The organism is Flavobacterium sp. UGB4466 (assembly GCF_903469665.1).
Classification (GTDB): Bacteria; Bacteroidota; Bacteroidia; order Flavobacteriales; family Flavobacteriaceae; genus Flavobacterium; species Flavobacterium lipolyticum.
In genome coordinates this window covers 42,743-85,090 of record NZ_CAGKLC010000008.1, presented here as the reverse complement: position 1 = coordinate 85,090, position 42,348 = coordinate 42,743, and the positions used below count along the sequence as shown (strand labels likewise).

Sequence of the window (42,348 nt, the reverse complement as noted above, 5' to 3'; positions counted from 1 at the left end):
ATATAATATTAGGTAATTAAAATCTAATTGATTTTATTTGGGAAAAATTAACCCTATAATCTATTACATTCATTAAATGAAATCCTATTCCATTCAAGAAATTAACGCAGTAATCAATGGCGTAATTTACGGCACTACTTCACAAAGCATTACAGCCACAGAGCAACTAGAAAAAGCGACAACTTCAGAAATTTCATTTATAGGAAACAAAAAATATGAAAAATACTGGTCAACTTCAAATGCATCTATTGCAGTAGTTAACGAAGATATTTCAATAGAGCCAGGGGAAAATCGTGCCTTTATCAAAGTAAAAAATGCCGATCTGGCCATGTCACAAATTCTAGCCCTTTTTGCCCCTCCTGCCCCAATATTCCATACTAATATTCACAAAACTGCTACTGTAGATGAAACCGCCATTATTGGAGAAGGTGCCAAAATTGGTGCCGGTTGCTACATTGGACCAAAAGTAGAGATTGGCTCCAACAGCACTATTTATCCAAACGTAACTATTCTTGACGAATCAACCGTTGGTAATAATACTGTTATTTGGTCCGGAACAGTTGTAAGGGAACGTTGTCATATTGGAAACGATTGTATCATTCATCCTAATGCAACAATTGGCGCTGATGGTTTTGGATTTCGTCCATGCAGCGAGAAAGGATTAGTGAAAATTCCGCAAATTGGAAACGTAATTATTGGAAACGGCGTTGAGATTGGTGCGAATACTTGTGTAGACCGCGGAAAATTCAGCTCTACTATTCTTGGTGATGGCTGCAAAATTGACAATTTAGTACAAATAGGACACAACAGTAAACTAGGTAAGTTTTGCATCATGGCAGGAAACAGCGGCTTAGCCGGTTCTGTAACTTTAGGAAATGGTGTTATCATTGGCGGAAGCGCTTCCATCAAAGACCATACAACAATTGGTGATGGTGCTGTAGTTGGAGCAGGCTCAGGAGTGATCTGTGATGTTGCTGCTGGAAAAACCATGTTAGGTTATCCTGCTGTAGAAGCCAGAGATGCCTTAAAACAATGGGCTCTTCTGAAACGAATGGTTTGCGATACTAAAAAATAATCTGGTAATTATAACCTTTGGAATAATTAAATTTAACACATAGAAACATCTTTTTAGTAGTCCAAAAAAGATGTTTCACTTAGTTAAAAAGCAAAAAGTTTTTCTATGTGAAAGAAATATATTTCTTTTTTGTACTCTTTCTTTATACCCAAAAAACTATGTTTCTATGTGTTTAAAATCATTTTTCACAATTACAACCAACGAGTTAAAATCAATATCAAAAAGACCGGAAGTTCGCTTCCGGTTTTTTTATGTCCGAAACAGGCACCTTACTTCTTCTAAAAGATACTGAAAATTTAACTAGCAGAACCTTCATTTAATTTCATAACAGCACAATATTTATTATGTGGGTTTCAATTGATTTTGTAAATTAGCCAACACTATTTTGTTAAAACATTAAAATATTATGGATTTAAACTTCAATAAAAACGAAGATCACAATAAATTACTAATTTCTGAACTAAAACAAAAATTTACTAAAGTAAAATTAGGAGGAGGCGAAAAACGTATTGAAAAACTACATGCTGAAGGCAAAATGACCGCACGCGAACGTATTGACTACTTGTTAGACGAAAATTCTAAAAGTATTGAAATCGGAGCTTTTGTTGGCGAAGGAATGTATGCCGAACACGGCGGCTGTCCGTCTGGAGGTGTTGTCATTAAAGTAGGATACATCAGAGGAAAACAATGCATAGTGGTAGCCAATGATGCTACCGTAAAAGCCGGTGCCTGGTTTCCGATTACCGGAAAGAAAAACCTGCGTGCACAAGAAATTGCCATGGAAAATCGATTACCCATCATCTATTTAGTAGACAGTGCTGGTGTTTATCTTCCCTTACAAGATGAAATTTTCCCTGATAAAGAACACTTCGGAAGAATCTTTAGAAACAATGCACAAATGAGCAGTATGGGAATCACCCAAATTGCCGCCGTAATGGGCAGCTGCGTTGCCGGAGGTGCTTACCTACCTATTATGAGCGACGAGGCTTTAATCGTAGACAAAACCGGAAGTATTTTCCTTGCAGGAAGCTATTTGGTTAAAGCAGCCATTGGAGAAACCATCGACAATGAAACTTTAGGAGGAGCTACAACACATTGTGAAATCTCAGGTGTTACCGATTACAAAGCCAAAGATGACAAAGATGCTTTAGAAAAAATAAAAAACATCGTAGACAAAATCGGTGATTTTGATAAGGCTGGCTATAGCCGTATCAAAGCTGAAAAACCAGCTCTGGAGCCAAAAGATATTTATGGAATCCTGCCAAAGGCGAGAAATGAGCAATATGATATGATGGAAATCATCAATCGACTGGTTGATAATTCAGAATTTGAAGCTTACAAAGAAGGTTACGGTCAATCTCTAATCACAGGATATGCCAGAATTGACGGCTGGGCAGTTGGAATTGTAGCCAATCAAAGAAAAGTGGTGAAAACTAAAAAAGGAGAAATGCAATTTGGAGGAGTTATTTACTCCGATAGTGCTGATAAAGCGACCCGTTTTATTGCCAATTGCAATCAGAAGAAAATACCTTTAGTCTTTTTACAGGACGTTACCGGTTTTATGGTCGGATCAAAGTCAGAACATGGCGGAATTATAAAAGACGGTGCTAAAATGGTAAATGCGGTAAGCAACTCGGTTGTGCCAAAATTTACGGTTATCGTTGGAAACTCTTACGGTGCCGGAAACTACGCAATGTGTGGAAAAGCTTATGATCCAAGATTAATTTTTGCCTGGCCAAGTGCTGAACTTGCTGTTATGGGTGGAACTCAGGCTGCGAAAGTACTTGCTCAAATCGAAGCTTCTTCTCTAAAAGCAAAAGGAGAAATCGTAGACGAAGAAAAAGAAACGGAACTGTTTAACAAAATAAAAGCGCGTTATGATGCACAAACCTCTCCCTACTACGCTGCTTCAAGATTGTGGACAGATGCTATTATTGATCCTCTTGACACCCGTACCTGGATTTCTATGGGAATTGAAGCTGCCAACCATGCTCCTATTCAAAAACCTTTTAATTTGGGAGTGATTCAGGTTTAAGTTTAAAGACATTCCCGTAAATGCGTTAAATAAAAAGTAAAAAACTTATTTTCAGTTACTTAAAAATAAATATATCATTAAAAATCAGTAACTTTAGTAAGTAATTTTTAATCACGTAATATCATGGAAAATGTAAAAAGCTTAAATAAATGGGCCAATTCGCACACTTATTTACCTGTAGATTTAGTACGTATTGTATTGGGTGTTTTTTTATTTATGAAAGGAGTTTCATTTGTAACGAATGTTCAGTATCTGCATGATTTAATTTCTCCTATTGATAAATTTGGTGGCGGAATGTTTCTGTTACATTACATCGCACCAGCCCACATGATTGGAGGTATCATGATTGTTTTTGGGCTCCTTACCCGTTGGGCAATAGCTGCTCAATTACCCATCCTTTTTGGGGCCGTGCTGATTAATTTTATGGGACACATGCATTCTGAAAGCTTGATTCTTGCCATTGTGGTTTTATTGGTTTGTGTGTTCTTTTTATTCTATGGAAGCGGAAAACACTCAGCTGACTATTATTTCAAAATGCAACAATAACTTTGTTTTATCCTCAACTGTACCAATTAAAAGTTGAGGATAAAATAATTAGCCCCTTTTCAAACGTTAATTAATGCTGTAAAATTTCCTTAATTGTCTTTTAAGCGTTAAATTCGCGACCATGAATTGGATTCGTAAGACTGTTGCTTTTATATCACTTTTGATCATCACTTTTTTTGCCACTCAGGCAAACGAGTCTGTTGTTGACAAAAGTGAAAGTAAAAAAACAGACACTACTTTTTCAATCGACTATACCGACTCTTTGGCTTTTATTCAGCCACAAACAGGTTATCATTTGATAGGGAATATCAAAACCAATCCTTCCGGTTTAATCAAATGGTTTGACTCTTTATTGGTCGCTGTTCCTCAGCATCAGACCGTAAATACTGCCTCAAACTTTGCCAATCAGTTTAACACTCAGAGCAAAAAGGTTCTTTTAATGCTCTACCCCTTCCATTTTTTCTGGTAGATTACTTTATGAATTTTTAGTCGAAAAGATCTTTCTTTTCCCCATTATTAAGCCGTTTTCAATCTGAAAACTGTTTACTATTTCATATCAATTTATCAAATTTTAAAACAAATGGAAACAAGTGTAACCATAATTGGTATTGTGATCGCCATCATAGTAGCCATTCCTATTTATTTTTCAGCACGTTCAAACGCTGCCAACAAATCTAAAATCCTAAACATAAAAAAGAGATTCAATCCAACACATCCGGAAGACTTTGATCTGACCGAATCTCAAAGCAATAAAACACTGACAATTGATCAAAAGAATAAAAAATTCATTCTGATGAATTTCAATCCCAATCAGGAAGAATCTACTTATGTTGATTTGAAAAATGTCTCTTCCTGCAAATTGGCACTAACGACTGACGGGAACTCGGATATCATACTAAAAATCGATTTTGAATTTCTGGACAAAGAAACTTCTAAAAAAAATATAATTGCTTTCTATGATTTCAACGATGACCGTATTAAACAAATAAGCGCTTATCAGGATCATGTATTTGCAAAAAAATGGCTTAAAATCATTCAGGATTCTATTTAAATGTTAGTTATTTAATTCAGTAAAAGAGGCTCAAAATGGGCTACCGTGTGAACACAAATTCCACTAATTTGCACAAATTTGAATAGGTTAACCTTTTTTGTGAAATTAATTTCACAAACAAATTGGAGACAATTCGTGCAATTCCTGTTACTTTCTATACTTATGTCCACATCGTAGCTCAAAATGAGTCTCTTTTTTTTATATGATATTTGTCATTTTATTTTCGGCAGCAGTGCTCTAATTTTGAGGATCCAAAATCCTCTTTTATGAAAATTTCATTAACACAAAAATACAACGTTCCCGGCCCAAGATATACCAGTTATCCTACGGTTCCTTATTGGAATGAAAATAATTTTAACGAGCAAAATTGGATTGCATCATTCCAGAGGGCTTTTGCAGAGAGCAATTCTCAAAACGGAATCAGTTTGTACATTCACCTGCCTTTCTGTGAAAGTTTATGTACCTTTTGTGGATGTAACAAACGAATTACTAAAAATCATAATGTTGAAGAAACTTATATAAAAGCTCTTTTGAAAGAATGGAGTTTATATTGTAATTTACTTCCGGAAAAGCCAATTATAAAAGAGATCCATTTAGGTGGCGGAACTCCAACTTTCTTCTCTGTAAACAATCTGGAACAGCTTATCAATGGTATTTTTAAAAATGCCCGGAAAGCTGAAAACTACGAGTTTAGTTTTGAAGGCCATCCGAACAATACCACTTACGAACAGCTTAAAAAGTTGTATCATTTAGGTTTTCGAAGAGTAAGTTTTGGTGTTCAGGATTATGCGGAAAAGGTTCAAAAAGCAATTCATAGGATTCAGCCTTTTCATAATGTGGCAAAAGTTACCTTTTGGGCCAAAGAAATAGGATATACTTCAATCGGTCATGATATTATATTTGGCCTGCCTTTTCAAACGGTAGAAAATGTTATTGATACTGTTGAAAAAACGAACTCCTTAAAACCGGATCGTCTGGCATTTTACAGTTATGCCCATGTGCCCTGGATCAAAGGCAATGGCCAACGTGGATTTAATGACGAAAACATTCCGAAAGATGCCGAGAAAAGAAAACTATATGAAGTTGGTAAACAATTACTGACACAAAACGGTTATCATGAAATTGGAATGGATCATTTTGCCTTCGCCTCCGACAGTCTATACAAAGCGGCGCAAAATAAAAAACTACACCGAAATTTTATGGGTTACAGCGCCTCAAAAACACAGCTTATGATAGGCTTAGGGGTTTCCTCTATTAGCGATAGCTGGTATAGTTTTGCTCAAAATACCAAAACTCTGGAAGAATACTACCAATTGTTGGAATCAGACCAACTACCAGTGGTGAAAGGCCACATTCTTGATGATGAAGATCTAATCATCCGAAAACATATTTTAAACTTAACCTGTGAATTTGAAACTTCCTGGAGTGATGAATCTTTATATTTCAAAGAAATTCCAGCGGTTTTATCCGATTTAAAAGAAATGGAAAACGATCAGTTAGTTGTAATTGAAGAAAATAAAATTAAGATTACCGAAGCAGGAAAACCTTTTGTACGTAACATTTGTATGGCCTTCGATCTGCATTTAAAAAGAAAATCTCCGGAAACAAACCTGTTTTCTATGACGGTTTAAATTGCTCTGGAAGAGCATTAACAAAAGCAACAAGCAGATCATTCGTAATGCTCCGGATAATTGTTTATGTCATCGAAAGGATAAAAATTAAAGCGTAACAAAAAACTTTTATACCGTTTTCATGAAATCCTCTAAGAAATTGTATTGCTTTTATCCGAATCAACATGATCCCTGGAGGCTCTTGCCCTTTCAGGGCAATTCTACCTCTATAATCTAACTCATAGTACTTCGCACTATGCTGTTGCTTTTTTTGGGCTTTCAGCCCTTTTCTTCCTAACTTTTCGGATCAGCTGAAAATCTGCGAACGGATAAAATTTATTGTGATTATAAAGGTTTGGTCATTAATTTCAAATGAAATATCATTTTAGAAGATCATATCTTATTCAGAGCCTTCTTTTCCTTACATAAATGTTCGAAACGCTGACAAAGGGCTGAAAGCCCAAAAAGTACAACCATAGTGCAAAGCACTATGAACTAAATTAAGCATGAGTATTGCCCTGAAAGGGCGAAAGCAATTTTCGTCCCTTACAGATCCCAATAAAAAAAGTTTATATTCTTGAAGAATCTCACACAAAATATACCGGATGCTTTTCTTAGCGATCAAGCCTTTGTCCTTTCAGAGCATAACCTATAATTACCATCATCATTGATAACGCTACAAACAAGACTATTACCAGAGCTCTTTCATCGCAAATCCAACCAGATCTCTTCTATTCAGATTATGTAATCTTTTTGCTTAATTCTTAACTTTTGCAACTGATCCCTGATTTACTTCAATGCTACACCATTTTTCGCATGATCTCGATCCCCTTTTAATGACAATTAGGAGTTGACTGAACAAACAAACTCATATTGGATGGAGAAATGTAAGGAATTCCGAGACCTAATCCCCTCAGGATAAATAATACTCCGATAATAACAGCAACATAGGGAATTGCTTTCTGAATCTTATTTCGGAATGGAAGTTTAATTAATGAATTAACATACACCACAACTGTCATTAACGGTATTGTTCCCACACCAAACAAAAGCATGTACAGCACTCCTAAACCGGCGCTTTGCATGGCTATAGCTCCAAATAAGGCTACATAAACCATTCCGCAAGGCAAAAAGCCATTCAACAGTCCGATTGTAAAGAGAGATTTGTAGCTTCTGTCTTTAAATTGATTCCCTAAGCTTGATTTTACCCGGGAGATAATTTTATAGACCGGTTTGGAAAAGTTGTATTTAGAAAAGACCTTTTCAGGAATTAGAACAATGGCTATCATCGCCAAGCCAATAAAAATGGACATATTTTGCTGAAGCCCGGCCAAAAAGAACCCTCTTCCTAATAAACCAAAAATAAGTCCAATGGTTGCGTATGCTGTCAATCGACCTAAATGATAGGTAATAATCTGAGTCACCTTTTTAGCTTCATTTTGTCGATCGACAGGCAACATCATAGCAATTGGACCGCACATTCCGATACAGTGTAAACTGCTGATTAATCCAAATATAAAAGCGGAATACAACATCTTTTTAGTTTTTTGATACAGCTTGCTTTACTATTGCTAAGCAAAAATGCTGTGCGAATAAAGACAAAATCAACTGAAAAGCAATCTTTTCAGTTGATCGGTCTTAAAATATTAATTTACATAGATTACCTCTTTAGACAGGTATTTTTTTCCTCCGTACTGCCATTCCATATTGACGTCCCAACGTCCTTTCACGAGTTTGTTTTTCGGAATTAACAATGCTGAGTTTGTTAAAGCAATTTGGGTATTAAAATCAAATTTCTTATTTGACGGACGGTATAACAATATGTTACCTTTTACTTTATCGTTTTCAAAAACGGCAGGAAAAACAATTTCAACTCCATCTTTGTGATAGGCAATTGAAGGTTTTTGCTGTAAATCCTGAGCGTTTTGAATACGTGCCATTTCTTCCTGAAAATGCGAATCATGCTTATAGTATTCTTCGACAACCAAATCATTGTCGTATTTACTATTCGATTGTACTTCAAAAACAAAATATAAAATAAAACTCATAAACAATGCAAATGCAATGACAATTCCGGTACCCCAATTTATTTTCATAATTGTATTTTTTAATTAAAACTTCGCGGACCTAAAAAGTTAGTCGTAGTGGTTTCCAGCAGCTCTTTGCCATTATAAACCCCTATTTTAACTTTCGTTTTATCGCTCTCCAGAAGTACTTCGTCTATTTCTATGAACAATGTTCCTTGCGAAATGCCTTCTTTACCTACTTTAAAATGCGTTTTTCCCACATTTTTAATTTCACCTTTTTGATCAATTAGCTCAAAATGGATATCCTTATAATCTTTCATCGTCTTATTGACAATTTTATAGGTATACACATTACTAATTTTATCTCCTTTGTGCTGAAAAAGCTGTCCTGGTAAACGTAGAATAATAGCCTGAACATCGGTTCTTAAAAACAACATTCCAACAAACACACTTAACAGAATAAACAAAACGGCTGTATATCCTTTCATTCTTGTGGTGAACTTAAAAGGCGCTTTTTTCTCGATCTCGTCTTCAGACGCGTAACGAATAAGTCCTTTAGGTAAACCAACATTTTCCATGATGGAGTCACATTCATCAATACAGGCTGTACAGTTGGTACATTCCAGCTGTGTTCCGTTTCTAATGTCGATACCCATCGGGCAAACGTGTACGCATTGATGACAATCGATACAATCTCCTTTTCCGGTTAAGGCTCTGTCTTCTTTTTTACTGAATTTAGCTCGGCCTTCCTCCTTCTCTCCACGTACAAAATCATACGCCACATTGATTGACTTATTGTCCAGCAGTACTCCCTGCAAACGCCCATAAGGACAGGCAATGATACAGACCTGCTCGCGGAACCAGACAAATACAAAATAGAAGACTCCTGTAAAGATAAGCAATGCGATAAAATTACTGGCTTGCTGAATTGGTCCTTGCTCTACCATCAGGAAAAGTTCGTCACTTCCCACCAGATAGGCTAAAAACACATTGGCAATTCCGAAAGAAATCAGGAAAAAGAGAGTCCATTTAGTGGTTCTTTTTCGGATTTTCTCCGCATTCCATTCCTGTTTTGCGAGTCGCATTTGTGCACCGCGGTCTCCGTCGATCCAATATTCGATTCGCCTGAAGACCATCTCAAGAAAAATAGTCTGTGGACAAATCCATCCGCAAAAAATCCTTCCAAAAACGACCGTAAACAAGATGATGAATACAACACCCACCAACATTGAGATCACGAAGAGATAAAAATCCTGTGGCCAGAATGGAAATCCGAATATATTGAAACGTCGTTCGATAATGTTGAACATCATAAACTGGTTTCCATTTACTTTTATAAACGGATTCGCGATTAAAATGGCCAACAAAACATAACTGACAATCTTTCGGTATTCGTAGAATTTACCAGACGGTTTTTTAGGAAAAATAAACTTTCTCTTACCGCCTTCATCAATGGTTCCAATGGTATCTCTAAAAGCTTCGTCTGGTAAATTTGACATGGTATTATTTTTTAACTTCTGTACTATCTTTTGTTTTATCTGCTGTGTCGCCTTTTTTAGGGGCGCTTTGGTCTACCCAAACTTCTCCTTCCGGTTCTTTTGGATCTTTTGGATTACTGCCTTGTAAAGACAAAATGTAACTTGCTACTTTTTGAATTTCCTTTGGCTTCATCCCATTGGTTTTCCAGGAAACCATTCCTTTTCCGTCACGTCCTCCATTGGTAATCGTATGGAAAATTTCTTTAATCCCGCCTCCTAGAATCCAGTGATCATCCGTTAGATTTGGTCCAATTTGACCACCACCGTCTGCTCTGTGACAGGCTGCACAATTGGTCATGAAGATCTCCTTACCGGCTGCTAAACTTGCATCATCTGTTAGTAAGACAACCGTTTTTTCATCCATCAAATCAGGAGCCGTTTTAAGATATTCCTCGACATCTATTTTGGCCTGAGCCATTTCTTTTCTCAGCTCAGTTTCCTGATCGTCTCCTCCAAAAACATCGTAACGAGCTACATAGATTACACCAAATATGATACAGATGTAGAATAGGTATACCCACCAAGGCGGTAAATTATTATCTAACTCTTTGATACCGTCATAATCATGATCCATCAACAAATCGCCTTCTTTTTCAATGGGTTCTGTTTGAGTTAGTTTATGCATCAACTCTTTGTACCAGGTACTTTCGGTCAGACTTAAACTCTTTTCATGATCAGCTTTTGCTTTTTCTTCCGGCGACATTAATTGGTACATTACCCTATTAACAGCACTCAACGTTATTTCGATTGCAATCAGAATAAACAGAAAAACAAAGAGAAAAATGGAAACCATTGGATACTTAATAAAAGCCGGCCTGTCACCTGAATCTATAAAATATTCCATGAGCGCAAAGACAATGAAAAAAATCAATGGCACTCTTACATATACTGGGAAAAATCTTTTCATTTTTATTTATCTTTTGAAATTATAATAAGCCCTTCATCCAAAGGTATCGCACTCATCTCCTCTATTTTTTCTTTCTTATAGGAGAACACCCAAAAACCCAGGCCTACAAAGAAGAAAAAGAAAATCAACAGAGAAAGTATCGGGTAAATTTCAATACCCGCGATGTTCTCCATATTGTGTTTTATTTGTTCAAACATGATGCTGTTATTTAGAAGGTTGTTTTACTTTGATGTCCGTTCCAAGTCTTTGTATGTAAGCAATTAGAGCGACAATTTCTCTCTCGTTCATCGGAACGAATTTTTCGCCTTTTGCAATTGCTTTTTTCTTACTGTCCTCGTAACTTTTTACATAATCAGGATCGTTTTCCAGACTTTTCTCAATCGCCATCGCCTGTGTTCTTAAAGTTTGAGGAGCATTTTTAATTTCTTCCTCGGTATAAGGAACCCCCAGTGACACCATTGCCTTCATTTTCTTCTGAGTCAGAGAAACATCCATTGCTTCATTATCAAACAACCATTTGTAACCCGGCATGATTGATCCTGCTGAAGTACTTTGTGGATTCCACATATGGTTAAAATGCCAGTTGTCATTATATTTTCCACCTACTCTCAACAAATCGGGACCTGTACGTTTTGAACCCCATAAAAAGGGATGATCGTATACAAACTCTCCAGCTTTTGATTGTGGTCCGTAACGCTCTACTTCGCTTCTGAACGGACGAACAGATTGTGAATGACATCCCACGCAACCTTCTCTTATGTACAAGTCACGTCCTTCAAGTTCTAAAGGGGAGTAAGGTTTCACGCTAGAGATCGTCGGAATATTAGATTTCACCATAATAGTTGGTACAATCTGAATGACACCTCCAATTAAAATAGCAATCGTAGCTAAAATGGTTAACTGAATTGGTTTTCTCTCCAACCAGGTATGAAATTTCTCCCCATTAAGTCTTCCACTGCTGATTCTTTGTAATGCCGGAGCCTGAGCTAATTCGTCTTCGATTGTATTACCCGCTTTTACGGTCATAATAATATTGTAAACCAATGTCAGCATTCCAATCAGATACAAACTACCTCCAATGGCCCTCATCCAATACATTGGCATAATAGCCGTAACGGTTTCAAGGAAGTTACCATAAACTAAAGTTCCATCAGGGTTAAATTGTTTCCACATCGAAGCTTGTTGAAAACCTGCTACATACAATGGAATTGTGTAAATAATGATTCCTAAAGTTCCAATCCAGAAATGGAAATTGGCTAATTTTTTAGAAAACAAATCCGATTTGGTCATTCTCGGAATCAACCAATAAATAATACCAAACGACATGAAACCGTTCCAGGCTAAAGCTCCTACGTGTACGTGTGCAACGATCCAGTCTGTATAGTGCGCAATAGCATTTACATTTTTTAAAGAAAGCATTGGTCCTTCAAAAGTGGCCATTCCGTATCCGGTAATGGCTACTACAAAGAATTTCAAAACTGGTTCTTCGCGCACTTTGTCCCACGCTCCTCTCAAGGTTAAAAGTCCGTTGATCATACCTCCCCAAGATGGAGCAATAAGCATTACTGAAAAAGCAACTCCTAAATTTTGCGCCCAGTTTGGCAAAGCTGAATACAATAAGTGGTGCGGACCTGCCCAGATATAAATAAAAATCAGCGACCAGAAATGGATAATTGATAATCTATAAGAATATACCGGACGATTGGCTACTTTTGGAACAAAGTAATACATGAGTCCTAAAAACGGCGTTGTAAGGAAAAATGCAACTGCATTGTGGCCATACCACCACTGAACTAGAGCATCCTGAACCCCTGCGTAAACAGAGTAGCTTTTTAAAGCTGAAACCGGAATCTCAATGTTATTGAAAATATGCAACACTGCTACTGTAACAAATGTCGCCAGATAAAACCAAATGGCTACATATAAATGACGTTCTCTACGACGCAGCATGGTACCAATCATATTTATCCCCATTACCACCCAAATAAGGGCAATCGCAATATCTATTGGCCATTCTAATTCAGCATATTCTTTTGAAGAAGTATACCCTAAAGGCAAGGTGATTGCTGCGGCGACAATGATAAGCTGCCAGCCCCAAAAATGCAGATTACTTAAAAAGTCGCTGAACATTCTGGCTTTTAGCAAACGCTGCAGCGAATAATACATCCCTGCAAAAAAGGCATTCCCAACGAAGGCAAAAATTACCGCATTGGTGTGCAAAGGCCGTAGTCGCCCATAACTAAGCCAGGAGATCCCATCAGTTATGTTGGGAAAAAGGTACATCACCGCAAGGGTAAGCCCTACTAACATCCCCACTACTCCAAACAGGATAGTGGCGTAAATGAATTTTTTAACAATTTTGTTGTCGTAATAAAACTGTTCCATTTCCATAATTATACTTGTTTTTCTTTTATTGGTAAATTGTTCTTTGGGCTGGTAATTTTGGTCTCATCATCAAAAAGCATTCTGACTGAGGGTGTATAATCGTCATCGTATTGTCCTGATTTAACAGCTACAATAAAAGCAACAAAGAATCCAATTGCTACGAAAATACTTACTGAAATTAATAGATAAATAACACTCATACCTTACGTTTTATACTAACAAAATTACTCGCTTATTGCCTGGCAAAATATGATAATTATCATAAGTGATGTTCTTATGTTAAAAATATAAAAAAAAGTTTTAGAATTATTTATAATGATTTTAAACTACTACCACTGAAGTAGTTAGACATAATCGTAACAAAACTTACAATCGTAATTGTGCTTAAAGGCATAATAATAGCCGCAACCAATGGCAACAAATTTCCTGTAATTGCGAAAGAGAGTCCGACAATATTATACAGCAGTGACAAGACAAAACTCATTTTAATAATTGTAATCGATTTGTGTGATAATTTTAAAAAATAATTTAGTCTCGAAAACTCACTTGCATCCAGTATAGCATCGCAGGCAGGAGAGAAAACATTGACATTTTCAGAGATCGAAATTCCAACATTACTTTGTGCCAAAGCACCTGCATCGTTTAAACCGTCTCCAACCATCATCACATTACAACCTTCGTCTTGCAATTTTTTGATAAATTCTAACTTTTGCTCCGGCTTCTGATTAAAAATCAATTCTGTGTTTTTGGGCAAAATGGCTTCCAAAGTAGCGCGTTCTCCATCATTATCACCTGAAAGCACCTTTATTTGATACTCATGACTCAATGTTGAAAAAAGTTTTTCCAAACCATCCCTATATTTATTCTGGAATGTAAATTTTCCATAATAAGTACCATCGATTCTAATATGAAGACCTGTTTTTTCGATTTCAGACAGTTCCGTTACAGGGCTATCAACAAAGGCTGCGGATCCAATTTTGATTGTAGCATTCTCTGTAGAAGCCTGAATTCCTTTTCCGGTAATTTCCTGAAAATCATTAATTTTTATTCTATCTGAATCCGGCAGGAAATCATACAACATTCGGCTCAAAGGGTGATTAGAAGCACGAAGCACATTTTTAATAAGTATATAATTTTCTTCAGAGAGAGAGTTTCCCTCATACACAATATTCGATTTCTTGTTAGTGGTGATCGTTCCGGTTTTGTCAAAAACAATCGTATCCACTTTTGCCAGCTGCTCAATTACTAACGCATTTTTGAGATACATTTTTTGCTTGCCCATGATTCGCAGTATATTACCAAACGTAAAAGGTGCAGTAAGTGCCAATGCACATGGACAGGCAACAATCAGAACCGCAGTAAAGACATTAAAAGCGGTATTGGCATCAATAAAAATCCAATAACCAAAGCCTGCAAAAGCAACTAATAATAACAATGGTGTAAAATACCTACTAATCGCATCGGTTATTGTTTTGTGCTTTTGAAGCACTTTTTTCTGGAAGATTTCATTACTCCATAATTGTGTCAGATAACTTTGTGACACCGAATGCAACACTTCCATTTCGATCACTTTCCCAATATGTTTCCCTCCGGCAAAAACTTTATCTCCCGATTTCTTAGTGATTGGAACCGCTTCTCCTGTCACAAAACTATAATCGATTTCTGCCTTTTCACTAATCAGAATTCCATCAACAGGAATAAGCTCCTGATTTCGAATGAGCAATCTGTTTCCTTTTAAAACATCGTAAACAGGAATACTTTCTTCTGAAGTATCTGAATTAATTCTGGTCACAGCAATTGGAAAATAGGATTTGAAGTCTCTTTCGAAACTTAAAAAACTATAGGTTTTAATCTGAAACATCTTTCCTAACAACATGAAAAAAACCAGTCCTGTCAAGCTATCAAAGAAACCTGATCCATAATTCATGACGATATCAAAAGTACTTCGAACAAACATTACAATAATTCCCAATGCAATTGGAATATCGATATTCAGCATTCCCGATTTGATACTCTTGTAAGCAGAAACATAGTAACCACTTGCCGAGTACAAAAAGCTGGGCAAAGCCAAAATAAAAATCAGGATTCTAAAAAAAGGTTTGTAATTGTCCAGCCAGAATTCTTTTATTTCAAAATATTCCGGAAATGATAGTAACATGATGTTTCCGAAGCAAAAAAAGGCAACACCTAATTTATACGTTAAGCTTCTGTCGACATTATTTTTACCCGTTTCATAATTTTCCAGACTAATATAAGGTTCATAGCCTATAGAACTAAGCATATAAACGATAGTTTTCAAAGAAACGGTATCTGAATTAAAAGTAATCCGAACCCTTTTCTCCGGGAAATTCACCTGAGAAAGACTTATGCCAGGTTGAATTTTGTTTAAATTCTCTAAAATCCAAATGCAGGAACTGCAATGAATATAAGGAATGTTTAAAGAAACAATAGCGGTATTTCCTTCCTGAAATTCTAATACTTTCGAAAGAATAGCCTCATTGTCTAAAAAGTCATATTTACCTGTGATATCCTGTGGAGTAGCGCCGGGTGCATTTTCAAAATCATAATAACCGGTTAAATCATGAAGACTAAAAATTTCGTAAACCGTTTTACAACCGGCGCAGCAAAACTTCTTTTCATCAAAATTGATTACTTCATTTTTAGGAATCGTAAGTCCGCAATGAAAACAACTTTGTTCACTCATAATTTGTTTTTTTTTGATACCACAAATATTCAAAATAAGAGGTGACTTTAAATATGACATTTATCATACTACAAAGAAATCCGTTTCTAATTTAATGAAATAAATCCTTCAAATAGCGTTGTCAGATTTTTTATGTTTTTTTTCAGCCCGAACACTAGCTGCGAAAGCGAATATTGGTTAATTTTGCAATAAATATTTTTGCTATGAATAAATGTGACCAATGTATCGTAAGACAGCTTTCTTCTCTAAAAGCACTCAATAAAGACGAAGTTGTGAAACTGGCGAATAGCAAAACAACTTACACGATAAAAAAAGGGGATGCTCTTTTTGAAGAAGGTGAAGTTACGAATGGAGTTTATTGTGTAAAAGACGGTGTTGGAAAACTCTCTAAATTAAGTGCCAACGGAAAAGATCAAATTGTAAAACTGGTAAAATCAGGAGAACTTTTAGGTCAGCGTTCTATGATCAGCAATGAACCTGCTAACTTAACAGCCAAAGCCGTTGCTGATATGGAAGTATGTTTTATTCCGAAAGCCGAAATTCTTCACTTTTTCAATAACAACAATCAGTTCTCTATGAATTTAATGCAGTCGGTTTGTGAGGATTTAAAAGAATCTGAAAACGATAAAATTGCATTGGTACAAAAAACGGTGAAACAGCGTTTAGCCGAAACTTTACTGCAGTTGCATGACGATTTTGGTGAGAATGCGGACAATACCCTGAAAGTTCAGCTTACAAGAGAAGAACTGGCGGGTATCATAGGTACGGCCACAGAAAGCTGTATCCGATTGTTATCCGATTTTAACAAACTAAATTTAATTGAATTAGTAGGTAAAAAAATCAAACTTCAGGACATCAAAGCCTTAAAAAAGCTGGCAGAATAATTACTGCTTTTTAGCTTCGTTCCAAAAAACATCCATTTCAGCCAACGTCATATCCATCAAAGGTTTTCCCATCTCTGCTGCTTTGCTTTCCAGATACTGAAAACGACTGATAAATTTTTTATTGGTACGCTCCAAAGCATCTTCGGGATTTACATTTAAAAAACGGGCGTAATTGATCATAGAGAATAAAACATCTCCAAATTCGGCCTCTATTTTGTCCTGATCACCTGCTTTTACTTCAACTTGCAATTCTTCCAGTTCTTCCTGTACTTTGTCCCAAACCTGATGCGGTTCTTCCCAGTCAAAACCAACTCCTTTTACTTTATCCTGAATTCGACTGGCTTTTACTAATGCCGGCAAACTTCTCGGAACTCCTTCTAAAACTGATTTTTTACCTTCTTTCAGCTTTAACTTTTCCCAGTTTTGTTTTACTTCTTCTTCGTCTTTGACTTTGGTATCACTGTAGATATGAGGATGACGATGAATGAGTTTATCACAGATTTCGTTACACACATCTGCCATGTCAAAATCGTTGGTTTCAGAGCCTATTTTCGCATAAAAAACAATATGCAACAGCAAATCACCCAGTTCTTTTTTTACTTCATTTAAATCATTGTCTAAAATAGCGTCACCCAGCTCATAGGTTTCTTCAATGGTAAGATGCCTAAGTGTTTGCAAAGTTTGTTTTTTATCCCACGGGCATTGCTCACGAAGTTCATCCATAATAATTAATAATCTTTCGAAGGCCTTAAGTTGAAGTTCTTTGCTCATTTTTGAAATTTTATCCGGGTTGTAACGATTGGTGTAAAAGTAAAAAATCCTGTCAAGAAAACATCTCAACAGGATTAATATATTTTGAAGTATTTAGGTTCTGAAGTTCTAAGATGCTGAGCCTAACCATTTTTTTAATAATCTAAAACGAACTTAGTCACTTAGAAACTTAGTGCCTTAGAACCTTAAAAGAATGCTGTGAACTACTATTCTTCTTTTTTAGCTTTTGCTTTTTTAGCAGCAGGAGCTTTTTTTGGTTTTTCTTCAGCAACCGGAGCTTCTTCTTCAGCTTCAACAGGAGCCGGAGCTAAATCTGTTACCAAACCTTTAGACTGAAGAGTGTTGTACCAGTTTAATACTTTTTTAATATCTGAAGGATAAACTCTTTCTTCGTCATATTCAGGTAAAATTTCTTTAAAATAAGCCAATAATGTAGCATTGTCTTCTTTGTGCGAAATAGCCTGCCCTTTATTTTCTTTAGTTGCAATGCGTTGCATTACTTCTGTTAATGGTTTTTCGCCTTCGTAAGTATAAATTGAAATCTCTGATAATAAACTTACATTACTTTTTAAGTTTACTGTGATTTTTTTTCCATCTGCTAATGATTCTGCCACAAAACCTGTACGAGTTTGCACTTTCAATACATATAAACCTGGTTTCCCAGAAATGGCTAAAATTTTCTCTAAATTCATGTTTATTAAAATTAGTATTAAGAATTTGATTTATTATATTTCTTTGATTCTAAATTCATACTTTAGAATACTATCTTCCTTTTTTTGCAGCAAAAAATTTCATTCTGTATTCCTGAAATGTTTTGCCTTCTGTAATGTTTTTTAATTTTTTCTGGATCAGACGTTTCTTTAGAGAAGAGATTTTATCTGTAAACAAAACTCCTTCAATATGATCGTATTCGTGCTGAATTACTCTGGCTACCAACCCGTCAAAAACTTCGGTTTTCATTACGAAATCTTCCTCACAATATTCAATTGTAACGGTAGGCTTTCTGTAAACATCTTCGCGAACGTCCGGAATACTCAAACAACCTTCATTAAAACTCCACTCCTCACCTTCTTCTTTCAAAATCTTAGCATTGATAAAAGTTTTTTTGAAACCTTTTAAATCTTCCTGCTCACTTGAAGAAAGATCCTCATCATCACTAAAAGGAGTTGTATCAATAACAAACAAACGAATAGGCACTCCTACCTGAGGCGCAGCAAGTCCAACCCCTAAAGCGTTGTACATGGTTTCATACATGTTAGCTATTGTTTCTTTTAGGTTTGGATAATCTGGCGTAATTGCCTCACCCACTTTTCTTAAAACAGGATCACCATATCCTACAATTGGTAAAATCATTTGTAATATTTTAATGTATTATCTACTGAAAAAACACTGAATTTAATTCTCTTAATTCAGCTGGCAAAAATAGTAAAAAATAGTCAATGAATAATTCGAAAGGGCTATTATGTGTCATTTTTTGCAATCTCGCCAAAAACTCATCCATAATTATGCCAAATTAATTCGTACAATTCTTACCTTTGTTTGTAAACCTCCATATATGTTTGATCGTATCTCGAAATTTACCAACAGTACTTCTTTTTTAAATGCCTCAAAAGTAACTATTGCTTCGGTTGTTCCTGTCTTAATTTTGAACTTTCTCGGACACTTCGAAATCGGTTTTACTATCGCTTTGGGGGCTTTTTATACGTATCCCAGTGATATTCCGAGTTCTTTAAGCCATAAGATAAAAGGACTTATAGTGGCTTCCTTTATCGTTTCTGGAGTAAACTTGCTGGTAAATCTTGCTTATCCGTACCCCTTTTTGTTTTATCCTTTTTTAGGCTTTTTACTGTTTTTATGTTCAATGATTTCAGTATATGGTCAGCGTGCTACTCTGGTTTCGTTTTCTGCTTTGTTGTCGATTTCCTTATCGTTTGGTCATTTGCATGAAGGCTGGGAGGCTTTTGAGTATTCGGGTTTTATTTTTATCGGTGGAATTTTATATCTGATTGTATCACTTGTTTTCCACTTTGTACAGCCGTACAAATATGTTGAACTTCAAATTGCTGAAGGCATAAAACTAACAGCCAAATATTTAAAACTCAGAGGGGATTTGTGGAGTCCCGAAGCCAACCGAACAGCCATCATCGAAAAACAATTAAGCGTTCAGGTAGAACTCAACCTGATTCATGAGGATTTGAGAAAAATGCTTATTGGCAATCAAAATACTTCGGGAGCTACCAGTCAAAATCGAAAAATGTTACTGGTTTTTATTACTTTGGTCGAAATTCAGGAACTGGCTTTATACACCTCATTCGACCATAACAAGATTCACGAAAAATTTTCCGCGCATCCGGATGTGCTGCGAACCTATCAGAATGTAGCTTATAAATTAGCTTCTACCTTAAAAAAGTTATCTAAAAACGTACACAATATCAGTGTATATGTAGATAAGAATGATTTAAAGAATGAGCTGGATGCATTGGAGTTTGCCATTTTTGACTATGAAAAAACTTTAGGCAAAGAAGAAGCTGCCGAAGGCGTACTGATGTTGACCAATATGCTGAAGTACGCTAAAAATCAGGTGGGAAAAATCAAAACCATCCAGCGTGCTTTTTCACTTGCGATGCAATCTTATAAATTAAAGGATAAGGATAAAGAACTGGAGAAGTTCCTAACGCCTCAATATTATCCATTACGCACTTTGATTGAGAATTTATCCTACTCTTCTTCTATTTTCAGGCATTCCATACGATTGACTACGACTATTTTAATTGGTTTTGTGATTGGAAAATTTCTTCCGTTTCAAAACGTGTATTGGATTTTACTGACCATTGTGGTGATCATGCGCCCGGGTTACGGCTTAACGAAAGAGCGCTCCTATAATCGAATTTTCGGTACTATTTTAGGAGGATTGTTAGCATTCGGAATCGTTTCTTTGGTCCAAAATCACGTTGTATTGAGTATATTCTCTATTGTTTGCATGCTTCTTGGTATTTCGTTTACGCAAATTAATTACAAAATAAGCGCAACATTTGTTACGATGTACGTGGTTTTTATTTATGGAATTTTAGCTCCAAATGTGGTCGAGGTAATTCAATTTAGAATTCTCGATTCGCTTGCGGGAGCCATTTTAGCATTTTTAGCCAATCAGTTTTTATGGCCGGCCTGGGAATTTATCAATACTCCAATACATATTGAAAATTCGATTCGGGCCAATCGAAATTACCTAAAGGAGATTGCCGATTTCTACAATAAAAAAGGCGAAGTTCCTACTTCATACCGATTATCCAGAAAAAACGCTTTTGTTGAGGTTGGTAACCTCATGACTTCCTTCCAGCGAATGATGCAGGAGCCTAAATCGAAGCAAAAAACACTTCCATTGGTTAATAAACTGGTGGTATTAAATCATTCTATATTATCAGCGTTGGCCTCGTTATCAACTTACATACAGTCGCATCAGACTACTTCTGCTTCGGAATCTTTTAATTACATCATTAAAACAATTCTTTCCAATCTGGATCACGCCATTGCTGTTTTAAGAAATGAAAAGATCATAAATGATACTTATTTTGATAAGGAAGACGTGACCTTACAATTTGAAGAACTCAAACGTGTTAATTTTAAACGTTTGGCCGCAGATGATGATTTGGACAAGGAAACCCGACAAGCCAAAATGCAGGAAGCTCAAATGGTAATCGAGCAATTGATCTGGATGAGCAATCTGGCTGAGAAGATTCTAAAAATAACAAAGGAATTTAAAGCAACAAATCCAGATTAATTCATCTGGATTTGTTATTTATTCTAGGATCTGAGTTTAACTATTTTTTAGTTTTAAAACTTCAGAAGTATGTTTTCTGAGCTCGGCTAAAAGTTCCGGTTTATCATTTAAAGTCTGACCGTAAGAAGGGATCATCGTTTTCATTTTTGACTGCCATTCCGGTGTTTTCACCTGATTGGCAAAACATCTGCTGATCAAATCAACCATAATGCCCACTGCAGTTGACGCTCCAGGAGAAGCTCCCAATAACACCGCCAGGCTTCCGTCGTGTGTACTAATTACTTCGGTACCAAACTCTAAAACCCCACCACCGTTTTCATCTTTTTTAATTACCTGAACACGTTGTCCGGCTCTTTCCAGTTTCCAGTCTTTAGAACGTGCTGTTGGCAAATACTCGCGTAATGCTTTCATTCTGTCTTTAGGAGACTGACGTACCTGCTCAATCAAATATTTAGTCAAAGGAATATTATGATATCCTGCTGACAACATTGGAATTAAGTTGTTCGGTTTTATAGATAATGGTAAATCTAAGTAAGAACCATTCTTCAAAAAGCGTGTTGAAAATCCGGCAAACGGACCGAAAAGCAATGCTTTTTCGCCATCAATTACACGGGTATCAATATGTGGTACAGACATTGGAGGTGCTCCAACGCTTGCTTTTCCGTAAACTTTTGCCTGATGTTTTGCAATTACCTCCGGATTGGTACATTTTAACCATTGACCGCTTACCGGAAAACCTCCGTAACCATCTCCTTCCGGTACATTTGCTTTTTCTAATAAAGGCAATGAACCTCCACCCGCTCCAATAAATACAAACTTAGTATAAGCTTTTCTCACATCACCGGTAGCAAGATCGGTGATTTTGATACGCCATGATTTATCTTCACGTTGTTTTAGTTTTTTAACTTCATGATTAAAGTGTAAAGAAACACCATCAAGTGTCGCTAAATAATTGAACATGCTTCTGGTTAAGGCCCCAAAATTCACATCGGTACCTATTTCCATATGAGTAGCTGCCAGTTTCTCGTTAGCATCTCGGCCTTCCATAACAAGCGGCATCCATTTATTTAACTGCTCAAAATCGGAACTAAATTCCATTTGAGAAAAAATAGGGTTGTTTTGTAATGCTTCAAATCTTTTTTTAAGATACTCTACATTTTTATCTCCCCAAACAAAACTCATGTGAGGAACACTTTTAATAAAATTATCAGGAGATGGTACCTTTTTCTGTTCTACTAAATAGGACCAAAACTGGCGTGAAATCTCAAAAGATTCAGCAATACTTATCGCTTTTTTCGGATCAATACTTCCGTCAGCCTTTTCAGGAGTGTAATTTAATTCACAAAAGGCAGAGTGCCCTGTTCCTGCATTATTCCATGCATCTGAACTTTCTGCGGCGGCAACATCTAATCTTTCGTAAATTTCAATTTTTATATCAGGTTGTAATTCTTTCAAAATTACTCCAAGAGTGGCACTCATAATTCCCGCTCCAATAAGCACTACTTCACTATTAGAACGTATTGTTTTGTCAGACATAACAGTATTATTTTTAAAGTGCAAAGGTACTTTTTATAATTGCAAAAAAAAACTAAAATTGCATGATAAAAGTTATGTTTTTCTAAAAAATAAAAAGCTAAAAGATTGGGTGCTAAAAACGTTTTGACGAAAGATAGTCCTGAAGCATAATTGTAGCCGAAATTTCATCGATCAAACCTTTGTTCTGACGCTGTTTCTTGCTGAGTCCGCTATCGATCATCGTTTGAAAGGCCATTTTCGAAGTAAAACGTTCGTCGACACGAACTACTTTCATATCAGGGAAAATATTGGTAAAATGAGTTACAAATCCTTTAATAACTGAAGCACTCTCTGATGGCTGACCATTCATTTGCTTGGGCTCGCCAATTAAAACGGCTTCGACCTTTTCTTTTGCAAAATAATCTTTCAGAAAATCAATAAGGGTATTGGTTGGTATTGTTGTTAAACCTGAAGCAATGATCTGCATTTCATCAGTAACCGCAATTCCGGTACGTTTTTGTCCGTAGTCTATAGAAAGAATTCTTGGCATTTTATTTTTTTTTTGCAAACTTAATTTAAAATAGTGCTCGATGCTTTAAAATACCAATAACATGAACAATTTCATTCTTAGAGTCAATTTTCACGATTGTAGTGTATCCTTTAAAAATATAATCTCTAAAATTTTCATCATCAAAATATACAGATTTTTTAAAATGAAAAGGATTTACCAAATCCTTCTTCAACTTTTTTACTAATTCATTTTTAAAATTTCTTGCTGCAATTGGTTTATCTTTTGAAATAAAATGCACGATATCATTCAAATCATAATTAAACTCAATCGTTAAATTAACTTTCATATTTTTTAATAGTCTCTTCAAGTAAAACATCTAATTCTTCAAACGTGCTATATTGTGCTGTTCCGTTTGCAATTTTTTCAGCTCTCTCTCTCAATTTCCTCTTATCCTCTTCAAATCCTGAATCTTCCGGAATTATTTTAAGTTCCTCTGAAGAGAATGAACTTAACAATTTTAATATTTTTTCTTTTATTTCCGGTTGAAACTCTAATCTAATTGCTTCCATAATACTTTCATTTACAATACAAAGATAAAGCTTTTTGAATTGATGTTTTTATAATTTAATGTACCTCAAAAGAGTAATTCATTCCCTCTTCAATATTAAATTCAAAAAATCCGTTCTGAGCTTTTGTTAAAAACGGATTTTTTTCCAAATATTCAAAACCTAAAAAAATAACTTCTATCTGTTAAACAGTCTTCTAAAAAAACCTCTTTCCTCCTCTTCATCATTTTCCTGCACTTCATATTGAGCAAACTTTGCCTGAGATTTCTCATGCTCGTAAATTAACTCCTTAATATATTCAACATAAGTCCTCTTCTTTTCCTCCAGAAATCCAATAAGGTACTTCTCACTAAACTCCATACCGCTCGCTGCTTCAATTTGCAACAGTTTTTTATACAATGGCTCAATATGCAAGGCTATTACCTCCTGCGGAACCGCTTGTCGTCTTCCAAAATAATTCACAATAACTCCGTTCTCGTCTTTTGCAATCTCAAAATCGGTAATAACCCAATAGTAACGCCCTGACTTTGCTAAATTCTTAACAATAGCATGAAAGTTTCTTCCGTTTTTAAGATTTTCCCAAAGTACTTTAAAAATAACTCTCGGCATATCCGGATGACGTATGATGTTGTGTGGCTGCCCCATTAACTCATAATCTTCATAACCGCATACATCCACAAATACTTCGTTGGCATACTCAATAATACCAAAAGCATTTGTTTTACTCATAATCACTTGTGTTTTATCCCACGTGACTTCTTTATCGATTACTGTAACAGGCGTTCGGAGTTGATTTTCTTGATTCATTTTTTACTGATTAAATATTTTTGTTTTGGAATGGTATTTCGCAATTCCTCTCTATATCTTTCGGGAATTATACCGCGAAATTAATGAGAAGTAAAAACGCAAAATCTGATTTTTATCATGTTTTACCATCAAAAAAAAGCGTTTATAGATTAACCGCATTCTTGCGTTTTCCATAAGCCTTGTTTTATTTATCAAAATACAAACAAAAAGTTACACTTGTAACATTTTACAATAGCTTTACTTTTCTGCTTTTCCGCAAATACCTTATCTTTGCCAAAAATTAAAACTTATGAATTCTTTACAGACTATAATAGAACAAGCTTGGGAAAACAGAGCTTTATTACAAGAAACAACCACTACTGATGCTATCAGGGAGGTTATTGAATTGATTGATGCAGGAAAATTACGTTGCGCTGAACCTGTTGGTGACAAGTGGCAGGTAAACGAATGGGTTAAGAAAGCTGTTGTAATGTATTTCCCGATTCAAAAAATGGAAACATGGGAATCCGGTATTTTCGAATACCACGACAAAATGTTGCTGAAAAAAGGTTATGCTGAAAAAGGAATTCGTGTAGTACCTAATGCTGTAGCCCGTTATGGAGCTTATATTTCAAGCGGTGTCATTTTGATGCCAAGTTATGTAAACATTGGTGCTTATGTTGATGAAGGTACCATGGTTGATACATGGGCAACTGTTGGAAGCTGTGCCCAAATTGGCAAAAATGTTCACTTAAGCGGAGGTGTTGGTATTGGTGGTGTTTTAGAGCCATTGCAAGCTGCTCCGGTTATTATTGAAGATGGTGCTTTTATTGGTTCTCGTTGTATTGTAGTAGAAGGAGTCCACGTAGGAAAAGAAGCGGTTCTTGGTGCTAATGTTTGTTTGACTGCTTCCACAAAAATTATCGATGTAACAGGTGACGAACCTGTTGAAATGAAAGGTTTCGTTCCTGCCCGTTCTGTTGTGATTCCGGGAAGTTACACTAAAAAATTCGCTGCAGGTGAATTTCAGGTACCATGTGCATTAATCATTGGTACTCGTAAACCATCAACAGATTTGAAAACTTCATTAAACAATGCACTTCGTGAGTACGATGTTGCTGTTTAATTTTAAGTCTCTATAAAAAAATAAAGCGGAATGAGTGATCATTCCGCTTTATTTTTTTTAAAACTATTTTTTTTTATTTATTCTGTTTTTGAAGTTTCAAAAGCTTGGCATATTTCATATAGGAAAAGAAAGCCTGAGTCATTGAAAAGGTGAAACCGTCTAAACCATGTAAAAAGCCTTTTTTAAAAAAATAACATCTAATAAAAGAAACTGTCCCGTTTAATATCGGTTTAAAGCTGTTTACCCTTTTATTCTGATCGTAAAGCTGCTGGGCATGCCAGGTAGAATATAAATTTTTCTTACTGATAAATTGTCCGAAACAGTCCCAGGCGTAATGATGAATATGAACTTTTAAGTGGGTCTTATTAGTACCACAAACTTTTTGATGTACACTATCTTTTGAAGGAGAAGCGGTTTGTTTGTTAAAAAATCGTGAAGTTTTATCAGGGTACCAACCTGCAAAATTAATCAGCTTACAGCCCATATAATTGTACAGCGAAAAGGCATACACATCAAAATTCTGTTTTTCGTATTGGCCCGATAATATAAATTTTTCAGCATCTTCGGCCAGAATCTCATCAGCATCTAAATTTAAAATCCAGTCATTTTTACAATAAGGAAGACCGTGAATTCTCTGAGGTCCGTCGCCTAAAAAGCTCTGCAAAACAACCTTAGCCCCTTTTTCTTCGGCAATTTTCACTGTATTATCTGTACTTAACGAATCTACAACAATTACTTCGTTACAAACTCTGAACAGCGCATCTATACATTTGCCAATGTTTTTTTCTTCATTATACGTTATTACTAATCCACTAATTTCCATAGCATTTTTTAAAATAATTTAAGCTTACCTATTTTCAATTTTAATTTAAATCTAAACAAACTATCTTCCCCTTTTATATCTATTCTCTTTACCAAATAGTTATTTTTAAAGGGAAAATTATTTACTCTGTTGCCTATTCTCAAACCGTATTGTATACCGTTATCACGCATCATATTTTCAAAAACAGCAAACTCAGAATGTTTCTTGGCATAGTTTCCAAAAGGATACGCCAGAACAGGTTTTATATCTAACTGATTATCTAAAATAAATTTATTAGACTTCGCAAAATCAGCTTCTAATTCTTCTTTAGACAACGAACTGTATCTTTTATGTTCAAAAGAGTGATACCCCAGCTCAATAAGATCAGGATTTAACCCTTTTAGCTGTTCGACACTCATGATCTTTTCTTTCCCTTCGATCCAGTAATCAAAATTCCCAACGTAAGAAAATGGTATAAAAAAAGAGGCTTTTAATTGGTATTTTTCAAGCAAAGGCACAGCATACAACAACTGGCACTCGGTAACATCATCAAAAGTGATTATGATGCTTTTTGAAGGAAGTTCTTTGAAATTTTCCAGATCTTTAAAATGAAATGTCGTGTAATTGTTATCGTGTAAAAATTTAAATTGTGATTCTAATTTTGCTACAGAAACACTTAAATCCACAGACTTTGCTTCGTCTTCCACAACATTATGATACATTAAAATTGGCAGCTTTGACATTCTCTATTTTTTTAGCAAATCTATCATTAATAGTATTATTTTTCACAAAAAAAACACTTTTAAGCAAAAAAAAAGAAATGAAACAAAAAACCTTGTTATTGTTAAATAAAACCTGATGTTATTTGTTTTCAAATATAAGAAAAAAACTACGTTCGCTAATTTTTAAAGCAAAATTACCACTAACTATATTGCGAAAAATATATCTGACACATGCAACAATCGAAAAGCTAAGAAATAACACAGCGTGAAAGACTATGTTAGTATTTTAAAAACCGATACTGTAATTGAGATTAGCACCTCCGTTTTTATCAGATTTTATTTTAGCTTCTTTTGAAGTTTTAAAAGCTTAGCATATTTCATATAAGAAAAGAAACTCTGAATCATCGCTATCGACAAGCCGTCTATACCATTAAAAATACCTTTCTTAAAAAAGTAGCATCTGATAAACGCAACAGCCCCATTAACAACCGGCTTAATTGCGGTTATTCTTTTCCCCTGATCAAACAGTTGTTGCGCATGCCAACCGGAATATTGATTCTTTTTTGCAATAATTTGATCTAAAGAATCCCAACCATAGTGTAAGAGGTGTACGGAGACCTTTTTCTCATTTTGAGTAATTATCTTCTGATGCACCTTAGAATCAGACGGATGTGCTGTTTGTTTATTAAAAAAACGGACTTTTTGATCCGGATACCAGCCCGAAAAATCGATAAGTTTATCGCCTAGAAAATTTTTTACTCTGAAGCTAAAAGCATCATAATTTCCTTCAAGATATTTTTTATCTGTTATAAATTTTTCAGCATCTTCGGCCAGAATCTCATCAGCATCTAAATTTAAAATCCAGTCATTTTTACAATAAGGAAGACCATGTGTACGTTGCGGGCCGTCGCCCAAAAAGGTCTGTTCAATCACTATTGCGCCTTTTTCTCTGGCAATTTCAACAGTACAATCTTTGCTAAACGAATCTACTACAATTACTTCGTCACAAACTCTTAGTAAAGCATCTATACATTTACCAATGTTTTTCTCTTCATTGAAAGTAATAATAAGACCACTAATTTGCATTTTATTGGGGGGAATTTATTTTTTTACAAAAATACGGCTTTTTATTTTAGTTACCTTATCTTAATCGTGCGCTTGCACACTTTATAAAATTATTACTAATTTAGCCCACAAATTGAATTTTATATAAATGAGAATATTAGTCATTCAGCAAAAAAGAATTGGAGATGTATTAACGAGCACCATAATCTGTAATAATCTAAAAACCAAATACCCGGATTCGATTATCGATTATATGTGTTACCCAAATTCTGTCGATGTACTAAAAGAGAACAAGAATATTGATAACATTATTCCTTTATCCAACAAGGTTAGAAAATCAACTCCTTCTCTGTTTAAATTTATTTTTCAAATCCGACGTAATAAATACGATGCTGTTATTGACGTCTATTCTAAGCTGGAAACTAATTTAATTACGTTGTTTTCGGGTGCAAAATATAAGGTTTCATATCGTAAATGGTACACCAAAATATTCTACAATTACACTTATGAACGTTTAGATGCCGTAGAATCAGAACACGGATTGGCCATTGAAAATCGTTTGATGCTTCTAAAACCGTTTATTCCTGAAAAGATTACAGATGTAAAACCAAAAATATTTTTGAAAGAATCTGAAATTGATGATGCTAAAAAACTTCTGAAAAGCTATCAGGTTGATACGGAAAAGCCATTAATCATGTTTGGAATTTTGGGAAGCGAAGTTTACAAGACGTATCCTTTAGAAGGAATGGCTAAAATCATTGATTTTACAGTTGCCAAAACCAATGCCACTATTATTTTCAATTATATTCCAGATCAAAAAGAACAGGCCCTTGAAGTATACAACCATTGTAGTGCCGAAACTAAAAAACACATCGTCTTTGATTTGTACTGCACCGAACTAAGACCTTTTCTGGCTTTGCTTTCACAATGCGAAATGCTGATTGGAAATGAAGGTGGAGCCGTGAATATGGCCAAAGCACTTGAAATTCCAACCTTCTCCATATTCACACCATCTGTTAGAAAAGAGACCTGGCAAATATTTGAAAATGAAGCCAAGAACTTCTCTATTCACTTAAAAGATTTAAAACCGGAAATATACAAGCAACACACCGAGCAATACATAAAAGATCATACTTTTCAGTACTACGATGAGTACCCTTTAAGTTTAATGCTTGAAAAACTGGATACTTATTTTCAGGAGTATAAAAATTGAAAATGAGTGAAGAACTTATGAATACTACTGACAGGGAAAAACTATCCGTTTTGATTATTACGCTTAATGAAGAAGGGCATATAAAATCATTACTGGAAGATATCGATTTTGCCGATGAAATTATTGTGGTAGACTCGTACAGTACCGATCGGACGCTGGACATAATTGAATCTTTTAAAAACGTAAAAGTAATCCAGAATCCGTTCGTTAATTACACTTCACAACGTAATTTTGCGATTGATCAGGCAAAAAACTCCTGGATCTTATTCATCGATGCCGATGAAAGATTAACTCCGGAACTAAAACTGGAAATCGCAGCCACCATCAGTCAAAAAGATGCAGCAAGTGCCTATTTCATTTACAGAACTTTTATGTTCCAAAGCCGTAAGCTTCATTTTAGCGGCTGGCAAACGGATAAAATTTTCAGACTTTTCAATAAGACTAACTGTCGATACAATCAGGACAGAATGGTACATGAAAAACTGATCGTGAACGGGTCTATTTCAACTTTAAAGAATAAGATCATTCATTTCTCGTATACTTCTTTTTCTGACTACAAAGCAAAAATGTACAGTTACGGGGTTTTAAAGGCCAATGAAAAACAAAAAAAAGGACAGAAATCATCTCGTCTATTGATGATTTTCCATCCTGTTTATACTTTTTTGTATCAGTTTTTAGTTCGTTTGGGCTTTTTAGACGGAGTCAAAGGAATCACGATATGTTATCTAAATGCATACAGTGTCTTTATCCGCTATAAAGAGCTTTTCCGAATTACTTCTTCCAAAACTTAAACTTCTTTTTTAAGCGCTTTTTCCTGTAAAACTTCTCCTGAAAATCAGCGGTATATTTCCACAAAGTTTCAAATATTCTTTGCTCCGATTCTTCTTTATAAAACTTTGCATACTCATTACTCATAACCGCCACCATCTCTTTTAAAGGAGTCAGACGACATAAGTTTTTCATACGCATTTCAAAACTCATTGATTCATGAAACTCCATTCGGTTTAAATCGACCAAAAAGAATTCGTAATTTCCATCTTGCTTCTTCTTAATAAGCGTATTTCCAGGTGAGTGATCCAAAAATTCAATTCCTTTCTTATGAAGACCAAAACTAAACCTTGTAAATTGTCTTAAGATATTGTCACGATCCGGGTAATCCGGAATTTCTACAAGTTCTCTATAGGTTAAATCAGTTGTCAAATGCTCACTTGCATAATAACTGTCTCTCAGTCCTACAAAATTAAAGTTCTCTAAAAACGCTATGGGCTGTGGAGTTCCAATACCTTTTTCTAATAAAATGGTAGCATATTCGTACGAACGTCTTGCCTTTGATTTTCTAAAATAACGGTAAGCCACTTTATTAATTAGATTTGGAACTTTAAACGATTTAATGTTGATTTTTTTCTCCTCAAGATCAAACAATTTAATAACATTTCGGTCTCCATTCCCAAACAACTCGCCTGAAGTATTAAAATTTTTAATAAAAGTCAGGATATCTCTGGAACTTTTTACTGCTGTTGAAAATCTAAATTTTGAGATCATTAACTATAACTTTGATATTAATTTATTACCCATTTCCAATGCTCAATGATTTATTTTATTCAAACCAAAGCATCAAAAAGCAGTTCAATAGTCTGCAATTCTAAGAGGTAAATGGAAGGAAGCAAAAATAACCTTAATAATTAAGAAAAATCAAATATGAGAGCAAAAACGAACTAAAAATTACCTTATGCCTTTTTTTTCTTCAATGAATATTTCAGCCACTGTCCGAAATTTTTAAAATAGAGATTGAACTTAGGCACATTCAGTCTTTTTTCTTTCTCAATAATCTCTTTTATCTGAGGGATACTTTTAGTCGAGAAGAATCCTAATTTCTTCCATCTTTTAGGCTGTAAATAGTAAAAATCTTTGTACTCTTTATAATTGTTTTCATTCACAACAAGCCATTTATCCAAAAATCCCTTATCTACATCAACATTATGCCCCCAATTGTCAAGCTTAAAACGCAAATCGGCTTCTGTTCTTGACAAGGATTCATGCAAGACAATATTATTGGTATAAATCTGACGCTCTTTGATTCTGCGTCCGCTTTTATAATTAGGATAATTTGTCGCAAAAATTGCTTTCAGCGGTTTATCTACATATAAAATACCCTGATCTGTATATTTATAAAGCATAACCCAGAAAGCACATATCTGTATAGGATGTTTTTCGGGATTAATTAAATAAGAATCGTATCGTCTTAAATCTGAAACAAACTTTTTAAAGTCAACAAAATACTCGTCGCAATCTACCTGAACAATCCAGTTCCCAATTCCCATTTTTTCAGCGAGCATTTTTCGCTCTCTGATTTCACATTCCATTGTAGTTAAGGTTGGAACATAAAAATCATCTTCATAAATCACTACCTTCTTATCAACGTCAAAATCCTTAATCCATTCAAAAAAAGAATCATCGATCGTAAAGCTTCCGCCATTCCAGGTATTTCTATTTTTATCAATGGCGACAAAAACCGCATCTGCATCGTTATACACTGTTGGAAGTGATGTTTTTAACAACTCATAATCATACGAAACCAGATATCCTACTTGTATTTTTCCTGCCATTTTTACTTTTGTAATTTGTTGCAATTTACTAATTAATCTCTACTTTTGCATCATGAAAAAGCAATATGACTATTTAATAATCGGATCAGGACTCTTTGGAAGTGTGTTCGCACATGAAGCAACAAAAGCAGGCAAAAAATGCCTGGTAATTGACAAAAGAGAACATATAGGAGGAAATATATATTGCGAAAATATTGAAGGAATTAACGTTCACAAATATGGCCCGCATATCTTTCATACCAACGATAAAGCGATATGGGATTATGTCAATCAATTTGTTGATTTTAATAACTTTATTTATTCTCCGATGTCCTTTTCTAAAGGGAAATTGTATAATTTACCTTTTAACATGAATACTTTTTATCAACTTTGGGGCACCAAAACTCCTCAGGAGGCCAAAGCCAAAATTGATGAACAAATAACCACTTATGGCACAAAAAACCCTCAAAATCTTGAAGAACAAGCGCTAAGCCTTGTCGGAAAGGACATATACCATAATCTTATTAAAGAATATACTGAAAAACAATGGGGAAGAAAGGCAACTGAATTACCCGCTTTCATCATAAAAAGACTCCCTGTTCGATTCACTTTTGACAACAATTATTTTAACGATACTTATCAGGGAATTCCTATTGGCGGTTATAATAAATTAATTGAAGGATTACTGGAAGGAATTGAAGTAATAACTAACACAGATTATTTTTCAGACAGAAAAAAATTCAACTCAATTGCCAACAAAGTGGTTTATTCCGGGAAAATTGACGAGTACTTCGATTATAAATTAGGGCTTTTGGAATACAGATCATTGCGTTTTGAGAACGAAGTGCTGGACACAGAGAATTTTCAAGGAAATGCAGGCATTAATTATAATGATGCAAGCTATGGCTTTACCAGAATAATTGAGCACAAACATTTTGAATTTGGAAAGCAAAAGAAAACCATTATTACAAAGGAATACCCTTGCGAATGGAATCCTTCTAATGAAGCGTTCTATCCTATAAACGATGACAAAAACCAAACGCTATTTGAAGAATACCATAAACTATCTTTAAAAGAAGAAAATGTGATATTTGGAGGAAGATTATCAGAATATAAATATTATGACATGCATCAGGTAATTGCTATGGCTCTAACAAGATCTAAAAAAGAATTAAACAATGATTAAGATTTTTATCGTAACCCATAAAGAAAATCCGGTATTATCAAACAATCTTCTGGTTCCTATGCAAGTTGGAACAAATGAATCTATCACAACTACTATCCTAAGAGACAACACGCAGGACAATATCGGAAGTAAAAACAGTAATTACTGCGAGCTCACTGCTGCCTACTGGGTATGGAAAAATGAAAAAGAAGCGGATTACGTAGGTATTTGTCATTACAGAAGATATCTTAACTTTTACAACGACTGGTACAACCTAAAACCCTCTGCACAGAAAAAAATTACAACCGAAGATTTTAAGAGAACAAAGCTGTATAATACATCTTCTGAAAAATTAGAAAAAAAAATACTCTCTATTCTTTCAGAATATGACGTAATTCTTTGCCGACCTTATAAATTCAAAAATGGTTCCTTAACCCAGAACTACTGTGAGGATCACCGAAAAGAAGATTGGGATTTAACCAAACAGATCATTTTAGAAAAATATCCGGAATATAACGACAGTATTACCCAATTTTTAGACGAAGGAACCCTTTTCCACATGGGAAATATGATGGTCACCTCAAAAGAAAAATTTGACACTTACTATACCTGGCTTTTTTCAATTCTGTTTGAACTTGAATCCAGAGTTACAATCCCGGAAGACGCTTATCAGGCCCGAATTTTTGGTTTTATTTCAGAAAGACTAATCAATCTTTATATGTATCATCATAAGTTTAAAATTAAAGGAATTCCATCATACAAAATAATTGACTTGTAATATGAACGAAGAAATAATCAAAGCGTACGAAGTCATAAAAGAAGGAGGAATCATACTCTACCCTACTGATACCGTGTGGGGAATTGGCTGTGACGCAACAAATCCTGAGGCTGTTGCCAAAATATACAAACTCAAACAACGTGCTGAAACACAAAGTATGATTGTATTGATGAATGGCGAAAAAATGATGTACAATGTATTTAAAAACATCCCTGAAGTAGCCTGGCAAATTTTAGATTTATCTGAAAAACCAACCACTTTAATTCTGGATGAACCACGTAATGTCGCTCCAAATATCATAGCTGCCGACAATTCGCTTGCTGTTCGTCTGGTAAAAGAACCGTTCTGTTTTAAATTATTGGAACGAATGAAAAAACCACTGGTTTCGACTTCAGCTAATATTTCGGGACAGCCGACTCCTATTGGCTTCAAAGACATCAATCCGGAAATTGTGAAAGGCGTTGACTATGTAGTAAATCTGTATCACGACAGGATTGCCGGAAAACCTTCAACAATCATAAAACTCACTAATGATTCACAGGTAAAAGTGATTCGTAAGTAATTGTAGATTTTAGATTGCAGATTTTAGATTGCTTAAAATCTGCATTTAACAACTTTAAATAGTTTCAGGTTTCAAGTTTCAAGTTTCAGGTTTCAAGTTTCAGGTTTCAGATTACATCACTCACAATGTACATTTTACTTGTCCCTACAGACCTTTGCTCCTGTATACCTCAAAACCTTAGTCCCTCTAAAGACCTTTTAAACTCTCAATCAACCAGTCAATATCTTCCTTGGTATTGAAATGACTAAATGAAATTCGGAGATTTGGTAATTTTAAATCAGTCTCCGAAAGCATTTCTTTCAAAACATGTGACGGTTTCACACTCCCTGACTGACAGGCACTGCCTCTGGAAACAGCAATTCCTTTCATATCTAAACTAAACAAAAGCATCGAAGTTTTATCTGCTGAGAAAGGCAGAATAACATTGATGATATTGTAAAAATCATCCTTCTTTCCATTGATTCTGAAACCCGGAAAATGAGCTTCAAATTGCTCCATAAGATAGGTTTTCAAGCCGAAAATATAATTTCTTTCAGCATCTAAATTCTCATACGAAAGAGACAATGCTTTTGCCATTCCGGCAATCTGATGCACGGCTTCTGTACCGGCACGCAAGCCTTTTTCCTGCTCTCCTCCAAAAATCAAAGGCTGTAATCCTGAATTTTTTCGAACAAATGCAAACCCAACTCCTTTTGGACCGTGAAATTTATGCGCACTTGCTACAATAAAATCAACAGGGATTTTTTGCAGATCGATCTCCGTTTTTCCAACAGACTGAACAGTATCCGAATGAAACAAAGCATTATACTGCTTACAAATTACACCAACTCTTTCCAGATCCAAAATGGCTCCGGTTTCGTTGTTTACATGCATCAAACTGACAATTGTCTTTTTGTCTTCGGCTAATAAATTGGATAAATGAGTTAAATCTATACCTCCATCAGGATTTACATTTACGTAATCCACCTGAACGTTATATTCAGATTCTAAAACCAATGCGGTATGCAATACGGCATGATGCTCGATTCTGGTTGTAATAATGCGTTCTGCTTTAAGATCTTCCACCGCCGAACGAAGAATCCAATTATCAGCCTCAGTTCCTCCTGAGGTGAAAATAATCTCCTGTGCCGTACAATTTAAATATTTCGCAATACTTTTTCTGGAAAGCTCTAAAATGGTCTTTCCGTTTCTTCCGAAACTGTGTGTAGAAGAGGGATTTCCAAAATCTTCAGTCATTACTTTCAACATTTCCTGAATCACTTCAGGGCGCATAGCGGTTGTAGAGGCGTTATCGAGGTATACTTTTTTCATTAATACAAAGTTATGAAATATCAATTGTCAAATCTAGAATATCATTTGCCAAATTTTTCACTATTTTTGACCTCAAATAAAATTACGATGAAAAAATATGCAAGCCTTCTCTTCTTAGCGCTTTTATTAAACGGCTGCGACGATGGGGATTTAGTAGTAGATACAATTGATTTTAGTGACCCTTCCATTACAGCCGCAACCTGTAACACAACAACCAATAATATTATATACAAACTTAAAAAACAAGAGTCACTTTTAATTCAATTACCTCCTAACAGCCTTACTAATGATGCAACGGAACCTGGCAAACCTAAAACTTTTGACATCAACAATACCGATATCCGAGTAGTATACAGAGCCTATAACGGTCTTATAGGAGTTGACAACATTTGTGGCGCAATCCCTCCAACAACACCGGCTGTAACTGAGGAATGGCAGGCCACTGCCGGAAAAATTGTAGATGTTATTACAGCAGCTGTAACCGATAACACTGATGGAAGCTCTACCATTACAGGTTACAATCACAATATCTTTTTCCAGAATATTACTTTTCTAAAACCGGCAGGCCCACAAGTAGAGGCCGAATACTCATTTGGTCTTTTTAAAACCACATACAATGCTCCGAATACTGTTTTCCAAACAGTTGTCAGACAATGTCCAACCTCAAAGCAATTATTTAATTTCACACCTTCAAGCGCTTTAACAATTGACAGCATCGATCCTAAACTGCTTGAAAATGTTGTTACGCCTTCCAACCAGCCTAAAACAGGCTTAATTGGTTCTTCAACCAATAAAGTTCTATTGCGCACTTACAATGGTACTTCTCTAACTCAGGATTATTTTTGCGCTACGCCTTTACCGACTACTCCAACTGTAAACGAAATATGGACTGCAGATAATGGCGTACAAAATGTAAGTGGAATTATCGAAGTCAGTACAACTCTTGTTGGAAGTACTTATTTCCACAAGATCGTTCTTAAAGGAGTAAAACTCACAAGAGCCAACAGTAGTTTTAAATTACCAACTATTTACAATTACGGAATTCTTGAGGTATCGGCTACACCATAAAAGGTAATTTCAAAACAAGTTCACACCTGTTTACATTCCTACAAAAAACGTACGTTTTTCTAAACTGATTTCATTAGAAATTCAGAAAGAAAAACGGACGTTTTTTTTATGTCCTAAACCCAATATTTTACGACAGAAATAAGATCTTATTTCTGATTTTGTTTAAAATAAACTTCGGTTGCACCTAAGCCATATTTTTGATAATTAGCATCCTGAAAATCTATTCCGTCGTAACGACCCAATAAAAAATCAAGTTCCGCTTTTAGAATTCCTTCACCAACGCCATGAATAAAAACAATTTTAGGAATACGATTTCTGATCGCAAATTCAATATGCCTTTTGGCTGTTTCGGTCTGTAAAGTCAAAATATCATAATTAGACATTCCGCGTTTATTGGGAACCAGTTTTTCGATATGCAAATCAAACTCAGGAGCCGAAATTTCACGTTTATCTTTCTTTTCTTTCACAAAACTTCGCGGTTTTGGCTCTGTTTTCTCTTTTGAAATCTCATCTAAATCAATTCTTTTGATAGAATTCATTAAATTACTGGAATATTGCACTTTAAGTAGTTCATTGACAAAAAATGTCATCATAAAACCATCCTCGGTTTCAATTAAAACTTCCTTGTTTTTCACCGAAACTACTGTTCCGTTTATCGCTTCGTCTAAGACCGAAACCTTATCTCCTTTAGTCAACATCCTGCTCTTCTTTATCTTGGTTTTTACTAGGTGTTTTTGCACTCAACTGCATCATTCCATACATGAAAACCGCAATGGCAATTACCATAATATAGATGTTTTTTTCCGCTGAAACCTGCTCGTATAACGCAACCGAAATGGCAAGAATCATTATTAAAATTTTAAACGCTTTCATTTTTTATAAGTATTGAAAGTTCAAAAATAGGAAACTTTAAAATAGCAACACTACCCCTGTCCAACTGTCCTTACTAATTCTGGTTTGATTTTAGAAAAAGAAATTTCCTAATTTAAAAAAAACAGTGTTATTGTCGTATATTAAATCTTGCTTCTTTTGCACTAGAAATCAAAAGCCTCCCTTTCTATTCCATTCTTACTTTTTTAGTATTAGATTTTTAATACAATTCTAAACACAATCTAATCTGAAAGCCTCTCCTTTTCTAAAATCATTACCCACTTTGCTTCAAAAAATTAAAATTCAATTACCCTAAACACTTTCAACTATAAAACCTTTTTTCAGTCCTTTCAAATCCTTTTTAACCTCATTACTTTTGTAAGAGTCATTTTTTGATCTTATCCAAAATATCGTTCATCATTTCGATTTGAACTTTTTGAATTTCGATCAGCTCCTGTTGTTGATGCATGATCAAATGATCGATTTTATCATGAATCATTCTGATCTCCAACTCCGATTTAAGATTGATCATATAATCTTTTTTGGCTCGATTTCGATCCTTCTCTTCCTGACGATTCTGACTCATCATGATTACCGGTGCCTGTAACGCAGCTATACAGGACAAAATCAAATTGAGTAAAATAAACGGATACGGATCAAAACCTTTGTTGACCAAAATAAAAACATTCGCTCCAATCCAAACTACAATAAAAATCAAAAAAGAAATAATAAACGTCCAGCTTCCGCCAAAATCCGCCACCTGATCTGCGACTTTTTGACCTAAATTTCTGGTTTCCGGCTCATCTTCAGCAATACTAACAATCGACTTATCTTCTTTTAACGCAGATAAAACACTTTGTTCAAGATCCGAAAGCACTCCAATTTCAGTTGATAAATAGTTCGAAATATACCTCTGACGGTATTCATTCAATTCTTTCACGGCAATACAATCCTCATCGCTAAAAGAGGGATGATCTTTAATAATCAATCCTAAAATAGGGTCATGTATCGATTTTCCATAAATTTTATCGCTTTCAGGAAAAGAAACATCAGAAATAGCGCTTTTAAAAGTGGAGTTGTTTTTCATTTTCACAATTTTTAACTGCTAATTTACACATTTAACAGCTTAAGAATTACATAAAAAAAACAGCCGTTTATATTTCTTTTATTTATCACAAATACCACTTTCAAAAGAAAATTTCTTTGTAGAATTCATGCCTTTATTTACAAAAAACACCTTACTTTTAGCGTTTCTAAGTATTCATTCAATTTTACCATTTTGACAAAAGATTCCATCATACAAAATATAAAAGCTTTAAAAAGTCATTCAAGCATAAATTACGGCATCAAAACCAAAACAGAAGATTTTACCGAGAAGCTTTTTTACACTCTTTTTGATTCCAATGCAGCTTTAGACGAAAGTATTCAAGAACTAGAGATTCGTTTCAAAGAAATTGCTGTTTTGGCCTGTAAAAAATCTGAAAATTCGTGTGATGCAATGTGGGATCGTTTTTTGGAAAAATTGCCCGGAGTTCTGGAAAAACTAAATCAGGACGCCGAATACATCCTTGAAAATGACCCGGCATCGAACAGCATTGACGAAGTTTATTTGGGATATCCCGGATTTTACGCGATCGCCATTTACCGACTAAGTCACGAATTGTATCGTCTGGATCTATTACTTTTCTCGAGATTGATGAGTGAGTACGCACATCGAATTACAGGAACCGACATTCATGCCGGAGCTGAGATTGCTTCTCCTTTTTTTATCGATCACGCTACGGGAATTGTAATTGGAGAAACTACTGTAATTAAAAAACATGTAAAAATTTATCAGGGTGTTACTTTAGGAGCTCTGAGCGTTAGTAAAGAAATGAAAAACGCCAAAAGACACCCGACTGTAGAAGCAAACGTTTGCATTTATGCCAATGCTACTATTTTGGGAGGCGAAACCATTATTGGAAAAAACAGCATTGTAGGCGGAAATGCATGGATCACCAAATCTATCCCTGAAGATTCAATCGTTTTAAACACCACTACGACTGAAGTTAAAATAAAAGAAACTAAATAAAATGGGTCCACAGAAATTGCTTAACCTAATTGGAAACACTCCATTGATGGAAACCGTCAATTTGGTTAAAAATAAAAACGTAAAGCTTTTACTGAAACTTGAAGGTAATAACCCAGGAGGAAGTGTAAAAGACAGAGCGGCATACAATATGATTGCTTCGGCTATTGAAAGAGGTGAAATTAAAAAAGGCGACAAACTCATTGAAGCTACCAGCGGAAATACGGGAATTGCTCTGGCAATGATTGCACAATTGTTTCAAATTGAAATCGAATTGGTTTTACCTGAAGATTCTACAAAAGAGCGAACTCAAACGATGCGTGCTTATGGCGCCACAGTCATTTTAACGCCCGCTAGTGAAGGAATTATTGGCTCGAGGGACTATGCCGACAAAAAGGTCGCTCAGGGCGGTTATTTGATGCTAAATCAGTTTGCAAACGATGACAACTGGAAAGCACATTACAAAACCACAGGTCCGGAAATCTGGAACGACACGGAAGGAACGGTAACCCATTTTGTTTCAGCAATGGGAACTACGGGAACCATCATTGGGACTTCGACCTATTTAAAAGAGAAAAACACTAACATTCAAATCATTGGAGCCCAACCTAGTGATGGGTCTCAAATTCCGGGAATTAGAAAATGGCCGCAGGAATATTTGCCAAAAATTTTTGATGCCTCGAAAGTAGATACTGTTATCGATGTAAGCGAAGAAGAAGCCAGACAAATGACTAAAAGGCTTGCTCTTGAAGAAGGTGTCTTTGCCGGAATGAGCAGCGGAGGATCTGTAGCTGTTGCCTTAAAAATTGCTGAACAACTGGAATCAGGAGTTATTGTTGCCGTGATTTGTGATCGAGGTGATCGTTATTTGTCTTCTGATTTATTTGACTAAAAACAACTTTATGGTTCTGAATTGATTTTTTTACTCGAAAATAAGATTCGTTCAGAGCCATAAATTATAAATTAGGCATAAGAATATCGCAAATTGAAACGCGGATTAGACGGATTCGCTAAAGCGAAAACGCTGATTGACGCTGATTTATTTTCTTTAAATCTTGTGAAAAAGCTTTTAAAATTGAGCACCGAAGGAGCGAAATAACTACAGACAATTTCTCCTTGTAAGAAAACAGCTCCGGAGGAGCGTTACACTCAAGAGAATATCAACAATAAACAACAAACAACAAACCAAAAACTACAAACAACAAACTACAATTCAAACTCAATTCTAAATTCAGCACCTTTATTTCTGCCCTCACTGGTTGCTGTTAATTTACCTTTATTCTTCTCAATTATTTTTTTACAGAGATACAATCCAATTCCGGTTGAAGATTCATTAGCGGTACCCAATCTACTCATTTTTGTGAATTTTTTAAAGAGCTCGTCAATCTGATTTTTATCAAAACCAATTCCATTGTCCGTAACTGTTACGATGAATTTTGAATCTTCGGTATAAATTCTCACTTTAACCTCACTATCAAAATAAGAGAATTTAACGGCATTGCTAATCAAATTCACTAAAACCTGAACCAGTAAACCTTCGTCAATTCTTAGTTTTGCTTCAACAAGCTCTAAATTCAGACTTAATTTAATATTCTTATCAATAAGGCGCTGTTCAACCTGTTCATTGATGAAAGGTAAAATATTAGGGAAGGTTATCATTCTGATCTCCAAATTTCCTTTCACTACCCGATCTTGTTCTTGTAATAATTTGATGAAGTTTTCAATATATCGAAACTGTAGATTGGTAGATTCACAAATCAATTCTGCCAATTGTCGAACTGATTCTGATGGTTTTTCACTTATAATGAGTCGCGCCAGTCCCTGAGGATTTCCTGCGAAATTTTTCAAATCGTGCGAAAGCATATAAATCAGATCCTGTTTTTCATTGATAAAACTTTCTGATTCATAGATCGATTCCTGAATATTACACAAGAGTAAACCTGCCTCATCACTATATTCTGTAGGCAAAATAGATAATTTCCTATTGTGTCTGTAATCGTCTAAGGCTTTTGAGGCTATTGAAATGGGTTTTATTAAGTGATTTAAAACTAAAAGCGTCACTAATGTCGCCAATAATGTCATAACCAAAGAAAAAATCAAAATTGAAGTCGCCGAAACACTGTGATTATAATACAGCACAAAAAATAAAATTCCTATTAGAGGGATATGAATACCTATAAAAGCAACAAACAAAAATTTGAAAGCATAGCTTTTCTTTAAAAAGCCAATTTGAGACAGATTATGATACAACTTCATAAAGGACAACAATACTAATTAGGTTATAAAAAAGGCAGTATTCGGGGCGCTTGTTATAAACAAAGTTA

General features: G+C 35.2%; 43 protein-coding genes. 17 read left to right on the top strand and 26 right to left on the bottom strand.

The genetic code is table 11. From position 1 onward, the window contains the following. Window positions 1-76: 76 nt before the first annotated feature. From lpxD to hemN, 6 genes are all read left to right on the top strand, one after another. A complete protein-coding gene (gene lpxD, locus JO950_RS04190; RefSeq protein ID WP_202701421.1) occupies window positions 77-1,075 on the top strand; it encodes a UDP-3-O-(3-hydroxymyristoyl)glucosamine N-acyltransferase in 999 nt (332 codons plus the stop codon). A 406-nt stretch (window positions 1,076-1,481) separates the two neighbouring features. Further along, the gene (locus JO950_RS04185; RefSeq protein ID WP_202701419.1) at window positions 1,482-3,110 is read left to right on the top strand and encodes an acyl-CoA carboxylase subunit beta; all 1,629 of its coding nucleotides are present in this window, start codon (window positions 1,482-1,484) and stop codon (window positions 3,108-3,110) included. A gap of 123 nt (window positions 3,111-3,233) precedes the next feature. Then, window positions 3,234-3,656, top strand: a complete 423-nt coding sequence (locus JO950_RS04180; RefSeq protein WP_017498342.1) for a DoxX family protein — start codon at window positions 3,234-3,236, stop codon at window positions 3,654-3,656. 121 nt (window positions 3,657-3,777) lie between these two features. After that, window positions 3,778-4,125, top strand: coding sequence for a hypothetical protein (locus JO950_RS04175; protein ID WP_202701417.1), 348 nt, complete (start codon window positions 3,778-3,780; stop codon window positions 4,123-4,125). A gap of 111 nt (window positions 4,126-4,236) precedes the next feature. Continuing rightward, window positions 4,237-4,707 carry a hypothetical protein gene (locus JO950_RS04170; RefSeq protein WP_202701415.1) on the top strand — a complete coding sequence of 157 codons (471 nt, stop codon included), beginning with the start codon at window positions 4,237-4,239 and terminating at the stop codon, window positions 4,705-4,707. Window positions 4,708-4,973: 266 nt separating this feature from the next. After that, complete coding sequence (gene hemN, locus JO950_RS04165) at window positions 4,974-6,338, top strand: oxygen-independent coproporphyrinogen III oxidase (protein ID WP_202701412.1); 1,365 nt, start codon at window positions 4,974-4,976, stop codon at window positions 6,336-6,338. Window positions 6,339-7,150: 812 nt separating this feature from the next. Here the strand turns inward: hemN and JO950_RS04160 are convergent. The 8 genes from JO950_RS04160 to JO950_RS04125 form a co-directional block, all read right to left on the bottom strand. Next, window positions 7,151-7,852, bottom strand: a complete 702-nt coding sequence (locus tag JO950_RS04160; RefSeq protein WP_202701410.1) for a sulfite exporter TauE/SafE family protein — start codon at window positions 7,850-7,852, stop codon at window positions 7,151-7,153. 111 nt (window positions 7,853-7,963) lie between these two features. Beyond that, window positions 7,964-8,413: a FixH family protein gene (locus tag JO950_RS04155; protein ID WP_070906714.1), complete on the bottom strand. Its 450-nt coding sequence runs from the start codon at window positions 8,411-8,413 to the stop codon at window positions 7,964-7,966. Between the two features lie 11 nt (window positions 8,414-8,424). Further along, the gene (gene ccoG, locus JO950_RS04150) at window positions 8,425-9,843 is read right to left on the bottom strand and encodes a cytochrome c oxidase accessory protein CcoG (RefSeq protein ID WP_202701408.1); all 1,419 of its coding nucleotides are present in this window, start codon (window positions 9,841-9,843) and stop codon (window positions 8,425-8,427) included. A gap of 4 nt (window positions 9,844-9,847) precedes the next feature. Next, entirely contained in the window at window positions 9,848-10,789 is a 942-nt protein-coding gene (locus JO950_RS04145) for a cbb3-type cytochrome c oxidase N-terminal domain-containing protein (protein WP_202701406.1), read from the bottom strand. A 2-nt stretch (window positions 10,790-10,791) separates the two neighbouring features. Beyond that, window positions 10,792-10,986 (bottom strand): CcoQ/FixQ family Cbb3-type cytochrome c oxidase assembly chaperone, encoded by a 195-nt coding sequence (locus tag JO950_RS04140; RefSeq protein ID WP_202701404.1) that lies wholly within the window; start codon window positions 10,984-10,986, stop codon window positions 10,792-10,794. Between the two features lie 7 nt (window positions 10,987-10,993). Then, window positions 10,994-13,180, bottom strand: coding sequence for a cytochrome-c oxidase, cbb3-type subunit I (ccoN, locus tag JO950_RS04135; protein ID WP_202701401.1), 2,187 nt, complete (start codon window positions 13,178-13,180; stop codon window positions 10,994-10,996). 2 nt (window positions 13,181-13,182) lie between these two features. Then, window positions 13,183-13,374, bottom strand: coding sequence for a cbb3-type cytochrome oxidase assembly protein CcoS (gene ccoS / locus JO950_RS04130; RefSeq protein ID WP_202701399.1), 192 nt, complete (start codon window positions 13,372-13,374; stop codon window positions 13,183-13,185). 110 nt (window positions 13,375-13,484) lie between these two features. Then, window positions 13,485-15,878, bottom strand: a complete 2,394-nt coding sequence (locus tag JO950_RS04125) for a heavy metal translocating P-type ATPase metal-binding domain-containing protein (protein ID WP_202701397.1) — start codon at window positions 15,876-15,878, stop codon at window positions 13,485-13,487. Window positions 15,879-16,081: 203 nt separating this feature from the next. Here JO950_RS04125 and JO950_RS04120 point away from each other — a divergent pair, with 203 nt between their 5' ends. Further along, window positions 16,082-16,762, top strand: coding sequence for a Crp/Fnr family transcriptional regulator (locus JO950_RS04120; RefSeq protein WP_017498329.1), 681 nt, complete (start codon window positions 16,082-16,084; stop codon window positions 16,760-16,762). Here JO950_RS04120 and mazG read toward each other — a convergent pair whose 3' ends face one another. The 3 genes from mazG to def form a co-directional block, all read right to left on the bottom strand. Then, window positions 16,763-17,533, bottom strand: a complete 771-nt coding sequence (mazG, locus tag JO950_RS04115; RefSeq protein ID WP_202701395.1) for a nucleoside triphosphate pyrophosphohydrolase — start codon at window positions 17,531-17,533, stop codon at window positions 16,763-16,765. It abuts the gene before it with no gap. A gap of 206 nt (window positions 17,534-17,739) precedes the next feature. Then, window positions 17,740-18,225, bottom strand: coding sequence for a DUF5606 domain-containing protein (locus JO950_RS04110; protein ID WP_202701393.1), 486 nt, complete (start codon window positions 18,223-18,225; stop codon window positions 17,740-17,742). Between the two features lie 70 nt (window positions 18,226-18,295). Continuing rightward, window positions 18,296-18,886, bottom strand: coding sequence for a peptide deformylase (gene def / locus JO950_RS04105; RefSeq protein WP_017498326.1), 591 nt, complete (start codon window positions 18,884-18,886; stop codon window positions 18,296-18,298). A gap of 202 nt (window positions 18,887-19,088) precedes the next feature. On the opposite strand from def, the gene JO950_RS04100 reads away from it, so the two are divergent. Then, complete coding sequence (locus JO950_RS04100) at window positions 19,089-21,311, top strand: FUSC family membrane protein (protein WP_202701391.1); 2,223 nt, start codon at window positions 19,089-19,091, stop codon at window positions 21,309-21,311. 36 nt (window positions 21,312-21,347) lie between these two features. Here the strand turns inward: JO950_RS04100 and JO950_RS04095 are convergent, their stop codons facing one another. From JO950_RS04095 to JO950_RS04075, 5 genes are all read right to left on the bottom strand, one after another. Next, the gene (locus JO950_RS04095) at window positions 21,348-22,847 is read right to left on the bottom strand and encodes a malate:quinone oxidoreductase (RefSeq protein WP_202701389.1); all 1,500 of its coding nucleotides are present in this window, start codon (window positions 22,845-22,847) and stop codon (window positions 21,348-21,350) included. Between the two features lie 112 nt (window positions 22,848-22,959). Beyond that, window positions 22,960-23,376, bottom strand: a complete 417-nt coding sequence (gene ruvX, locus JO950_RS04090; protein ID WP_070906723.1) for a Holliday junction resolvase RuvX — start codon at window positions 23,374-23,376, stop codon at window positions 22,960-22,962. Window positions 23,377-23,401: 25 nt separating this feature from the next. Further along, window positions 23,402-23,683, bottom strand: coding sequence for a type II toxin-antitoxin system RelE/ParE family toxin (locus JO950_RS04085; protein WP_202701387.1), 282 nt, complete (start codon window positions 23,681-23,683; stop codon window positions 23,402-23,404). Beyond that, window positions 23,673-23,906 (bottom strand): hypothetical protein, encoded by a 234-nt coding sequence (locus tag JO950_RS04080; RefSeq protein WP_202701385.1) that lies wholly within the window; start codon window positions 23,904-23,906, stop codon window positions 23,673-23,675. The genes JO950_RS04085 and JO950_RS04080 overlap by 11 nt, the downstream gene beginning before the upstream one ends. Before the next feature lie 174 nt (window positions 23,907-24,080). After that, window positions 24,081-24,710, bottom strand: coding sequence for a PAS domain-containing protein (locus JO950_RS04075; RefSeq protein WP_202701383.1), 630 nt, complete (start codon window positions 24,708-24,710; stop codon window positions 24,081-24,083). Between the two features lie 289 nt (window positions 24,711-24,999). On the opposite strand from JO950_RS04075, the gene JO950_RS04070 reads away from it, so the two are divergent. Next, complete coding sequence (locus JO950_RS04070) at window positions 25,000-25,815, top strand: 2,3,4,5-tetrahydropyridine-2,6-dicarboxylate N-succinyltransferase (protein ID WP_089078334.1); 816 nt, start codon at window positions 25,000-25,002, stop codon at window positions 25,813-25,815. Between the two features lie 73 nt (window positions 25,816-25,888). Here the strand turns inward: JO950_RS04070 and JO950_RS04065 are convergent, their stop codons facing one another. The 3 genes from JO950_RS04065 to JO950_RS04055 form a co-directional block, all read right to left on the bottom strand. Continuing rightward, complete coding sequence (locus JO950_RS04065) at window positions 25,889-26,638, bottom strand: glycosyltransferase family 2 protein (RefSeq protein WP_202701381.1); 750 nt, start codon at window positions 26,636-26,638, stop codon at window positions 25,889-25,891. Window positions 26,639-26,646: 8 nt separating this feature from the next. Then, window positions 26,647-27,360, bottom strand: coding sequence for a polysaccharide deacetylase family protein (locus JO950_RS04060; RefSeq protein WP_202701379.1), 714 nt, complete (start codon window positions 27,358-27,360; stop codon window positions 26,647-26,649). A 315-nt stretch (window positions 27,361-27,675) separates the two neighbouring features. Continuing rightward, on the bottom strand, window positions 27,676-28,425 hold the full coding sequence (locus JO950_RS04055) for a glycosyltransferase family 2 protein (protein WP_202701377.1): 750 nt from the start codon (window positions 28,423-28,425) through the stop codon (window positions 27,676-27,678). A 127-nt stretch (window positions 28,426-28,552) separates the two neighbouring features. Between JO950_RS04055 and JO950_RS04050 the strand changes: the two genes are divergently transcribed. Together JO950_RS04050 and JO950_RS04045 are read left to right on the top strand one after the other, a co-directional pair. Continuing rightward, window positions 28,553-29,617, top strand: coding sequence for a glycosyltransferase family 9 protein (locus JO950_RS04050; RefSeq protein WP_202701375.1), 1,065 nt, complete (start codon window positions 28,553-28,555; stop codon window positions 29,615-29,617). 2 nt (window positions 29,618-29,619) lie between these two features. Beyond that, on the top strand, window positions 29,620-30,408 hold the full coding sequence (locus JO950_RS04045) for a glycosyltransferase family 2 protein (protein WP_237732271.1): 789 nt from the start codon (window positions 29,620-29,622) through the stop codon (window positions 30,406-30,408). Here the strand turns inward: JO950_RS04045 and JO950_RS04040 are convergent. After that, window positions 30,389-31,159 carry a Kdo domain containing protein gene (locus JO950_RS04040; RefSeq protein ID WP_202701373.1) on the bottom strand — a complete coding sequence of 257 codons (771 nt, stop codon included), beginning with the start codon at window positions 31,157-31,159 and terminating at the stop codon, window positions 30,389-30,391. The two genes, JO950_RS04045 and JO950_RS04040, sit on opposite strands and share 20 nt — an antisense overlap. Window positions 31,160-31,344: 185 nt before the next feature. Continuing rightward, window positions 31,345-32,223: a hypothetical protein gene (locus JO950_RS04035; RefSeq protein WP_202701371.1), complete on the bottom strand. Its 879-nt coding sequence runs from the start codon at window positions 32,221-32,223 to the stop codon at window positions 31,345-31,347. Between the two features lie 52 nt (window positions 32,224-32,275). On the opposite strand from JO950_RS04035, the gene glf reads away from it, so the two are divergent. The 3 genes from glf to JO950_RS04020 are packed head-to-tail and all read left to right on the top strand — an operon-like array spanning window position 32,276 to window position 34,707. Continuing rightward, complete coding sequence (glf, locus tag JO950_RS04030; RefSeq protein ID WP_202701369.1) at window positions 32,276-33,388, top strand: UDP-galactopyranose mutase; 1,113 nt, start codon at window positions 32,276-32,278, stop codon at window positions 33,386-33,388. Beyond that, complete coding sequence (locus tag JO950_RS04025) at window positions 33,381-34,145, top strand: DUF4422 domain-containing protein (protein ID WP_202701367.1); 765 nt, start codon at window positions 33,381-33,383, stop codon at window positions 34,143-34,145. The genes glf and JO950_RS04025 overlap by 8 nt, the downstream gene beginning before the upstream one ends. Before the next feature lies 1 nt (window position 34,146). Continuing rightward, complete coding sequence (locus tag JO950_RS04020) at window positions 34,147-34,707, top strand: L-threonylcarbamoyladenylate synthase (RefSeq protein ID WP_017498309.1); 561 nt, start codon at window positions 34,147-34,149, stop codon at window positions 34,705-34,707. Between the two features lie 186 nt (window positions 34,708-34,893). Here the strand turns inward: JO950_RS04020 and JO950_RS04015 are convergent, their stop codons facing one another. Further along, on the bottom strand, window positions 34,894-36,018 hold the full coding sequence (locus JO950_RS04015) for a cysteine desulfurase family protein (protein WP_202701365.1): 1,125 nt from the start codon (window positions 36,016-36,018) through the stop codon (window positions 34,894-34,896). Between the two features lie 87 nt (window positions 36,019-36,105). Between JO950_RS04015 and JO950_RS04010 the strand changes: the two genes are divergently transcribed. After that, window positions 36,106-37,086 carry a hypothetical protein gene (locus tag JO950_RS04010; protein WP_202701363.1) on the top strand — a complete coding sequence of 327 codons (981 nt, stop codon included), beginning with the start codon at window positions 36,106-36,108 and terminating at the stop codon, window positions 37,084-37,086. Window positions 37,087-37,232: 146 nt separating this feature from the next. Here JO950_RS04010 and JO950_RS04005 read toward each other — a convergent pair whose 3' ends face one another. The 3 genes from JO950_RS04005 to JO950_RS03995 form a co-directional block, all read right to left on the bottom strand. Next, the gene (locus JO950_RS04005) at window positions 37,233-37,784 is read right to left on the bottom strand and encodes a Smr/MutS family protein (RefSeq protein ID WP_202701361.1); all 552 of its coding nucleotides are present in this window, start codon (window positions 37,782-37,784) and stop codon (window positions 37,233-37,235) included. Beyond that, the gene (locus tag JO950_RS04000; RefSeq protein WP_017498305.1) at window positions 37,774-37,959 is read right to left on the bottom strand and encodes a hypothetical protein; all 186 of its coding nucleotides are present in this window, start codon (window positions 37,957-37,959) and stop codon (window positions 37,774-37,776) included. The genes JO950_RS04005 and JO950_RS04000 overlap by 11 nt, the downstream gene beginning before the upstream one ends. A gap of 382 nt (window positions 37,960-38,341) precedes the next feature. Next, window positions 38,342-39,043: a DUF1003 domain-containing protein gene (locus JO950_RS03995; protein ID WP_202701359.1), complete on the bottom strand. Its 702-nt coding sequence runs from the start codon at window positions 39,041-39,043 to the stop codon at window positions 38,342-38,344. Between the two features lie 192 nt (window positions 39,044-39,235). Here JO950_RS03995 and JO950_RS03990 point away from each other — a divergent pair, with 192 nt between their 5' ends. Then, a complete protein-coding gene (locus JO950_RS03990; RefSeq protein WP_202701357.1) occupies window positions 39,236-40,027 on the top strand; it encodes a serine O-acetyltransferase in 792 nt (263 codons plus the stop codon). 1 nt (window position 40,028) lies between these two features. Further along, window positions 40,029-40,916 (top strand): cysteine synthase CysM, encoded by an 888-nt coding sequence (cysM, locus tag JO950_RS03985; RefSeq protein WP_202701355.1) that lies wholly within the window; start codon window positions 40,029-40,031, stop codon window positions 40,914-40,916. A 314-nt stretch (window positions 40,917-41,230) separates the two neighbouring features. Here cysM and JO950_RS03980 read toward each other — a convergent pair whose 3' ends face one another. Next, entirely contained in the window at window positions 41,231-42,280 is a 1,050-nt protein-coding gene (locus JO950_RS03980) for a sensor histidine kinase KdpD (RefSeq protein ID WP_202701353.1), read from the bottom strand. Window positions 42,281-42,348: the final 68 nt, after the last annotated feature.

Coding starts and splice junctions, on each gene's coding strand:
- lpxD (WP_202701421.1), top strand. CDS start 77: ATGAAATCCTATTCCATTCAAGAAATTAACGCAGTAATCAATGGCGTA.
- JO950_RS04185 (WP_202701419.1), top strand. CDS start 1,482: ATGGATTTAAACTTCAATAAAAACGAAGATCACAATAAATTACTAATT.
- JO950_RS04180 (WP_017498342.1), top strand. CDS start 3,234: ATGGAAAATGTAAAAAGCTTAAATAAATGGGCCAATTCGCACACTTAT.
- JO950_RS04175 (WP_202701417.1), top strand. CDS start 3,778: ATGAATTGGATTCGTAAGACTGTTGCTTTTATATCACTTTTGATCATC.
- JO950_RS04170 (WP_202701415.1), top strand. CDS start 4,237: ATGGAAACAAGTGTAACCATAATTGGTATTGTGATCGCCATCATAGTA.
- hemN (WP_202701412.1), top strand. CDS start 4,974: ATGAAAATTTCATTAACACAAAAATACAACGTTCCCGGCCCAAGATAT.
- JO950_RS04160 (WP_202701410.1), bottom strand. CDS start 7,852: ATGTTGTATTCCGCTTTTATATTTGGATTAATCAGCAGTTTACACTGT.
- JO950_RS04155 (WP_070906714.1), bottom strand. CDS start 8,413: ATGAAAATAAATTGGGGTACCGGAATTGTCATTGCATTTGCATTGTTT.
- ccoG (WP_202701408.1), bottom strand. CDS start 9,843: ATGTCAAATTTACCAGACGAAGCTTTTAGAGATACCATTGGAACCATT.
- JO950_RS04145 (WP_202701406.1), bottom strand. CDS start 10,789: ATGAAAAGATTTTTCCCAGTATATGTAAGAGTGCCATTGATTTTTTTC.
- JO950_RS04140 (WP_202701404.1), bottom strand. CDS start 10,986: ATGTTTGAACAAATAAAACACAATATGGAGAACATCGCGGGTATTGAA.
- ccoN (WP_202701401.1), bottom strand. CDS start 13,180: ATGGAAATGGAACAGTTTTATTACGACAACAAAATTGTTAAAAAATTC.
- ccoS (WP_202701399.1), bottom strand. CDS start 13,374: ATGAGTGTTATTTATCTATTAATTTCAGTAAGTATTTTCGTAGCAATT.
- JO950_RS04125 (WP_202701397.1), bottom strand. CDS start 15,878: ATGAGTGAACAAAGTTGTTTTCATTGCGGACTTACGATTCCTAAAAAT.
- JO950_RS04120 (WP_017498329.1), top strand. CDS start 16,082: ATGAATAAATGTGACCAATGTATCGTAAGACAGCTTTCTTCTCTAAAA.
- mazG (WP_202701395.1), bottom strand. CDS start 17,533: ATGAGCAAAGAACTTCAACTTAAGGCCTTCGAAAGATTATTAATTATT.
- JO950_RS04110 (WP_202701393.1), bottom strand. CDS start 18,225: ATGAATTTAGAGAAAATTTTAGCCATTTCTGGGAAACCAGGTTTATAT.
- def (WP_017498326.1), bottom strand. CDS start 18,886: ATGATTTTACCAATTGTAGGATATGGTGATCCTGTTTTAAGAAAAGTG.
- JO950_RS04100 (WP_202701391.1), top strand. CDS start 19,089: ATGTTTGATCGTATCTCGAAATTTACCAACAGTACTTCTTTTTTAAAT.
- JO950_RS04095 (WP_202701389.1), bottom strand. CDS start 22,847: ATGTCTGACAAAACAATACGTTCTAATAGTGAAGTAGTGCTTATTGGA.
- ruvX (WP_070906723.1), bottom strand. CDS start 23,376: ATGCCAAGAATTCTTTCTATAGACTACGGACAAAAACGTACCGGAATT.
- JO950_RS04085 (WP_202701387.1), bottom strand. CDS start 23,683: ATGAAAGTTAATTTAACGATTGAGTTTAATTATGATTTGAATGATATC.
- JO950_RS04080 (WP_202701385.1), bottom strand. CDS start 23,906: ATGGAAGCAATTAGATTAGAGTTTCAACCGGAAATAAAAGAAAAAATA.
- JO950_RS04075 (WP_202701383.1), bottom strand. CDS start 24,710: ATGAATCAAGAAAATCAACTCCGAACGCCTGTTACAGTAATCGATAAA.
- JO950_RS04070 (WP_089078334.1), top strand. CDS start 25,000: ATGAATTCTTTACAGACTATAATAGAACAAGCTTGGGAAAACAGAGCT.
- JO950_RS04065 (WP_202701381.1), bottom strand. CDS start 26,638: ATGGAAATTAGTGGATTAGTAATAACGTATAATGAAGAAAAAAACATT.
- JO950_RS04060 (WP_202701379.1), bottom strand. CDS start 27,360: ATGTCAAAGCTGCCAATTTTAATGTATCATAATGTTGTGGAAGACGAA.
- JO950_RS04055 (WP_202701377.1), bottom strand. CDS start 28,425: ATGCAAATTAGTGGTCTTATTATTACTTTCAATGAAGAGAAAAACATT.
- JO950_RS04050 (WP_202701375.1), top strand. CDS start 28,553: ATGAGAATATTAGTCATTCAGCAAAAAAGAATTGGAGATGTATTAACG.
- JO950_RS04045 (WP_237732271.1), top strand. CDS start 29,620: ATGAGTGAAGAACTTATGAATACTACTGACAGGGAAAAACTATCCGTT.
- JO950_RS04040 (WP_202701373.1), bottom strand. CDS start 31,159: ATGATCTCAAAATTTAGATTTTCAACAGCAGTAAAAAGTTCCAGAGAT.
- JO950_RS04035 (WP_202701371.1), bottom strand. CDS start 32,223: ATGGCAGGAAAAATACAAGTAGGATATCTGGTTTCGTATGATTATGAG.
- glf (WP_202701369.1), top strand. CDS start 32,276: ATGAAAAAGCAATATGACTATTTAATAATCGGATCAGGACTCTTTGGA.
- JO950_RS04025 (WP_202701367.1), top strand. CDS start 33,381: ATGATTAAGATTTTTATCGTAACCCATAAAGAAAATCCGGTATTATCA.
- JO950_RS04020 (WP_017498309.1), top strand. CDS start 34,147: ATGAACGAAGAAATAATCAAAGCGTACGAAGTCATAAAAGAAGGAGGA.
- JO950_RS04015 (WP_202701365.1), bottom strand. CDS start 36,018: ATGAAAAAAGTATACCTCGATAACGCCTCTACAACCGCTATGCGCCCT.
- JO950_RS04010 (WP_202701363.1), top strand. CDS start 36,106: ATGAAAAAATATGCAAGCCTTCTCTTCTTAGCGCTTTTATTAAACGGC.
- JO950_RS04005 (WP_202701361.1), bottom strand. CDS start 37,784: ATGTTGACTAAAGGAGATAAGGTTTCGGTCTTAGACGAAGCGATAAAC.
- JO950_RS04000 (WP_017498305.1), bottom strand. CDS start 37,959: ATGAAAGCGTTTAAAATTTTAATAATGATTCTTGCCATTTCGGTTGCG.
- JO950_RS03995 (WP_202701359.1), bottom strand. CDS start 39,043: ATGAAAAACAACTCCACTTTTAAAAGCGCTATTTCTGATGTTTCTTTT.
- cysM (WP_202701355.1), top strand. CDS start 40,029: ATGGGTCCACAGAAATTGCTTAACCTAATTGGAAACACTCCATTGATG.
- JO950_RS03980 (WP_202701353.1), bottom strand. CDS start 42,280: ATGAAGTTGTATCATAATCTGTCTCAAATTGGCTTTTTAAAGAAAAGC.